This is a genomic window from Acinetobacter sp. AB03, from assembly GCF_058107045.1.
Map to the genome: position 1 here is coordinate 57,672 of NZ_JBUEBA010000002.1, position 55,243 is coordinate 112,914.

Here is a 55,243-nt window from a genome sequence, read left to right on the forward strand (position 1 = left end):
TAGGACTTAAATGAACGTGTTCTGCAATCTCAGCCAAACTGGGTTGCTGTTTGAAGTTTTGTTCAATGTATTCAATTGCCTTTGCCACACGTGCGTAATTGCTATGTTCTGTCATGATTACTCGCGGAAATCATTTAACTTAAGAAAACACTAACAAATCCAGCGAGGCCTGAAAATCCGTTTCTTGCGCTTTATAACAAAAGGTTCGAAGCGTTTATTGATTGGCTTAGTCATCCATTGCTAAGCATAAAAAAGCGGAACAGCGACCTGTTCCGCTTGAGATGGCGTTTTAACTAAGTGGGTTTAGAACTGGTAGTTCAAACGCATGAGGAAGCTGCGTGGTGTACCTGGCATAGAGTCCGAACGCCAGTATTCTTTATTGGTCAAGTTACTGACAGCTAAAGTCACATTCCATGGATCAGCACTATAACCAATGGCAGCATCGACGCGATTGAAACCATCCATCTTGGTCAAGTTATTGATGTTTGGATAGTAAGAGCCAACATAAGTCACGCCCACTTCACCATAGAGTTTTTCTGTAGGTAAGTAGCGCACAAATAGGTTACCTGTATTTTTAGAGGTATTTGCTAATGCATTCCCTACATTCTCAGGCTTTTCCTTATCCTTTTTCACTTCAGTATCGGTATAACCATAACCACCACGGACAAATAAGTTGTCCAGTACACGACCGATGAAGCTGAACTCTAAACCTTTGGCTTGATGCTCACCACCTACAGACCAAATGAAGGGTTGTTCTTTGGCATCAGGTTGATAACGAATATTCTTTTTACGAATGTCATAAACCGAAAGTTGTGTGTTTAAGCGTTGGTCTAACCAATCACTCTTAACCCCAATTTCATATTGTTCATTGTATTGCGGTTCTGCGTCATACAAGCTTGGATCAGTAGTGACATCAACAGAAATATTGCCACGACCTCCATAAGGGGCGAAGCTTTTATTGTATGAAGTATAAAAACTGTGTTGTTCTGATGGTTGCCATACAAAGCCAATATTAGGACTGAAGGTCGTATCATCATATTGTTTTGAAAGGTTCTGGATATGATTGGTCGATTTGAAATTGTACTGATCATAGCGCATACCTAACATCATTTTAAGTTCAGGTGTCAGGCTAATTAAATCTTGAGCAAAGAACCCCATTGACTCACCTACGTGATGATTATCAGAGGTTACAGGGAGACGTTCTGAGCTTGGTAACGTATTATATTGGTCTGCTGGATTGTAGGGGTTAATAAAACCATAGTAGCGAGGAACACCTGTACCACTTGAGTAATTCCCTAGTTTTGGTGAGCGGTCTTCACGGCTGACATCTGCACCGACGAGGAGCTGATGCTCTACAGCTCCAGTTTTGAATGAACCAGATATATCAAAAGTATTGGTAATGGTCTTATTCATGGTTTCTTGCCATGCATAGCTTTGACGCACGTAACCATTCCAAGTACATGCTTTCGGCGTTGTTTCTAAAGTGAGATTATTGTTGCAATAGGTGCCACCAAAGAAGTTGTCAAAGTTCTGATAAGCTTGGCGATAACTGAGCGCCCAGTGGAAATTCCAATTTGGCGCATATTGATATTTCACATCAGTACGAATAACTTGTAATTCATCTTCAATAAAATCGCCTTCTTGAGCAAAGCCAGTCTTGATTGAAATACCTGCGGGTAAATTACTATAAGAAGGCCCGCGGTCAGGGGTTCGATTTAATTTGTCATAAGTATATTGTGTGGTCCACGTGAGGGTTTCATCATCATTTTTATAAGTGAAACTTGGCGAGATCATTTCAATTTTACTGTCAATGCCTGAACGGAAACTATCCGCTTCACCGTATTCACCCGTCAAGCGCACAGCCCAGTTGTCATTTATGACTTGGTTAATATCTGCTGTTGCACCGTAGTTATCATATGAGCCTACGTAAGTACCGACGGAACTTTTCGAGTCAAAGTTGGCGTATTTACTCACCATATTGATCACACCACCGCCCGCACTACGACCGTAAAGTACCGAGGCAGGGCCTTTTAAAATTTCAATGCGTTCAATGTTGGCTGTACTACGACGCACTTGGCCACTTTCACGAATACCATCACGGTAAATATCACCCGAGTCGGCAGAGAAACCACGGAGGGTAATGCCATCACCACGCGTATCATAGCTGGTGGATACCCCTGGTGTACCTTGTAACATTACACTGAGGTCGTTAGAGCCATAGATTTTATATTTCTGTACATCGATGGTGTCGATGGTTTGAGGAATGTCTTTTTTCTTTAAACCATTACGGGTGACATTGGCCTGATCGTAATCAACATAGCTTTTGATTGGATCAAGCTCACTCATTGCCTCAATTTTTAAAGTAGGCAGAACTGCTGTTGTGTTCGATTTGTTTGTCGTCGCTTGAGAGGAGGGGTTCTCATTATTTTGTAGCGTTGCTTCATCCGCATAGGCTGCATGCACATTTAAAATCATAAAGCTGAGAAGGCTATATTTGAATAGGTTAGAACCACAAAGCTGCTGTGGTGAAAATTTCATCATGATTTGAGGCTCGGAGAGAGTGAATTGCCAATAAAAATGAGAAGTATAATCATTTACAAAAAATGAACAAGACTTACGGTAATATTCATTTTTTCTACATAGTTTTACTGGGTTGAAAAGTTCAGCTGTACAGGCTTGTTAATTTTTATAAAAAATTGATAAATAAGCATTAAAATTTGAAGAAAATGTAAAAGTATTATTTTTGTGCATTTTCTATGCATTTTTTACAGCTTAAAAGAATGCCTATTTTTTCTTGGCGTCCTTGCTCAGTTTGTACCCAAGGACGGTTTTGCCACGGTGGAGTATGGCGGACATGTTGTGTGTGGCCACAGGAAAGCTCCGCCACCCAATGATGTTCTTCATCGAGATGAAAACCGACAATCGCTTGTTGCACTTAAGTACCTCGACTGACGTGTTGAGGCTGTTCTAAGCCGTTTAAAAAACGCTGACAGAGTTGATGGATGGCTACCAAATCATCGGGATCTAGACCTAAAGAACACGCCAGCTCAAATGGAATGGCTATAATTTTATCTTTGGCTAAGAGTGCTTTTTCCAGCAGAACGACTTTTTTCATACGTTCATCTTCTTTGACAGCAACACGCTTTAAAAACTGTTTTTCTTCTAGTTTTTTAATAATTGGGGTTAAGGTGCCTGAGTCAAAAAAGGTTTTTTGTCCAATCTCGGTCAGCGTCACATTGTCCTGCTCGTATAAAGCCAACAAAACAATAAATTGTGGATAGGTCAGATCGTAAACCTGTAAGCGTGGACGGTATTGACGAACCATCGCATTGGTTGCGGAATACATGGCAAAACACACGCGATTTTCTAAAAGAGGGGTGTCCGCCATATTGCAGTCCTTGGGTGTTAATGTCTGTAAAGCAGTATAAATGAAATAGAGGTAAAAGTGTATTGCGCATAATAGTATTGTACACAAGTTAATTGTGTGCGATATTATTTTGAAAATGAGGTCGGTTCAGTGCTTGAAGCGACTTTAATTAATGACATTTTGATGAATGGAAGAGATGTAATGACCACAATTTATGATTTTCAGGCTGAACTGTTGGAAGGCGAGCAAAAAAATCTGGCAGATTATCAGGGCAAGGTTTTATTGGTGGTGAATACCGCCAGCCAATGTGGTTTAACCCCGCAATTTGAAGGCTTGGAAAAGTTATATCAGGACTATCAACAGCAAGGTCTACTGATTTTAGGTTTTCCCTGCAACCAATTTGCGCAGCAAGACCCTGCGAGTAATGAAGAGATCGGCAGTTTTTGTCAGCGTAATTATGGGGTCTCTTTCCCGATGTTTGCCAAAGTTGACGTGAATGGTCCTACAGCGCATCCGTTGTATCAGTATTTAACCACTGAAGCTAAAGGCATTTTAGGTAGTCAAAGCATCAAGTGGAATTTCACCAAGTTTCTCATTAACCAAAAAGGGCTGGTGGTGAAACGCTATGCGCCAATTGTTAAGCCCGAAAAAATTGCTAAGGATATTCAACGCCTTTTGGCTTAATGGAGAAGGTGTGGAAAGGAGCTGTTGCGTGGTAATAGGCGCATACTTCCTTTGTTGCATCGCGCAGTTAGTATCTGATTTGTTACTACAATGTGTTGTAGTTATTTGAATAAAATAGATTTTTTAATCTCTAATTATTACACAACTTGTTGCACCCAAACCTGAAAACTTCGCTATACTTTTGCCAAGTTTAAAAAATATGAGCGTGAGAATTATGCGTGTACTGGTAGTGATGGACCCGATTGAAACGGTGAATCTCAAAAAAGATTCCACCATGGCCATGTTATGGGCCGCAAGCCGTCGTGGACACGAGCTGGGTTATGCATTACAACACGATTTATATATCGATCAAGGCAAAGCCTTTGGTCTGATTTCTCCCTTAAAAGTGTTTGAAGACTACGATCATTATTTTGAGTTGGGCGAACAGCAAAAAGAGTCCTTGGCCGATTACGATGTGATCTTGATGCGTAAAGATCCGCCGTTCGACATGAACTTTGTCTACACCACCTATATTTTGGAACAAGCGGAACGTGAAGGCGCGTGGATTATCAATAAACCACAGTCCTTACGTGACTGTAATGAAAAACTGTTTGCCACGCAGTTCCCCGAACTCCAAGTCCCTACATTAGTGACTTCACAACAAAGCCTGATCCGTGAATTTATCAAAGAACATGGTGATGTGATTGTGAAGCCTCTTGATGGTATGGGGGGTATGGGAATTTTCCGTTTATATCAAGATGGTGTGAACATTGGCTCAACTTTGGAAATGTTGACGGAAATGGGCACACGTCCGATTATGGCGCAGCGTTATATTCCTGAAATTGTGGAAGGGGATAAGCGTATTTTGCTGGTCAATGGTGAACCTATTCCGTACTGTTTGGCGCGTATTCCACAAAACGGCGAAGTCCGTGGGAATTTGGCCGCAGGTGGTTTGGGTCAAGCACGTCCTTTGACTGAAAACGACAAGGCGATTGCTGCAAAAGTGGGCCCCTTCTTACGTGAAAAAGGTTTGGTTTTTGTCGGACTTGATGTGATTGGCAATTATGTGACCGAGATTAATGTCACCAGTCCAACCTGTATTCGTGAGATTGATGCGCAATTTGGTACCTCGATTGCCGATGATTTATTTGATGTCTTGGAAGCAGGCAAAGCCAGCTAAAACGACAGAAAAGGAACCTGAAATGGTTCCTTTTTTACTTCATGGAGGTGGTCGGTTTTGGAATAGAGCTGTACTTTGCTGCAAAGTGTATAAATTTGGTTGAAAATAAAGCGGATTATGTTGCTAGACACTACAAATTTTCATCCTACTCAAATGTATGCACTCAGATTGTATTTCTAGGCGCTACAATGACGCGAATTGGGTTTTAGAATGATGTTAAATATTTGATTCAAATCAGCTTCATTGTTTTATTTTTAAATATCTCCAATTGTGCTGTTGAGCCTGATTGTGTGCTGTAGTTTGAGTAAAAATGCACATCTGATAACAAATCTAGTTTAAACTTGAAAATCAGTAGAAAAAAACAATCAAATGCCTGTTGAAAAAAAGTAAATAATCTTTCGCGGCTATGCGTTTGTGATTACAATTGATCGCTTAAAATTGAATTTTGTTTCCATATTTTTAGAATTGAAGAATTAGACTGTGACCGAAGCAACACAAACAAAGCCGAAACATGTAATGATGATGGCTGCCGGAACGGGCGGGCATGTTTTTCCAGCACTTGCTGTGGCTAAGGAATTACAGCAACAAGGCTGCCAAGTCTCGTGGCTTGCTACGCCTACAGGTATGGAAAATCGCCTGCTTAAAAATCACGATATCCCAATTTATCAAATTGATATTCAAGGTGTGCGCGGCAATGGCTTAGTCCGCAAAGTATTGGCACCCTTTAAAATTTTAAAAGCCACTTTAAGTGCAATGCGTTACATGAAGCAGCTCAAAGTCGATGCCGTCGCGGGCTTTGGGGGTTATGTCGCTGGGCCAGGTGGATTGGCTGCGCGCGCACTGGGTATTCCTGTGATTATTCATGAGCAGAATGCGATTGCTGGATTTACCAATACGCAGTTATCACGTATTGCCAAAACAGTGTGTCAGGCTTTTCCAAACACCTTTGCGGCACAAGATAAAATTGTGACCACGGGTAATCCCGTCCGCAAAGAGATTACGGAAATTTTAAATCCGTCTTGGCGTTATCAAGAACGTGAAAAAGCTGGGGCCACGCTTCGAGTTTTAATTGTGGGTGGCTCGTTGGGTGCACAAGCGTTAAATGAGTGTGTTCCTGAAGCATTGAAGCAATTGAATGTGCCGTTAAGCGTTTATCATCAGTGTGGTCAAAACCATGCAGAGGCGACCCAAGCGCGTTATGCTGATGCCCCTGAACAGCTTCAGGTTGAAGTTCACCCTTTTATTGAAGATATGGCTCAAGCCTATAGCGATGCCGATTTAATTATTTGCCGTGCTGGGGCGTTAACCGTGACCGAGATTGCGACTGCGGGTGTGGCTGCCGTGTTTGTTCCGCTGCCAAGCGCAGTGGATGATCACCAAACGGCCAATGCAAAGTTTTTAGCCAATATCGGTGCAGCCAAAATTTGCCCGCAAGTAAGCATGACGCCCGAGAGTTTAAAAGCATTATTATTACCCTTGATGAACCGTCAGTTATTGTCTGAAATGGCAGTGAAAGCACGTCAGCAAGCACAACCCGATGCAACCCAACATGTGGTTCGTTTAATTCAAGCATTGTAAACCGAGTATTTTATGTCGCCATCTACGCCTGCTGATCAAGCAAAAAAGTTAATTAAAGTGCCAGAAATGCGCCGTATTAAGCACATCCATTTTATTGGGATTGGTGGTGCAGGTATGTGTGGTATTGCCGAAGTGCTCAAGAACCAAGGTTACAAAGTCTCAGGTTCAGATATCAAGGCGTCAAAAACCACGGCTCAGCTTGAAGAAAACGGCATCAAAGTTTATATCGGCCATACCGCTGAAAATATTCAGGGTGCAAACGTAATTGTGGTGTCGACTGCAATTGATGCAGAAAACCCAGAAATTAAAGCAGCCATTGAAACGCGTACACCTGTGGTGCGCCGTGCAGAAATGCTGGGTGAGCTGATGCGCTACCGTCATGGGATTGCTGTTGCAGGAACACATGGTAAAACCACGACCACTAGCCTTGTCACGTGTATGTTGGCAGAAGAAAATCTCGACCCAACTTATGTGATTGGCGGTTTGCTGAACCGTACTGGTGTGAATGCTGCACTGGGTGCGAGTCGTTTTATCGTGGCAGAGGCAGATGAGTCAGATGCATCATTCCTGCATCTGCAACCGATGGCCACCATCGTGACCAATATTGATGCAGACCACATGGACACCTATGGTGGTAGTTTCGATGTCTTAAAAGATACCTTTGTACAGTTCTTACAAAAACTACCGTTTTACGGCTTGGCTGTGGTATGTGGCGATGATGCCAACATTCGTGAAATCATGCCGCGCATTGGTCGTCCATTGATCACGTATGGTTTTAACGAAGACAATGACATTCGTGCATTGGATATTGAACAAGAAGGCATGCAGTCGCACTTTACCGTATTACGTAAAGATCGTGAGCCTTTGCGTTTAACCATCAATTTGCCGGGTTTGCATAATATTTTAAATGCACTTGCGGCGATTGGTATTGCAACCGATGAAGGTGTGTCTGATGCTGCGATTGCACGTGCGTTGGAAAGTTTCAGCGGTGTAGGTCGTCGTTTCCAAGTACAGGGCGAATTTGACATTGAAGGCGGCAATGTAAAATTGGTGGATGACTATGGTCACCATCCAAAAGAAGTCGAAGCGACCATTAAAGCGGCACGAGCAAGCCATCCAGACCGTCGTTTAGTGATGATGTTCCAGCCGCACCGTTTTAGCCGTACCCGTGACTGTTTCGATGACTTTGTGGATGTACTGTCACATGTCGATCAGTTGTTGCTGCTTGAAGTCTATCCTGCGGGTGAAAAACCGATTGTGGGGGCAGATAGTCGTTCATTGGCGCGTAGTATTCGTTTACGTGGCGATGTAGAGCCGATTTTGATCGATCCGGTCGAAGGTAATTTGCAGCATGCGTTGAAAAAAGTGTTACAAGCGGATGACTTGTTATTGACGCAAGGCGCAGGTAATGTGGGGGCTATCTCGGTTGAGCTTGCAAGCAATCATTTATATTTAAAATAATCACGTTTTGTGATTACTCAATGAATAAAACAGTCATAAAGTTTAAGGATATCAACGTGTCAAATGCTTCAAAATTCGGCAAAGTAGCGGTGTTGCTTGGTGGTAAGTCTGCTGAGCGTGAGGTTTCTCTAGATAGTGGTGCAGCTGTACTTGAAGCATTGGTTCGTTCGGGTGTAAATGCAGAAGCTTTTGACCCGCAAGAGCGTAGTGTGACGGAATTGGTCGGGTATGACCGTGCGTTTATTGTGTTGCATGGTCGCGGTGGGGAAGATGGTCAAATCCAAGGTGTCTTGGAGTGGCTCAACATCCCGTATACTGGAACAGGCGTACAGGGTTCTGCTATTGGTATGGATAAAGTTAAAACCAAGCAAGTTTGGCAGGGTTCAGACTTACCGACAGCGCCCTATCGCATCATTAGCCAAGAGTCAGATTTGGCTGAAGTGGTGGAGAATTTGGGTCTTCCACTGATTATCAAGCCGGTACACGAAGGTTCAAGTGTCGGCATGAGTAAAGTCGAAAAAGCAGAAGATTTGGCAGCGGCAATCGCCAAGGCGACCCAACACGATGCTGTGGTGATGGCTGAAAAATGGATTACGGGACGTGAATTCACGATTTCATTTTTAAATGGTCAACCGCTACCTGTGATTCGTCTACAACCGCCTGCTGATGTGGCTTTTTATGATTATGAAGCGAAATATCAACGTAATGATGTGGAATACGGAATTCCGTGTGGCTTAAGCGCTGAAGAAGAGCAAAAGTTGCAAGCGCTTTGCCTCCGTGCATTCCAAGCTGTGGGTGCAAGTGGTTGGGGCCGTATTGATGCGATGCAAGATGAGCAAGGCAATTTCTGGTTACTAGAAGTGAATACAGTACCCGGTATGACCAGTCACTCCTTGGTGCCGAAAGCAGCAAATGCAGTGGGTTATAGCTTTGATGCGCTTTGTGTCCAAATTTTAGAGCAAACATTGACAGGTGCGGCTCACTAAATGGCGCAATTACCTGCTTCTATGCGCCGTAAACGCGCAGCGATTACTTCAATACACGATAAACCACCGACGCGTAAGGAAAAGCTTGCCAACTTTGGTGGTTGGGTGATGTTGGTCGTTGCCGTGGCGGTGCTGTTGGTTGGTATTTATGGCTTATATCAAGTCATGACAGATGCACGCGTGGCCGAACTTGATGTAGTAGGCGTACGTTCTGAGGCGGAAAAGAATCAGGTGATGGGACATGTTTCAGCGGCCATTACCCATAATTATTTCACCTCAGATTTAGAAGAAATTCGTGATCGAACTTTAGAGCTGGCTTGGGTCGATCGTGTGGTGGTTTCGCGGGCATGGCCGAATGCGATTCGCGTTCGCGTCATGCCTCGGCATGCAATTGCACGTTGGGGGACAGGGCGCCTCTTAAGTGACAGTGGTGACGTATTTAGCGAAGTGACACCGAAAAATAATCAGAATTTGCCTTTATTACACGGCCCAATCAGTCAATCTAAAATGATGATGCGCCGTTATAATGAAATTAATCAATTATTCCAGCCAGTCAATCTCCGTTTAAAAGAACTATATTTAACGGAGCGTATGACTTGGTTTATGCAGTTCGATTCAGGTTTACGTGTTATCGTAGATCAGGATCAAACCATGAGTAAGCTGCAACGTTTGAGTTATTTGGCTCAAAGTGATTTGAAGCCAGTTTGGGCCAAAGTATCTGCCATTGATTTGCGTTATCGGAATGGCTTGGCCATCCAATGGAAGAATGCTGCCGCACCAAAGATAGCAAATGGTCATTTTGTTGTAACTATTGATGACACAAGCATTGCAGGTGGAGCAGCAGCAAAGCCATAATACTTGGCTTTAAAACAGAGGCATAAAGCCATAAATTAAACAAACATGTGATGGTAGTAGTAAATAATGAATGAAGCGGTTCCCTCAGTTGTTGCGATTGACATTGGGACGCACAAAGTTTCAGTTTTGATTGGTAAGGTACATGCGCCAGACAATATCCAAGTGATAGGAATGGCAACTGCTCGTAACCGAGGCATGAATAAAGGAAAAATTGTAAGTCTTGATAAAGTCATTACAGCGATAAAAAATGCCGTGCAAGAAGCAGAAGATATGGCTGAATGCCGTGTCCATTCCGCGTGGGTGTCGATCCCAAGTGCCGAGTTAAAAAGCTTTTATGCATCTGGACGAACGCCAGTTGAAAATACTGACCATACAATTACAACAAGTGAAGTGGTTCGTGCATTAGAGTTGGCCAAAGCCAGCCACATGACCTCGGATCATTATTTGGTCAGTGCTGTTCCACTGGGCTTTGAGCTGGATGACTCCACTGAGTGGGTACAAAACCCAATACGGATGTCTGCACATAGCATGATTGGTCATTATCAGTTGATGATGTTACCAATTAGTACCATGCAAAACCTTGATCGGGCCTTAAAAGGCGCGAACATCGGGGTGGAGAAACTGGTGGTGTCTTGTCTGGCAACGGCAGAGGCGAGCCTACTCAAAGATGAAAAAGAGTATGGTGTTTGTTTAGTCGATATTGGTGCAGGTACCACCAATATTGCGGTGTATTTGGATGGTCGTTTGGCGTTGACACATACTTTGCAGCGTGGTGGCGAACATGTCACCCGTGATATTGCTGCTGTGTTACAAACCACCACTGAAGAAGCTGAGCGAATTAAATTACTCTATGGGTGTGTCGACATTAAGTCGGTTAAGCCGGACCATATGATTCAGATCCAAGGGATTGATGGTCCGCAAACGATTAGTCGTATTGAGCTGACTGAAATCGTGATTGCGCGTTATGAAGAAATCTTAGGCCAAGTTCGCCAAGAGCTAGAGCGTAATGGTGCGATTCATGGTTTGTATCATGGTGTGGTGTTAACTGGTGATGCCAGTCAAATCGAAGGTATGGTGACGCTGACTCGTCGTATGTTGGGTGTGTCTGCACATTTGGGTAATCCACCTGTGCAAGTGACAGCAGATGAGCAAAATATTGCCGCACTGCGTCGCTCTCAGTATGCCACTGCTGCAGGTTTGTTGATGTTTAGTCAGAGCGAAACACAAGAAACCATAGTGGAACCAGAAGATACAGAAAAACTGTCTCTGATTAAACGCGTTGGACGTGCTTGGTCTGGACTCTATGAAAAGCTGAAATCTGTTTTTTAAGTTGAATTTTTTTGGAATATTGTTAAGAAGTTGTACAACGCATCGCTTAAACTTGACAAGCTATGGCTTGCACAGCATGCTTAAAAGCAATTTTGTTTATTAAGATCAAGGCAGTATACGGGCTTAAGTGACTGCCAATAACGAATTAGGAAATCTATAGGTCATGGCCTCATTTGAATTTTTAGAAGATGATCAAACCGATAGCAACGGTCAAGCCCGTTTTACTGTGTTTGGTGTTGGTGGTGCAGGTGGTAACGCCGTACAACACATGCTTGAGTCAGATATTCAAGGTGTAAAATTTGTATGTGCCAATACGGACAAGCAAGCGCTAGACCGTATGAATGCACAATTCAAAATCCAGTTGGGTGAGCAAAGTACCCGTGGCTTGGGTGCGGGCGCCAATCCAAATGTAGGTCAAGCAGCGGCTGAAGAAAGTCGTGACTTGATTCGTCAGCACCTTGAAGGTACTGACATGGTGTTTGTCACTGCTGGTATGGGCGGTGGTACAGGTACAGGTGCTGCGCCAGTGGTTGCTGAAATTGCCAAAGAAATGGGCATTTTAACCGTAGGCGTAGTAACGACACCGTTTAACTTTGAAGGTAAACGTCGTCTTCAGTCTGCTGAGCAAGGCATTGAAGCATTAGAAGCGCATGTAGATTCTTTAATCATCATTCCAAACCAACGTTTGTTAAAAGTTTTCCGTGACATCTCAATGAAAGATGCTTACAAAAAAGCGGATGATGTCTTATTAAATGCGGTCCGTAGTATCTTTGATTTGGTGGTGCGCCCAGGTCATATTAACCTTGACTTTGCTGACTTGAAAACTGCGATGAGCACACGTGGTTATGCCATGATGGGTGCGGGTTTAGGTCGTGGTGAAAACCGCGCACGCCAAGCAGCTGAACAAGCGATCCGTAGTCCATTGCTGGATAACGTCACCATTATGAATGCCAAAGGGATTCTGATTAATGTGACTGGTGGTGATGACGTTACGTTTGGCGAAATCGAAGAAATTACCGACGTTGTGAATCAAATTGTCGATCTAGATGAAGGCCAAGTCTTCTACGGTACCGTATTTGATCCAGATGCGCGTGATGAAATCAGTGTCACTGTCATTGCAACAGGTTTGACTCGAAATTCAGCAGATTCTGCTGAGCCAGTGAAGCGTCCAAATGCACATGTGCAGGTAGCACAACATGGGCATGCAACGCAAGCGGTTGTTGAAGATGATGATGTGCCTGCAATCCAGCGTCAGAACCAAGACGCGGCTGCTGCAGCGAGTTCTGCATCGACAGTGAGTGCTGCACGTCCAACACCAATGAGTATTCAGGATTACCTGAAAAATCAACAACGTAAGTAGTATTTATTGATGTGGTTAAGCCACATGTGATGAAGAAAAGGTAGTCTCTGACTACCTTTTTGTTTTTTATCAATGGCTAAATATGCTAACGTATAGCGGTTTAGTGGTGAGATGGTATGAAACATGTTGAAACAAAGAACTCTACAACGTGTCGTTAAAGCAAGCGGCATTGGTTTGCATAGTGGTCAAAAAGTCTTAATTAACTTTGTGCCACATCATGCGGACGGAGGAATTGTGTTTCGTCGTATCGATCTCAATCCACCCGTCGACATTCGTGCAAATGCGATGTTGATCCAAGAAGCCTTCATGTGTTCAAACTTGGTTCAAGAAGATGCCAAAGTCGGTACGATTGAACATGTTATGAGTGCAATTGCAGGTCTGGGTATTGATAACCTGATCATTGAAGTGTCTGCCTCTGAAGTCCCAATTATGGATGGTAGTGCAGGTCCGTTTATTTACTTGCTCATGCAAGGTGGTCTCAAAGAACTGGTTGCCCCTAAAAAATTTATAAAAATCCTCAGACCTGTAGAAGCACTTATCGACGACAAACGCGCCATTTTCCGCCCACATGAGGGTTTCCAACTCAACTTTACCATTGACTTCGACCATCCCGCTTTTAAGAAAGAATATCAGTCTGCCACTATTGATTTTTCAACAGAAACCTTTGTTTATGAAGTCAGCGAAGCTCGTACTTTTGGTTTTATGAAAGATTTGGACTACCTCAAAGCCAATAATCTCGCTTTGGGGGCAAGTTTAGACAATGCCATTGGCGTTGATGAAACGGGGGTGGTGAATGAAGAAGGTTTACGCTTCTCAGATGAATTTGTTCGTCACAAAATATTAGATGCGGTGGGGGATCTTTACTTGCTCGGTCACCAAATTATTGCCAAATTTGATGGATATAAGTCTGGGCATGCTTTGAATAATCAATTATTGCGCAATGTCCAAAGTGATCCAAGCAGCTATGAAATTGTAACATTTAATGACGAAGATCAGTGTCCAATTCCTTATGTGAGTGTGACTTAAGTCATTGTCTTTATTGTGTGACGTTATATTGTAACAAGCATAAATGTGATGAATTTATCATTTTAAAAACGCAATTCTGACGCGGGTCGAGACGAGGTTACTTTTTTTTGCTTGCCAAACGGCGCATTGCTTGGCTAAGCTTAGGGTCGCTCACAAAGTCAGCAGCACCTCGAATTAAGTCTTGAGTTTCTGTGCTTAGCGATCTTGAAATAGATTGTATCTTTGCGGGTGTTTGAGAGGGGATTCTCAAACGAACTTGGAGTTTTTGTAGGTCTTTAAACTCATCAAGTTCCGACAGTTGTGCAATATATTGTTTTTGAAGGTAACCAAGTTGACTAATCATCGCTTGATTTTCGCCGGTAATCGTCAAAATACCATATTGATAACAAACAACCTGCCACTGCTCTGGTTGCGGTAGGATAGGTTGAATCAGTTTTGTAAGTTTCTGCCATGCAGTCACTTGCTTTGAGAGAAACGTTAAGTTTCCTGTTTTTATGTGTTTTCTGGTTTGTTGAAAGAGATTCACTGGTTCGGACATACATATTTCCTTCATGTTAATGTCTTAATCTTATGCGCTTCTTTCGGTAGATATCAAGGACGAGATCACGCAAGAAACATTCGTAAGAACAGTTTTAAGAGGTTTTTTATGCATATGCGACGTATTTTGTTGGCTTTTTCTTTTGCGGCATCGGCTGCTTCAGTAGCCTTCGCTGATTTGGTAGAACTCAATACAAATAATGCTTCTTCGGATCGAATTGAGCAATTGACACGCACATTATCGGAAGGTGCTTATACTGAATCGAATGATATTGATGTTCCTGTCGAAACGAAAATGACCGTTCAGCTCCGTGAAAAAACGGTTGAACTCAACAACGCCTCATTGGCGAAAAAATACGGTTCGGAATCCTCTGCAAAAAGTTTTTCAAATAATCCATATTCGTGGTTAGTGACACACCCACTTCCAAGCGCACGTGTTAGCTCTAGTTATGGTGGTCGTACCATGAATGGTCGTGCTGAGCGCCACTCAGGTCTAGATCTTGCTGCGCCAAGCGGTACACCGATTTATGCGACAGGCCCAGGGATTGTGACCAAGTCAGGCTGGGGTACAGGTTATGGTCAATACGTTGAAATTAACCATGGCAATGGTTATATCACGCGCTATGCTCATGCATCACGTTTAATTGCTCGTGTTGGTGACCGTGTAGACGCTGGTGAACATATTGCCAATGTCGGATGCACAGGTCGTTGTACTGGCCCACATTTACACTATGAAGTAGTGAAAGATGGTCAACGCAAAAACCCATCGACTTATTTAGCAATGTTGCCTTAAATCCGATTTGATCGATGATCCGAACTTACCGTTGGTCTGATGCTTGAAAAAGGAATACAGCTCTGATGGAATCTAAGTTAGCATCAAAAAACAGCATTAAATGTATAAAAAACCGCCTAAATTGGCGGTTTTTTGTTATCTTGGGTAACGAATGGTCAATGACTATTTAGTTGCTAAATAGTAGGGCTCAGCCATATTCAGCTGTAGCGATACTCTTATAGGACGAAAGTATGATACATATTAGCGTATAAGATTAGGATATCGAAATAGGTGAATTATGGCGTTTTATGGTGATACTGACGCGCAAGAAACGCAAGAATGGCAAGATGCGTTTGACTCCGTTTTACAATACATGGGGACTGAGCGTGCAGCTTTTCTACTGGAAAAACTGTATCAACAAGCAATCGCTAAACATGTCCCTATTCAGCGTTTAAACACGCCTTATTTAAATACAATTTCAGTGGCTGAAGAACCTGCAATGCCAGGCGATCAAGACATGGAGCGTCGTATCCGTGCGTTGATTCGTTGGAATGCGCTAGCGATGGTACTCCGTGCCAATAAAACGGGTGATGACTTAGGTGGTCACTTGGCAAGTTTCGCATCTTCAGCAACTTTATATGATGTCGGTTTTAACCACTTTTTCCGTGCCAATAATGACAACTTTGGCGGGGACATGATTTATTATCAAGGTCACTGTGCGCCAGGTATTTATGCGCGTTCGTTCCTTGAAGGTCGTTTGACTGAAGAGCATCTAAACAATTTCCGTCGCGAAGTAGACGGTGTTGGCTTACCTTCTTATCCGCATCCATACTTAATGCCTGATTATTGGCAGTTCCCAACGGTATCGATGGGTCTTGGCCCAATCATGTCGATTTACCAAGCACATATTCAAAAATATTTGATGAACCGTGGTTTGATTAAAGAAGAAAATCGCAAAGTTTGGGCATACCTTGGTGATGGCGAGATGGATGAGCCAGAAAGCACAGGTGCAATTTCACTTGCGGGTCGTGAAAAATTAGACAATCTCATTTGGGTTGTAAACTGTAACTTACAGCGTCTAGATGGCCCAGTACGTGGTAACGGTAAAATTATTCAAGAATTAGAATCTTTATTCCGTGGTGCGGGCTGGCGTGTCATTAAAGTGGTTTGGGGCCGTCATTGGGACCCACTACTTGCAAAAGACAAAACTGGTGCTTTAAAGTCGGTGATGGAAGAAACACTGGATGGCGAATACCAACGCTTACAAGTGAAGGGCGGTGCATATGCACGCGAAAAATTCTTTGGTAAATACCCAGAAGCGGCTGAGTTGATTAAAGACTTAAGCGATGAAGATATTGATAACCTGAACCGTGGTGGTCATGACCCGTACAAAGTTTTTGCAGCCTATGCAGAAGCATGTACAGCCAAAGGTCAACCAACTGTAATCTTAGCGAAAACTGTTAAAGGTTATGGCTTATCTGATGAAATTGAAGCGGTAAACAAAACGCATCAAATCAAAAAGATGCAAATCGAATCTTTAAAATATGTACGTGATCGCTTCAATTTGCCATTTAACGATGAGCAATTAGAAGAAGTGCCTTTCTATCGTCCAAGCGAAAACTCGCCTGAATTGAAATATATGAAAGCACGTCGTGAAGCACTAGGTGGTTACTTACCTGCACGTCGTAAAGAAAGCGAGCAGTTGGCTATTCCAGAACTTTCTGTCTTTGATGCAGTCTTAAAAGGCTCACAAGGCAAAGAACAATCAACCACCATGGTGATGGTTCGTTTAATCGCTGCATTGTTAAAAGAAAAAGCAATTAAAGACCGTGTTGTGCCAATCGTTCCTGATGAAGCACGTACTTTCGGTCTAGAAGGTATGTTCCGTCAGTTAGGTATTTATGCAGCCAATGGTCAGCATTACACGCCTGAAGACCAAGAACAGTTGATGCATTACCGTGAAGCAAAAGATGGTCATATGCTTCAAGAAGGCATTAACGAAGCAGGTGCAATGAGCGCTTGGGCAGCATTGGCAACCAGTTATTCAACCAATAACTTACCCATGATTCCAATGTACATGTACTACTCTATGTTTGGTTTTCAACGTATTGGCGACATTGCATGGGCTGCAGGTGATGCACAAGCACAAGGTTTCTTATTGGGTGCAACAGCAGGTCGTACCACGCTAAACGGTGAAGGTTTACAACACCAAGATGGTCACTCACATATTCTTGCGAACACGATTCCGAACTGTGTGTCGTATGACCCATGTTTTGGTTATGAATTAGCAGTTATTGTGCATGATGGTTTACAACGCATGTATGTGAACCAAGAGCGTATTTTCTATTACTTAACGGTAATGAACGAAAACTACGAGCATCCTGAAATGCCAGTAGGTGCTGAAGAAGGCATTAAACGTGGCATGTACTTACTTCAGAAAGATGAAAAAGCCACTGTTCAGTTGATGGGTTCAGGTGTGATTCTGCGTGAAGTCATTAAAGCTGCTCAAATCTTACGTGATGAATACCAAATCCATTCAAATGTATTTAGCGTAACAAGTTTCAATGAGCTTGCACGTGATGGTATGGCATGTGAAGAATATAACCGCTTGCATCCAATGAGCGAGAATGTGAAAGAGGCTTGGGTGACTGAGCAACTGCGCGGTACAGAAGGTATCGTAGTTTCTGCAACAGATCATATGCGTGCTTATAGCGAACAAATTCGTGCATATCTTCCAGACAACCGTCCATTCGTAGCATTGGGTACAGATGGTTATGGTCGTTCAGATTCACGCGCTAAATTACGTAGCTACTTTGGTGTAGATGCTGCACATATTGTGGTTGCCACACTGAAGAAATTGGCTGATGAAGGTGAGGTGGATGCACGCTTAGTGAAAGATGCCATCTCTACATTTGAATTAGATACGGACCGTCCAGTAGCTTGGGCTCCTCAAGCAACGCCATCTGTACACGCTGTAGCTGACTACAAAGAGGAGAAATAAGTATGCAAATTACAACTCCTGATATTGGTGTAGATAAAGCCGTTGTTGCTGAAATTTTGATCAAAGTTGGCGATACCATTGCGGTTGATGACAGTGTTGTTCTATTAGAATCAGACAAAGCATCTGTTGAAGTGCCTAGCACTTCAGCAGGCGTTGTTAAAAGCATTTTAGTAAACTTAGGTGACTCGGTTGCTGAAGGTGCAGCGCTGATTGAGCTGGAAGCCGAGGGACAAACTGAAGCGCCAGCAGTACAAGCTCAGGTTGACGTTGTACAAGCTGAAGAAAAGACTGCACCCGCTGCTGTTGCTGAAACGGTTGCACCCGCTGCGACTACAGCATCACAAGTGATTGATGTGCAAGTACCAGACATTGGTGTGGAAAAAGCAACCGTTGGTGAAATTTTGGTGTCGGTTGGCGATCAAATTGACGTCGATCAAAGCATCCTTGTGGTTGAGTCAGACAAAGCGACTGTGGAAGTACCGAGTACGATTTCAGGCACAGTGCAATCAATTAGCGTTCAAGTTGGTGACAGTGTTAAAGAAGGCGTAGTGATTCTGACTGTAAAAACAGCAGCTTCAGTTGCACCAGTGACTGCTGAGCCTACGCAAGTTGCAGCACCTCAAGCCACTGAAACTCAGCCTGCTGAAGCGGCGCCACAAGTTGCTGCTGCGCCTGCAGGTGCGGTTGAAATTGCAGTGCCTGACTTGGGTGTAGACAAAGCGGCTGTTGCTGAAATTTTGGTGTCAGTAGGTGATACGGTTGAAAAAGACCAAAGTATCATCGTGGTTGAATCAGACAAAGCAACGGTTGAAGTACCAAGTACAACAGCAGGTGTGATTAAAGCCATTCATGTTGCATTGGGACAAAATGTATCGGAAGGTGTGGCTTTGGTGACCATTGAAGGTGAATCTTCATCAGCACCTGCGGCGGCTTCTGCTCCAGCGCCTAAAGCTGAAGTTAAAGCGCAGCCTGCGCCAGCAGCACAGTCAGTTGCGGCTCCTGTGTCAGAACAGGGTGCAGACAAGCTGACGAAAGCGCAGAATGACGCCAATGCGAAAGTCTATGCAGGCCCAGCTGTACGCAAGCTGGCGCGTGAATTAGGCGTCGTATTGTCTGAAGTAAGAGCGTCTGGCCCGCATGCGCGTGTCATGAAGGAAGACCTGAAAGCATTTGTCAAAGCGCGTTTAACTGCGCCTCAGGCTGCTCCAGCCGCTCAGGCTGCTGCTCAAGTTTCTGGCTTGCCAAAGCTTCCGGATTTCACAGCGTTTGGCGGTGTCGAAGAGAAAGTGCTGACACGTCTGCAACAAGTCTCTATTCCGCAGTTGTCTTTAAACAACTATATTCCACAAGTCACTCAGTTTGATTTGGCAGATATTACTGAGCTTGAAGCTTGGCGTAATGACCTTAAAGGTAACTTCAAGAAAGATGGCATTAGCTTGACCATTATGGCGTTCATTATTAAAGCTGTTGCGCATTTGCTGAAAGAAGAGCGTGATTTTGCAGGTCACTTGGCTGATGATGGCAAGTCTGTACTCTTGCGTAACGAAATCCATATGGGCATTGCTGTAGCAACACCAGATGGTTTAACCGTTCCTGTACTCCGTAATCCAGACCAGAAATCGATTAAAGACATTGCGGTGGAGCTCGGTGTATTGGGTCAGAAAGCACGTGATAAGAAGCTTTCGCCGAAAGATCTACAAGGTGCAAACTTCACGATTTCAAGCTTAGGTGCAATTGGTGGTACGGCATTTACACCATTGGTGAACTGGCCACAAGTCGCTATTTTGGGGATTTCTCCAGCGATGATGCAACCAGTATGGAATGGTCAAGGTTTTGATCCGAAACTGATGTTGCCGTTGTCACTGTCTTATGATCACCGTGTGATCAATGGGGCGGATGCAGCGCGCTTTACCAATAAGCTGACCAAGTTGCTGAAAGACATCCGTACTTTGCTGATCTAATGATCTAGCTTTTAGCCCTGTGGGTTTCTCTTCTCAAAAGAGAAAAATAGCGGCTGGAAGCACTGCAAAAATACTTCAATAAAGACTCTGCTTCGGCAGGGTCTTTTGTATTTAGAGATTGCCAAAAAACGTATTTTCGCCTAACATGGTGTTACTTCATTGGGGAGTAGCCGCTGTTCCTAAGAACAGGTGATGATCAACATATTTGCTCTAAAACGAGCATGGTCATCATAGCAAAGAACCAAATGAGCTTCTAAAGAGCTTTCTTTTGTTGGCAAGACCTTTGATTTACCACTCTGCAGATTTTTGGCTAGCAGGAGAGGTGAGTCATTGGTATTTGTTATGCTAGCCAGAGAAAGACATCATGTATGAATTCCTCCTCTCCACAGCCATCGTGGCTTTAGCTGAAATGGGCGATAAGACCCAACTGCTTGCATTGTTACTTGCTGCACGTTTCCGTAAACCCGTCCCAATTCTATTGGCTATTTTGCTGGCAACCATTATTAACCATGGCGTCTCTGCCGTTTTAGGTCAATGGATCACCACAGTTTTAAGTCCTGATGCGCTGATCTGGATTCTCTCGATTGGTTTCATTGCTATGGCGGGTTGGATGTTGATTCCTGATCAGTTGGATGATGAGTCAGGCAGCATTAAGAAATGGCAGAAACTAGGGGTATTTGGCGCAACGTTTGTGTTGTTCTTCTTGGCCGAAATTGGAGATAAAACCCAAATTGCGACAGTGGCTTTAGCGGCACGTTTTGACAGTATAGTTTGGGTGATGTTGGGTACGACTTTAGGGATGATGTTGGCCAATGCACCGGCGGTCTTTATTGGTGATAAGTTGGCGACCAAGTTACCAATTGCTTTAATTCATAAAATTGGTGCGGCTATTTTCTTGGCCATTGGTGTTGCGACACTTGTACAGCATTATTTCTTCTAATTCACCGTAAAAAACAGGAATCCCGACTTAAAAAATCGGGATTTTTTATTGAAAAATTATCTTCAATCTATTGATATATCAAATGATATTGGTCGCGAAAGCATTGTAAATTTGTGTAAATCCATATATGTTGTAGGTATTAAAAAGTCTTTTAAGAAAAACAGCATTTTGAGGGGATGGGTATGGCATTTGACCGCACAACGTCACAGGTTTTATATGATGATGGCACACATAAGTGTATTAGCTTTACCAGCTTGGTCAAAGGCGAGGGTGTACAGGCAAATCAGTTTTTAATTATTGACCATGAGCGTGCAGCGGTCTTAGATCCCGGTGGTGATTTAACTTATGTACCGTTGACCATGGAGTTGAATAAATATACCCGTTTGACCAATCTTGATTTTGTGATGGCCTCACATCAAGACCCTGACATTATTACCTCAATGCCGCGTTGGTTGGTCTATACCGAAGCGAAAGTGGTGGCTTCTAAACTTTGGGCACGCTTTTTACCTCACTTGAACTCTGCCTTTATGAGTGAGCGGATGAAAGGCAACTGGTTGGACAGATTGGTGGAATTACCTGATCACGGTCAAGTGATTACGTTGGGACAATCCTCCATTATTGCTGTGCCTGCCCATTTTCTACATTCGGTAGGCAATTTTCAGTTTTATGACCCAATTGCCAAGATTCTATTTTCAGGCGATATGGGGGCATCGATGGTGGATGATGCCTCAAAACCTTTGGAAAACTTTGCTGCGCATATTCCTAAAATGAAAGGGTTTCATCAGCGCTATATGTGCAATAACAAAGTGATTCGTTTATGGGTCAATATGGTCCGCACCATGGATGTCGAAATGATTGTGCCGCAGCATGGTACACCGTTTATTGGGCAAGAGCAGATTCATCAATTTTTAGATTGGATTGAGACTTTGGAGTGCGGTACAGACTTGATGGATGAGAGTGTTTTTACCTGTCCAACTTAAGTGACAAAATAGTCGTAAATTTTGCTTGTTTGGCAACCACAATTTTTTTAATATTTTCTTCCAAAAAAAGTTTTTGAAAATGAGAATATAAAGGATGTTGTCTCAAGTTCCAACGGAAGATGCCTGTTTAAGCTGCGGGGCATGTTGTGCCTTTTTTAGAGTCTCATTTTACTGGGCTGAAGGCATCTCCATGCCTGAACATTACACAGAGCCAGTGACGGCTGTGTATTCATGTATGGCTGGAACCAATCAAGCCAGCCCACGCTGTATCGCACTGCAAGGTACCATTGGTGAACACGTGAGTTGTGGGATGTATGAACAGCGTAGCTCTTCATGTAAAGAAGTTCAAATTGCTGATGATCAATGCAACAAAGCGCGACGTGCGCACAATATGATTCCATTTGTGCAATTGGAAGCGAGCATTCCTGCCAACGATGAAGGTTTTGATCAAGTGTGTTAATCGGTAAAAGCAGAGTCAAGGCTCTGCTTTTTTAGTTTTAGAAAACAAATCGAATTCATCTTAAAACAAGAAATAAAAAATAAAGGTGGAAATGAGGGTCTCAAATAAAATATGGGTTTTATCACTTTATTTTGGCTTTGTTGCACAAAGATTTCATAACTATATGATTTTAAAAGTTTTGATTATTTTTTGATCCAAAATTAAATCTATTTAAATCAGATGCTTACATATTTATGCAACAAAGCCCTTTATTTTCTAAAATAAAAAATAAATTTTCAATTGAAATGAAATTTAAGTTCATATTTGTTTATAATAGCGCACGGAAATTACCAGTGAGACTGCCATGTTGACCATCGTTCAAGACGCGTTAACTTTTGATGATGTCCTATTACTCCCTGCCTATTCTACTGTTCTCCCAAAAGATGTCTCATTAAAGACACGATTCACGCGCGGCATTAATTTAAATATCCCCCTTGTTTCAGCAGCAATGGATACGGTGACTGAATCACGTATGGCGATTGCGATGGCGCAAAACGGTGGTATTGGTATTTTGCACAAGAACATGGATATTGCTGCACAAGCTGCAGAAGTCCGTCGTGTGAAAAAATTTGAAGCAGGAATGGTTAAAGATCCAATTACTGTGACACCTGAAACTACAGTGCGCGAATTGATCTCGATTACTCAAGCCAACAACATCAGCGGTGTGCCTGTTGTGAAAGATGGCAAAGTGGTCGGTATTGTCACAGGTCGCGATACACGCTTTGAAACGAACCTTGAGCAACCTGTAAGCAACATCATGACTGGTCAAGACTGCCTTGTGACTGTTCGTGAAGGTGAGTCGAAAGAAAATATTCAAGCTTTACTGCAAAAGCATCGCATTGAAAAAGTTTTGGTTGTTGGTGAACATAACGAACTCAAAGGTTTAATTACAGTCACTGACTTCCGTAAAGCGGAAAGCTATCCAAGCAGCTGTAAAGATGACCTTGGTCGCTTACGCGTAGGTGCTGCAGTCGGTACAGGTGTAGAAACACCAAGCCGTGTAGAGGCTTTGGTTGAAGCGGGTGTTGATGCAATTGTCGTGGATACGGCGCATGGTCACTCTGCGGGTGTGATCGAGCGTGTACGTTGGGTGAAAGCGAATTACCCACAGGTCCAAGTGATTGGCGGTAACATTGCAACTGGTGATGCCGCATTGGCACTCCTTGATGCAGGTGCAGATGCGGTCAAAGTCGGTATCGGCCCAGGTTCAATTTGTACCACGCGTATTGTGGCGGGTATTGGTATGCCGCAGATTTCTGCGATTGACAGTGTGGCTAATGCACTGAAAGATCAAATTCCATTGATCGCCGATGGTGGTATTCGTTTCTCTGGCGATATGGCGAAAGCGATTGGCGCGGGTGCGAGTACGATTATGGTTGGTTCACTCCTTGCCGGGACTGAAGAAGCGCCAGGTGAAGTGGAATTCTTTCAAGGTCGTTACTATAAAGCGTATCGTGGTATGGGGTCATTGGGCGCGATGGCAGGAGCAACAGGTTCTGCGGATCGTTATTTCCAAGACTCTAAAGCAGGTGCTGAGAAACTTGTTCCTGAAGGGATCGAAGGTCGTGTGCCATACAAAGGGCCAATGGGTAACATTGTGCACCAAATGATGGGCGGTTTACGTTCTTCTATGGGTTATACGGGTTCATCTGTGATTGAAGATCTTCGTCAAAATGCGAAGTTTGTGAAAATTACTTCGGCAGGTATGTCTGAGTCACATGTTCATGACGTAACGATTACCAAAGAAGCGCCGAACTATCGCGTGGGCTAATTCAGCTATACCAATTGTTCAAAGTAAAAGCCGTCATTTTTATGACGGCTTTTTCGTTTTGGTGTAAAGTGATGTCAGTAAAAAGTGATGATTTAGATCACCATTAAGAAGTGAGTAAAATATGAGTTATTTTGGTACCGATGGTATTCGCGGTAAGTTTGGCGTCCTCCCTATTACCCCTGAATTTGCCCTTAAGTTAGGCTTTGCCGCAGGGAAAGTTTTAAAACGCCACAGTAAAAAATCAAAACCATTGGTGGTACTCGGTAAAGACACACGTTTATCGGGTTATATTTTAGAGTCAGCATTACAAGCGGGTTTAAACGCAGCAGGGGTTTATGTACATTTACTAGGCCCATTGCCAACCCCAGCGATTGCACATTTGACCCGTGCTTTACATGCAAGTTTGGGCATTGTGATTTCGGCATCACATAATCCTTATTTTGATAATGGGATCAAGTTCTTTTCCAGTGAAGGTAAGAAACTACCAGATGCTATTCAAGAAGAAATTAATCAAGAACTTGAAAAAGAATTAGTGATTGAAGACACGGCAAACTTGGGTAAAAGTGTCCGCGTAAAAGATGCCAATGGGCGTTACATCGAGTTTTGTAAATCCACATTTCCATACCATTTAGACTTGAATGATTTAACCATTGTGGTGGATTGTGCAAATGGTGCTGCATATAACGTGGGTCCATCGGTCTTTCGTGAGCTCGGCGCCAAGGTCATTGCCATTCATAATGAGCCTAACGGTGTAAATATCAATGAGCAATGTGGTTCAACACACCCTGAAAGTTTGCAACAAGCTGTAGTTGAAAATGGTGCAGATTTGGGCATCGCCTTTGATGGGGATGCAGACCGCGTTATTTTGGTGGATAAAGATGGCAAGCTGATTGATGGCGACCATATTTTATATATCTTGGCGACTCAGAGCGCTAAAAAACCTGCTGGAATAGTGGGCACCTTAATGTCAAACATGGCTTTGGAACTAGCTTTGGAAAAAGCGGGTGTAGCGTTATTACGTGCGAATGTGGGTGATCGTTATGTCCTACAAGGTCTAGAAGAAAAAGGCTGGGTCATTGGCGGTGAGCCATCAGGGCATATTTTAACCTTGGATAAAAGTACCACAGGTGATGCCATTATTGCGGCTCTACAAGTCCTTACCGTGATGGTCGAGCAGAAGAAAGCGCTGCATGAATTGATTGCTGACTTTAAGCTTCTACCAAATGTGTTGGTGAATGTGCGTCTAGAGGCGATGTTTGACCCTTATGCTGTGCCTGCTTTGGTGGCTGAATTTGATAAAGCCGAGCAACAACTTAAAGGTCGTGGTCGTTTGTTGATTCGTAAATCAGGTACTGAGCCTGTGATTCGTGTCATGGTGGAAGGGGATGATCTCGATGAAGTCAGCAGTTTAGCAAATGCATTGGCTGATGCTGTACGTGCGAACGCAGCTTAATAAGGAGTGAAGAAATGAGTGATTTAATTAAAGATCTCAGCGAGCTTCGTTTAAGTTACCAAAAAGGCGAGCTGCGTGAAGATCGAGTAGAGGCCAATCCACATGCTCAGTTCTTGCTTTGGTTTAATCATGCCCTAGAAGCACAACTGCACGAACCCTATGCCATGTCATTGGCGACAGCGAGTGCACAGGGTCGTCCGCATGTACGAACGGTATTGCTACGTGGTGCAACCGAAGCAGGGTATGATTTTTATACGAATTATGACAGCCAAAAAGGCAATGATCTGGCAGAAAACCCATATGCAGAGTTACTGTTCTATTGGCAAGAGCAGGAACGTCAGATTCGCATTGGCGGTAAAGTGGTCAAAATTTCTGAAGCAGAATCGACCGACTACTATCATAAGCGGCCACGAGATAGCCAAATTGCAGCACATATCAGTACACCACAAAGTGGTGTAATTGAAAGTCGTGAGGTCTTGCAACAACGTTTTGAGCAATTGCAGAACCAAGTTGAAGGTAAATCAGAACTGAATAAACCCCTCTTTTGGGGTGGCTACCGTCTTGAGCCTGACTATTATGAGTTTTGGCAAGGGCGTCCGAACCGTTTACATGACCGTTTAAGTTATGAAAAACAGCAAGATGTCTGGATGCTTAAACGTTTGATGCCATAAATGTCAGCCATTGAAATTAAGCAAAGACCCTTTATGACCTGTCCTGAATTATTTCAGGACGTTCCTGCGTTTATTGCAGAAATTTTAGCCCGCCGTGGGGTGGCGTCAACGCAGGAGCTGGAGTTAAAGCTCAAGCATTTACTGGCCCCTAGCATGAAAGGCTTAAATGAAGCAATTCGGTTGATGGATGCTGCAATTGATCAGGAACACAAAATTGTCATTGTGGGTGATTATGATGCAGATGGTGCAACCAGCACCGCTTTAATGATTTTGGCTTTGCGAGAAATGGGGGCGCAGGTAGAGTATCTGGTTCCAGATCGCTTTAAATATGGTTATGGCTTAACGCCTGCGATTGCGGATTTAGCATTTACCAGCTTTACACCTGATTTATTGATTACAGTTGATAATGGTATTTCCAGTCATGACGGCGTGAAACAAGCGCAAGATCATGGTATGCAGGTGATTATTACTGATCACCACTTGACCACCAAACCGACTCCCAGTGCCCAAGCGGTAGTGAATCCGAACCAGTTGGGGTGTGATTTTCCAAGTAAAGCCTTAGCTGGGGTGGGCGTGGCCTTTTATGTTTTAGCTAACTTATCAACCTATCGTAAAAAACTGAATAAGTCTTCGGCAATCATGAGTCAGTATTTGGATTTGGTGGCCTTAGGCACCTATGCCGATGTTGCGAGTCTTGACTATAACAATCGCATCTTGGTCGATGTTGGCCTGAAGCGCATTCAACAGCATTTATGTCGTCCGGGCATCAGCGCTCTACTGGAGATTGCAGGTCGAGAAGCTGCAAGTTTAAAAGCGCAAGATTTGGGGTTTGTACTGGGGCCACGTATTAATGCGGCAGGTCGTATGGAAACCATGGATATCGGGATTGAATGTTTATTGGCACAGGACTTTGCTTCTGCCTATCCATTGGCAGAACAACTTAATCAGTTGAATGTGGAACGTCGTCAGGTTGAAGCGACGATGAAACAAGAGGCCTTAATAGCCTTGGATCAAATTCAACTGGATGATACGGTCTTACCTGCGGCTTTAATTATGTTCGAGCCGCATTGGCATCAAGGTGTGATTGGCATTGTTGCGGGACGCTTAAAAGAACAGTTTCATCGTCCGAGTATTGTGTTTGCTGCAGATGAAGATGGGATACATATCAAAGGTTCTGCCCGCTCGATTGAAGGAATCCATATTCGCGATGCCATTGAGTGCGTTGCTGAGCAATATCCACATTTGGTCAGCCACTTTGGTGGGCATGCTGCGGCAGCGGGTTTAACCATTCAAAAAGTTCATTTTGAAGAGTTTAAGCAGGCCTTTGAAGCACTGATGGCAGCTCAGGATGAAGGTTTATTTACGGCGACTTTATGGACCGATGGTGAGTTAGCAGCAGAAAATATTCAGGTTGAAACGGTTGATCTGCTGCAGCAGATTAGTCCATGGGGGCAAAAGTTTCCAGCACCTATTTTTGAAGGAAATTTTCAAATTTTAGATTTCCGCTGGCTGAAAGAAGTGCATTTAAAATTACGTGTTGCTTTAGACAATGGACAGGTCGTGGATGCCATTGCTTTTAATGCGGCGGACAAATACCAGTTCAATGAGATGAACCATCAAATTCGTTTGGTCTATGAGCTGGATAAAAATGAATTTCGTGGCAATGTCAGCGTACAACTTCGCATTTTGCATTTAGAACAACATTAAAAAAAACCGCTCTATAGAGCGGTTTTTTTAATAGATTTTAGTTGCAATTAGAAGCGGTAAGCACCACGTAAGCCAAATACATTGCCGTCATCGGCAAAGTCAATTGCACCTTCTAGGCTGACTTGTTGCGTGAAGAACTTTTTCGCACGGATGGTAAATTTCTCAGCATCTTTTTCATCGGTATCAGAGAAACCGAGTCCCACACTAAAAGATTTATTTAAGTATAAGTCAGCATCAAGGTTGTAGTAATCGATGTCACCAAAGACTGCACCACCTTCAAAGTTCATGTCATAAGCACCCACTTGAGTGACATATTTGGCACGTAAAGTTGGATCGACATCATCGCCATTATCATTATCGTAGCCAAATAAACCAGCTGCAACCAATAAGCCAGGAACAGGTAGATAACCTACTTCAGCAGAATAAATGGTGGTATCTAGGTCTTCAACACCATCGGCTTCGTGTTTGGTTTGCCCAATATTACCGTTCAGGTAAAAATCAGAGTTTGGAATAAAATACTCAAGTCCAACATTAAAGTCTGTGACTTCGTAATAATCATAATCAATGTATGAAACTTCGCCGTTGAGATTACTTGAGCGATTTAAGAATGCAGCTTCATTCAGTGGACTGTTTTTGACTTGAACAGGGTTGAAGTAGTACGTGCCATCTACGCCAAAACCTATTGAAGTGTCCCCATGATCAGGATCAGCCACAGCAATGGTGCCGCCGATTTCCGCTTGGTAAGCATGTGCAGTCCCGAAGCTTGCGATCAGTGCTGTAGTCAGCGCAATTTTTTTAAGCATTTTAGAGGTTCTCTCTTTGTTATAAAAATATGACTGTTCTATGACAGTTGTAACGAAGTGTACAAAAAAGTAGCAGGGAGTCAATCTTTATTTATAACAATGCTTTATCAGAGTGCAAAAAGCCCATTCGAAAATGGGCTTTGAGTATTCAAGGTTTTCTAATGGGTTTTAGAAACGATATTTAGCAGCTAAACCGAATTTGTTGTAGTCGTTGTTGCCGACTTCACCAAAACCAACACGGCCTTCAAGGCTGACTTGCGGGGTAAAGAATTTACGTGCATTGATACCAAATTCGTTAGTATCACCATAGTCACGGTCTTTACTGTAGTAGTCTACACCTAGGCTTAAGGTTTTATCGATGAAGTAATCTGCTGCAAGATTATATTCGTCTAAATCACCAAAACCTGCGCCTGCTTCTAAGTTAATGACTTTACCATTGCTTAGGGAAGTGACATATTTAGCGCGAAGAGTAGGATCTACACCATCGTCATAATCGTTGTCATAGCCTTTTAGACCCGCAGCAATTAATAAACCAGGTGCTGGTAAATAACCAACTTCAGCGCCATAAACGGTCTCATCAAAATCGCCACCGCGGTCAAATTTCACATCGTCGCGACCAACGTTACCACTTAAATAGAAATCTGAGTTAGGGACAAAGACTTCAGCGCCAATGCCATAACGATGACGTTCATCATCACCGACTTCGTCATACTGATATTTTGCGTTAACGTTACTTGCACGGTCTAAGAATGCTGCCTCTGCAAGTGGCGCGTTACGTGTTTGAACTGGGTTGAAATAGTATGTGCCATCTACGCCAAAAGAGCCGCTTGAACTACCGTTGTCTGGATCAATTAGGCCAGCTGAAGCACCCACCTCTGCTTGGTATGCATGTGCAGTACCTGTGATCGCTAGAGCTGAAAGTAATGCTGAAGCAATTGCTAATTTTTTCATGGTATGTACCCCTCGTAAGTGGAACTGTATTTCATTAATTTTTTGTTACAACTTCAGTCTAGGGCAAAATAAAAAAGCGTCAACCAAAGGAAAGTTAATGCTCTGTATCTAAGGTTACATCGTGTAATTTTTTAAATTTAAATGATTGATAATAAATTATAAATTTATAATGTTTTGTTTTATTAAAATTGTGTAGATTCTGTGGAGTTCATAATTTTTGACGCCATTTTAACCAATTTTAACTCAAAATGTTTAGTCCGTTTGTCTGTTGAGAACACTTCTCAGGTGTGTGTTTTGTGGGATGGTTCGCATTTATATGCAGCTTGATTTTGGATCAAGTGAATACTTTTTTGGAGGCTAAACGATTTTAAGCTCTAGAAAGAAGGGTGTGATTTTGTCGAATTTGAGATGAATAATCCCAGCCGTCGACTGTGATATAATCAGCGGCTATTTTTCGCTTTATATTGATTGAGAGTAATTCACGTGGAAATTAATCCGTATCTAAACCAATTAAAAGACTTAAACGACCGTGGTCTCATATTACGGGGGTATCTTTGACTACGATCTGAAAAAAGAGCGTTTAGAAGAGGTTCTCCGTGAATTAGAAGACCCAGCGATTTGGAATGATCAAAGCCGTGCACAAGCCATGGCCAAAGAAAAAGGCGAACTTGAAAACGTCTTAAACGTGTTAGATGGCTTGGCAACACAGCTTGAAGATGCGCAAGCGATGCTTGATTTGGCAGTCGAAGCAGATGATGAAAGTCTGTTGGCTGATGTCCAAGCTGAATTGACTTCTGCAGAAGAAGAGTTAGCGAAGCTTGAATTCCGCCGTATGTTCAGTAACCCAATGGACCCAAATCCATGTTATGTGGAAATTCAAGCCGGTTCAGGTGGGACAGAAGCACAAGACTGGGCTTCAATGCTACTGCGTATGTATATGCGTTGGATTGAGCGTCATGGCTTTAAAGCTGAATTGATGGAAGAGTCGGATGGTGATGTGGCTGGGATTAAGTCAGCAACGATTCGTGTGGAAGGTGAATATGCCTATGGTTGGTTGCGTACCGAATCGGGCGTGCATCGCTTAGTACGTAAATCGCCATTTGACTCGGGTAACCGCCGTCATACCTCATTCTCTGCGGTGTTTGTCTCGCCAGAAGTCGATGACAATATTGAAATTGATATCAACCCATCTGACGTGCGTACCGATACCTACCGTGCTTCGGGGGCAGGTGGTCAGCACATTAACAAAACAGACTCTGCGGTACGTTTAACCCACGCGCCAACAGGCATTGTGGTGGCGTGTCAGAACCAACGTTCACAACATGCCAACCGTGACCATGCTTGGAAACAGTTACGTGCGAAGTTGTATGAGTTGGAAATGAGCAAACGTAACGAAGCAGCGCAAGCACTTGAAGACTCGAAGTCGGATATTGGTTGGGGCAGTCAGATTCGTTCTTATGTATTGGATGACTCGCGTATTAAAGACTTACGTACGGGTGTTGAAAACTCCAACACAGGTGCAGTACTAGATGGTGACCTTGATAAGTTTATTGAAGCAAGCTTAAAACAAGGTTTGTAATTTAAATGATGAATGAAAGCAAAGTGTTATCAGTTATTTTCCAATATATCTAAAGAAATCGATATTAAAATCGATAAAATGCGATATATTAAGTAAAACAAGCTGACAACGCTTTGCTGCCCATTAAACGTGTCTTGAGTATGGATATAGATTTAATTTTTAAAGCCTTGGCTAATCCAACGCGTCGCCAAATTTTGGAATGGTTAAAAAAACCGGAACAATTTTTATCGAGTGACGAATGTGGTGACTTTAGACGCGGTGTATGTGCAGGTCATATCGAACGGTTGGGAAATGTATCACAATCGACGATGTCGAACCATTTGTCTGTGTTACAGCAGGCTGGTTTAATTCAAGTCGAAAAATATGGGCAATGGTCTTATTTTTCTCGCAATGAAGCGTTGATTCAGCAATATATCGAACATTTGCAACGTTCACTTTAATTGAAAAAAGTGGCGATCGAGGCGACTATGGCTGAACTGAATACTCCTTTAACTTTAGGTGATCTACACTTAAAAAACCGTGTCATTATGGCTCCTTTAACACGAAGTCGTGCAACGGCAGACCGTGTGCCAACAGCCATGATGGCGGAGTATTATGCACAGCGTGCAAGTGCAGGTTTGATCATTTCTGAAGCGACCGTGATTTCTGAAGAAGCCAATGGCTATTTAAATACACCGGGGCTATTTAATGAGGCTCAAGTTGAAGGCTGGAAACAGGTGACTCAAGCTGTACATGACCAAGCGGGCTTAATTGTGGCGCAGTTGTGGCATGTGGGTCGTGTATCGCATCCTGATTTATTGGATGGTGAAACCCCAGTTTCAGCAAGTAGTGTACAACAAAAAGGCTATGTCAGCTTATTGCGTCCGAAACGTGAATATGTGGTGCCTCGTGCATTAGAGATTGCTGAAATTCAGAGCATTGTTGAACAATACAAACAAGCAGCGCTTCATGCCAAAGCTGCAGGCTTTGATGGTGTGGAATTGCATGCGGCCAATGGTTATTTGATTGACCAGTTTTTACAAAGCTCAACTAATCTACGTGAAGATCAATATGGTGGCAGTGTAGAAAACCGCGCGCGTTTGTTACTTGAAGTGGTGGATGTGCTGATTGAAGTCTGGGGTGCAGGTCGTGTTGGGGTGCATTTAGCTCCACGTGGTGATGAGCATGACATGGGCGATAATGATCCACGTGAAACCTTTGGTTATGCGTTAGAACAACTAGGTCAGCGTCAGATTGCATTCTTTTTTACCCGTGAATATTTAGCAGACGACAGTATCAGTACTTACCTGAAACAACGTTCGGGTGGTGTGCCATTGATTGCCAATATGCGTTTAAGCCGTGAAGATGCGATTGATCTGTTGGCATCAGGTCAGGCGGATGCAGTGTCTTGGGGTAAGGATTATATTGCCAATCCAGATCTGTATGAGCGTCTAGTGCAAGATGCACCACTGAATGAACTGAAACTGGAAAACATGATTGGAACAGATGTCGCGGCAGGCTATGTGGACTATCCGACTTTAGCTGAAATGGAAACTGCTGCGGTTTAAATTGCTTTTCCGTTAAATTCGCGACAAGATAACAGCGCAATTCATGGGATAATATGAGTTGCGCTGTTTTATTTTTGCATTGATTTTTGGAGCACGTATTTGGCTACTCCTTTTTGGTATAACGCAGCACTTGCGCTGATCAAACCGCTATATAAGTCTAAAATAAAAAAACGTGCAGAGACTACAGAAAAATTTCAACAAGAATGTCTCGAACGTTTCGGGCCGTTTCAACCCGTTAAAAATCGCCAAGCGATTTGGTTCCATGTGGTGTCGGTGGGTGAAACCAATGCAGCGCAGCCTCTCATCGAGCATTATTTAAAAGCCGGTCATCCAGTCTTGGTGACCAATACCACTAAAACTGGGCAGGCGCGGGCCAAATCCCTATTTTTAAAAGCACCTTATTTAGACCTGTTCCAAGCAGTATATTTACCTGCAGATCAAAAGCCTTTAGTTCGTCAGTTTTTTGCATTGTATCAGCCCAAGCTGTTGGCTTTGGTTGAAACAGAACTGTGGCCGAATTTAATTGCTCAAGCGGGGCAGAGTCAGGTGCCATGTATCTTGATTAATGCCCGTCTTTCTGAAAAATCAGCCAAAGGCTATGCCAAAGTATCTAGCCTGACGCAGCCGATGTTACATGGGCTAGATCAGCTCTTGGCACAAGATCGGGCAACTGCAGAGCGCTTTATTCAGCTCGGTGCAGCGCCATCGGTGACACAGGTCGTGGGGAGTATTAAGTTTGATATTCATGCGCCAGAATCTGCTGTCAAACAAGCAACTCAGCTCAAGCAAGAATGGTCGCTCGCTGGGCGTAAGATCATCACTATTGCCAGTACCCACGCACCCGAAGAACAAAAACTGTTAAGTGCGTTTAAGCCATATTTGGATGTACAGCCTGAACTGTTGTGTATTGTGGTGCCGCGTCACCCAGAGCGTTTTGATGAGGTCTTTGCTGTTGCACAAAGTTTAAATTTAAATACCACTCGCAGAAGTTTAGGACAAAGAATAGAGGCGGATGCCCAAGTCTATTTAGCCGATTCAATGGGGGAGATGTGGTTATGGTATGCCTTATCGAATGCCTGTTTTGTCGGGGGATCACTGAATGAGCCGGGTGGCGGACATAATATTTTAGAGCCGATTGCGTTACATGTGCCGACGGTTTTGGGTAAAAACTATTTTAATTTCCAAACCATTGTCGATGAATTTGTACAAGCCGATGCAGTGAAAGTTGTTGAGGATGCTGAACAAGCTGCCGCGGTGTTGATGACACTGTTAGAGGATGCAGAGCAGGCCAATACACTGAATCAAGCGGCACAAAAGATTATGCAATTGAATACGGGCTCTTTGAAAAAGCATATTCAAGTGATTGATACTTATTTATAGACTATTCACAAAAAATAGGAACGGTGAGGTGGCAGGTATGCCACCGTTAGGCTGTGGTATAGGGATGTACTATCAGCCTAACAAAGAGTTTTGCCTACTTTTGCTCTTTCAAAAGTAGGGTCATGCCTACACAGGGGCTTTAAATTTATATTGTTATTTGTGACTATGAGTGATTAAGCTGCTGAATATCACGAGTTCGCACAGTTTAAAGTAGTTTTTTCAAATTATGAATATCGTTCTCTTAGACCCGCGCCAAACTGAATCTGAAGTCTGGTCCATTAGTGCCAAGCGTCAGCTTGAACATTTACATCGTCATTTAGAGCTTAAAGTCGGTGATACTTTAAGAGTAGGAATACAAAACGGGAAGCGTCATCTTACGCAAGTGGTTGAGGTTTCCGAAACAGTTGTACGCATAAAACCCTTATATGAAGAACCTGTACCAGCCAAACTACCAGTGACTTTAATTGTCGCGATGCCACGCCCTAAAGTTCTGCGTCGTTTGATTATGGATGCGGTGACTTTAGGGGTTGAAAAAATCATTTTGCTGCACAGCTATCGGGTCGATAAAAGTTATTGGCAAACCCCGTTCTTACAACAGTTGGACCAATATGTGACTTTGGGGCTAGAGCAGGCAGGCGATACGGTTGCACCGAAACTTGAAATTTATAAACGCTTTAAGCCTTTTGTTGAAGATCAATTGCCAAGCCTGATTTCAGCCGACTATCCTGCCTATGTGGCACATCCCTATAGCGATGCCAAAATGCCTTTTGCGATTCAGCATCCGTGTACGGTTGTGATCGGGCCGGAAGGAGGATTTATCCCTTACGAAGTTGAATTACTTGTAAAAAACGGCTGCCAAGCGGTGAGCTTAGGCAACCGTATTATTCGGACTGAAACCGTGATCCCTTATGTTTTAGGGCGTTTATTTAGCGGTTGAAGTTTCTGTCGGGTAGCTGTCATTTTTTGCGACGCGAACTTCTTGGACTGGGTAAGGAATAGAAATTCCTTGCTCAGCAAAGGCTTGAACCACATATTCTTGTACTGAACTGATCGAGCCAGATACCGTAGTTTCTGTGGTGTTGACCCACCATTGAACTTTAAGATTTACTGAAAAATCTGCAAGTGCAGCGACGTTCACGCTAAAACCCGGTTGACTTAAAATGGTCGTATCTCGGTCTAAAATGCCTAAAATAATATCTTTGGCTTTTTTGATGTCATCTTCATAACCAATACCGACCAAGAACTCGCAGCGACGACGTGGATAGGCGGTGTTAACGGTGACCGCACTGGTATACACAGTCGCATTCGGAATCACGATACGACGACCATCTGGTGCACGTAAGTAAGTGGCACGAATTTGAATATCTTCAACGTTACCTTCCATACCCGAGACAATGATGTCATCGCCAATCTTAAATGGTTCACCCAGTAAAATCAGGATTCCTGAAAGTAGGTTTTGGAAGATATCTTTAAATGCAAAACCAATGGCAACCGAGCCAATCCCCAAAGCACTCATCAGCTGACCAGGGGTGAAACCCGGAATCGCAATCACCATGGCAATCAGGAAGCCAATAAAGACAATGGCTGAACTGCCGACACGGTTTAGGACAAGGACAAGGTTTTGTTTGGTATAAGAACGATCAGACAGTGCTTTACGAACAAAAAGCTTAAACAGCTTGGAGAGCAAATAAAAAATGACGAAGGTAATCAGCGCAATACAAAAATAAGGCATACGCTCCCAAAAACTATCGACAAATTTGTCGATGGTGGAATAGGCGTCATTATATTTTGCCGTATGTGCAATTACACTTTGCGTGGTTTTTGCTGTCGCGTCATGTAGCATCTCTGACGTACCTTGAGCAACCTCGCTCAAGGTATTGGTTTGTTCTGACACTGGTGCTCCAATCGCTGAGAATTTGGCATATTTTGCCTGAAAATTGTGTGTATTTAATAGAGAAAAGCGTATGAAATTATCGCATTCTGGGTGATTGATAGACGGATAAAAATCTATCGCTGTGTTTTTTAAATGCTTGAGTTTTGGAATGAAGGCGCTGAGTCATGCTCCTATGTATGAAATAGCACAGCCTGAAGTGTAACAATATGCTTTAAAAAGCCTAGCTGGAGCGACTTTACTGAGTTCACATCTGTTCATGTTACGGATTAAACACAGGATCTCATTGAAAGATCACTATAAAATGTGTTTTAAATTGTAGAAATAATATACGACCAAAGCCGTGTTGATCTGTTTAAAAAACAATCGTCATACTGTGGTTATGCAGTCCAATAATAAACCAATAACTGTGGCATGAACTCTCGCGATGAGAGTCAGAATATAAGGAAGTATGATATGAAAGAAGTCTATCCTGTACCTGCTGAATTTGAAAAAACTGCACGCACCAATGAACAAGAATATTTTGAACGCTATCAAAAATCGATAGAACAACCTGATGAATATTGGGCTGAACAAGCTTTGAAACTCGATTGGATCAAGCCTTTTAGCCAAGTTAAAAATACCAGTTATGACAAAGATAATTTTAAAATTGAATGGTTTGCCGATGGGCAGTTAAACCTAAGTGCTAACTGCCTCGATCGCCATTTAAAAGAGCATCCATATAAACCCGCCATTATTTGGGAAGGTGACCATCCCTCACGCCATAAAATCATTTCCTTTGCAGAACTGTATGACGAAGTGTGTCGTTTTGCCAATGTCCTGAAAAAGCATGGGGTGGGGAAAGGCGATCGTGTGGTGCTGTATATGCCAATGATTTCAGAAGCAGCCATTTCAATGTTGGCCTGTGCTCGAATCGGTGCCGTGCATTGTGTGGTGTTTGGTGGCTTTTCACCTGACTCATTGGCGAGCCGAATTGATGACAGTCAAGCCAAAATTGTGATTACCGCAGACTCTGGAATGCGCGGTGGGAAACCGATTCCGCTGAAAGAAAATGTAGACGCAGCATTGAATCTACCCGGGACAGACTCAGTACAGAACGTGATTGTGGTGCACCGTACAGGCAATCCAATCACGCTGAAAGAAGAGCGTGATTTGTGGTATCACATGGAGATCATGACCGTCAACGAGATTTGTCCACCTGAACCGATGAATGCCGAAGATCCCCTATTTATTTTATATACCTCAGGTTCAACGGGTAAGCCCAAAGGGGTGCTGCATACCACAGGCGGTTATTTAACTTATGTGAATAGTACCTTCCGTGAAGTGTTCGACTTAAAACAAGATGATGTTTTTTGGTGTACCGCCGATGTGGGCTGGATTACAGGGCACTCTTATGTGCTGTATGGCCCCTTGTCGAATGGAACCACAACGGTGATGTTTGAAGGAATCCCACAGTATCCAAGTTGGGCACGTACAGGGCATATTGTCGACAAACACAATGTGACGATTTTATACACGGCACCGACAGCGATCCGCGCCATGATGCGTGAAGGGGATGCCTTTGTCCGTGAGAGTGATCGTAGCAGTTTGCGTTTAATTGGTTCCGTCGGAGAGCCGATCAACCCTGAAGCATGGAATTGGTACTACACAGTGGTGGGGGAAAGCCGTTGCCCAGTGGTGGATACTTGGTGGCAAACTGAAACAGGCGGGATTTTAATTTCTCCACTTCCGGGTGCGACACCACTTAAACCAGGGTCTGCAACGCGTCCTTTATTTGGGATTCAACCCGCTTTGGTTGATGCTGAAGGCAAAGAGTTAGAAGGAGAAGCTGAAGGCAATCTGGTGATTAAGGATTCATGGCCGGGGCAAATGCGAACCATTTGGGGGGATCCTAAGCGGTTTATCGAAGCGTATTTTGCAACTTATCCGGGAACGTATTTCACGGGCGATGGCGCACGCCGTGATAAAGATGGTTACTACTGGATTACAGGACGGGTGGATGATGTACTGAATGTGTCAGGGCACCGTTTAGGCACGGCTGAAGTGGAAAGTGCTTTGGTGGCACATGAGGCGGTTGCTGAGGCTGCCGTAGTAGGAATGCCACATGAGATCAAAGGGCAGGGAATTTGTTCTTTTGTCACTTTACAAGCAGGCACAGCGCAAACGGAAGAGCTCCGTGCAGAGCTGATTCAGTGGGTAAGAAAGGTGTTGGGTCCTGTGGCAACACCAGATGCCTTACATTGGGCACCGTCTTTACCTAAAACACGTTCAGGCAAAATCATGCGCCGTATTTTAAGAAAAATTGCGGCGAACGAGTTAGATAGTTTGGGCGATACATCGACGCTGGCTGAACCGCAAGTGGTCGAAGTGTTGATTAAAGAAGTATATCCAAACGGATAAATGTTGGCTGAAGCCAAAAAGCCCATGTCTTAAATTTCAGACATGGGTTTTGTCTTTGTAGACGAACAGCTATTCAAGTATTTAGTTTTTATGTTTGGAGAATTTATAGCCTTGATCGCAAAAAGCAGTTACGACCACAAATAAACCTGCTAGCGCTAAAATTAGAATCACGCCTGTCGTGGAATGGGTTGGTGAAGCGGCTACCAATGACAAGGCACCTAAAGGTGCTAAGCCCCCTGCAATTGCTGTTCCAATTTCGCGGCCTGTACTTACACCAGTAGAACGGTTTTCCACGGCAAACTGACGACTGAGGAAAGATCCCTGTGGTGCAAACATCATTGGAGCAAGAATACCTGTTCCAATTGCTAAAGCGATGTAGATTGAAGTGTTGTCACCTGTTTCCAGTAATTTCATAAAGGGATAGGCAAACAGGATTGATAGAAAACCACCCAAGATCAGAACATTTCTACTGTTCCATTTGTCACACAACCAACCGAAGAATGGTACAGTGAAGATGGCAACCAAACTTGCAATGGTCACGGATAATGAAGTGACATGTGCCGTAACGCCTTGGAATTGAGTTAAATAAGCCAAAGAAAAGGTTTTAAAGATATAGCTCAAGGCGTTATAGCCAATTGCAATCAGAAAGACCACGCTTAGACCTTTCATATTGGTTTTTAAGATCTGTTTAAATGGGTTTTCAGTCGATTTTTCGACGTGTGCTTCAGAATAATCAGGCGTTTCAGGCAAACTCTTACGTACCCATAAACCAATAATCACCAGCACAAAACTGAGAATAAATGGAATACGCCAGCCACCATTAATTAAGAACTCATCACCATTTAAGGTTAATAAAAAGACTGTAAGTGAAGAGAGCAGGAGACCTAAGTTTAGACCCAGAGCAGGCCATGCACCTTGACTACCGCGTTTATCTTCAGAGGCATGTTCATACGAGGTAATTGCAGCACCCGCAAATTCAGCCCCTGCACCGAGGCCCTGAATAATACGGAAGGTCACCAACAACACTGCTGCCCAGATACCGATAGATTCATAGGTTGGAATAAGGCCAATAGCTGTAGTGCACAGTCCCATCAATAAGAAGGTGACAAACAGCATCTTCTTGCGCCCATATTTATCGCCAAAATAGCCAAAGAACAGCCCCCCTAGAGGGCGTGCGATAAAGCCAATCGCGAAAGTCGCAAAGGCTTTCAGACTGGCACTACCTGGGTCTGAAGTGTCAAAAAACACTTTAGCAAAGACAATCGAGGCCATGGTGGCATACAGATAGAAGTCATACCACTCTAACATGGAGCCGACAATGGTTGCGGTTGCTACTTTTTTGAGTCGCTTCTTTTTTTCTAATTCTGTTTCATGAGTATTGCTCATTTGATATTCCTTTATGAGAGTCAGTTTTTTATTAGTGGTGAGACATGACTTCGCGCACAATATATTCGGCAATCGCTAAAGATGAGGTCGCGCCCGGAGACGGGGCATTACGAATATGGGTGATATTGCCTTGTTTGCGAATGACAAAGTCATCGACCAATGAGCCATCAGCTTCCATAGCTTGAGCTCGAATGCCACGTGTTGCAGGTTCAACAGAGACGTCAGCAAGAGATGGCACATATTTGGCTGCTTCTGCGACAAAATTGGTTTGGCTGAGCACCGTTCTCAGCTCTCGTACCGCTGCGGGCATGTTTTTAGAGGAGAATTTCCAAAAACCTTTGTAAGTGAGGAAGTCGTAAATATCGGTGAGGTTAAATTTATTACCGGTATAGTTTTCACGGCCAAACGAAATAAACGCATTTGGTCCAATGGTCATCTGACCATCAATTCGTTTGGTGAAATGTACCCCTAAAAATGGATATTTAGGATCGGGTACAGGATAAATCAGACCTTTGACATGATTTTTGAATTGTTCATCAATCACATAGTATTGACCAAAGAATGGGACAATTTTTGGCGTGGCAATATCGCCTGAATTGCTCGCAAGTCGGTCAGACTGTAAACCTGCACAGGTTACGACGTAGTCAAACTGAGTTGGATAGACCTCATGATCGTCAAAATGTACACTGACTTTATTATTTTTTTCCGTCAAATTAATGACTTTTCGACCCAATACCAATGTGCCATTTTTCTGTTTAATTTCTTCTGCAATTTTTTTCGCAATTGCACCATAGCTGACAATTGCGGTACGTGGGGAATAGAGGGCTTTGGTCCCAATACAATTCGGTTCCACGTCTTGAATTTCGCCAGCTTGAAGAATACGGACATCAGGAACTTGGTTGGCCATTGCTTTTTTGTAGATTGCGTCGAGACGACCTTCTTCATCTTTAGAGAGTGCAACCACGACTTTGCCACATTCATCATAGGGAATTTGGTTTTCAGTACAGTATTGTTGAACCAGTGTCGCACCACGACGGCATAAGCGGGCTTTTAAGCCCCCTGGTTCATAATATAGCCCAGCATGTACTACACCTGAATTATGGCTAGATTGATGCATGGCAACATCAGTTTCTTTTTCAAATACCGTGACACGGGCATCTGGATAGTCCAACAGAAGTTGGCGGGCAACAGCCAATCCATTGATTCCCCCCCCGATGATGGCATAATGTTTATTCAGCATATTGATTCCCTTTGTAAAACCTCATGAAACTGATCCAAAAACCAAAAACATTAACTGAAGAAGCTTTTGAAATTTTGCAGGATGCAATTATCAATAATCACTTACAGTTCAATGTCTTGTACTCAGCAACAGAATTGGGTCAGATGCTTGGCGGCATTTCACGCACACCTGTGCGTGAAGCAGCACAAATGCTTGAAAAGATTGGTATTGTGAAAATTGAGAAAAATAAAGGGATACGTATTATTCCGACAACATTCACCACAATGATTGAATCCTTTCAAATCCGATTGATGCTGGAGGTTCCTCTGGTCTACCGTGCAACTAAGGTCAGAACAGAGCAAGATATTGAACATTTGAATGCTATTTTTGAGGAGTTCAAACTGAAGGCGGCCTCAAATGACATTACAGGGACTTTAAAAGCTGACCGGGATTATCATTTAGCGTTGTTACAAATCGTGGGCAATCAGAAAGCGATTGATATTATTAGCAATACCCGTAACCAAGTGTTAATCGCGGGTTCTGCAACCATTCCGCATTCGCGAAATTGTATGCAGACCTTTGATGACCATTTAAAGTTACATCATGCATTTGTGAGTGGAGATGCTCAACAAGCCGCTAACTTGATGAAAGATCACATAATAAATACCGCAACGCTACTGATAAACCAAGAATCGGAAAAACGTGAAAACTGGTCAGATTACAGTACCAATGACTATCTCAACTGGATCTAAAACTGATGGTAGCATGTTGCATGCAACATGTAAATTTTGAACAATCATTCCTGTGCGGAAATTTTATACGACTTTAGTCGTGGTTTTTGGCAGCGATTATTGATGTGAAATATGAGGCTCAACCCTTAGAGATTTGAACTGAGGAGGATCGAAAGGGCGCATGTGCATTGGTAAGCTGATTGATAATTAATATTTTTTAAAATACGCAAAAACGCCTGAGTCAGGCGTTTTTGTACAGCAATAATGTCAAAAATAAATCTAGCTTATCGCTGATGGATGCTTTCTAAGGTATCCACCATCGTCCGTGTCATCTGATCAATTTCATAATTGACGGCATCGCCGACTTGTACCGATGGCCACGTGGTCAGACGCAAAGTTTCAGGAATCAAATCAACTGAAATTTCATGGCTGTTACGATCAACACGGTTGACGGTGAGGCTACAACCATTCAGACCAATAAAACCTTTTAAGAAAAAGTATTTAATATTGCCCTCGGGAATGTGAAGATCCACATGCAGAGTCTCGCCGTGACGGCTCAGCTGCTTTACTGTAGCCGTTCCTTCGATATGTCCATACAAGTTGTGTCCCCCATTTTCCATCCCGACTTTGGCTGAACGTTCGATATTCACCTCATCACCTGCCTGTAAAGTGCCTAAAGTGGTCAGGCGTCGAGTCAAATCCGAAACATCAAAATGGACTTGATTGGCGGTCAGATCGATGTGTGTTGCAGTTAAGCAGGTACCATTGATGGCTACACTTGCACCGATAAAGACATCGTGAAAAAAGTTGTGTGTATTTGAAACCACAAGGGTGCTAAAACCGTCGCCTTGACGGACATCTAGAATTTTTTCTAAGCCTTGTACGATACCTGTGTACATTAGAAGCCTTCCTTCATTTGGGGTTTATGTTTAATGTAAATGATCTACACCTTGATGTGGCATTATTTTGAGTTGAGATGTGCTAAAGCTGTATCTTTGATTGGGTTTCGACGCCAATAATAGGGTTGCAAAAATCGGAGTAACAGACGTAAGGGCGTCATCCATACGATGCGAGTATGGCGATGTTTATTCTCTAAAATACGTTGAGCCAAATAGCGACAGACCACTTCGGGAGGATCGATAATAAACAAAAAAAGCCGTTTCATTTTGTTCCAGTGCTGAACATTGCCATTTTGCCAAGAGGATACCAGTAGGTCGGTTGCCACCATTCCGGGACTGAGCGTACCGACTTGAATGTTGGTCTGTTTGGTTTCTTTAAACAGTGCTTGACTAAAGTAACCTACGGCACGTTTGGTGGTGGCATAGGTAGTCATGCCTGCACTCCATTCACCCCGAGTACCCCAACCTTCCATATTGAAAATTTGACCATAGCCTTGTGCCAGCATGCCGTTTAAGGCTACTTGTGAGCCGAACATACTGCCTAGAATATTGGTTTGAACCACAGTCTGTATGTCTGCTGCTGCGAGATCTTTAAAGTCTAGTGTCGCTGTACAACTGCCTGCATTATTAATCCAAATCTGAACAGCACCAAAGTGTTGAATGGCTTCATCCCAAAGTGTTTGTACTTCATGGATCTGCGTGACATCACAAGTGACGGCATGAATCAGCGCAGCAGGAAAGCGATGCTGTAGCTGTTGCAGGGCGCTGTGCAAATCTGTGCTGTTTCGCCCAGAAATCACGACAGCTTGTTGTTGTTCCAAGAAGGCTTGAGCTAAACCCAAGCCGATACCTTTAGAACTGCCTGTAATGACGATGCAACCTGATTTTGAATTCATATGGATCCTTTACTTTATGAACTAAAGGACGTCGCTTTTTGTCTGTGAAGCATGCAATAACAAATGGATAGACTGATCATTGCAAGGTTCATGACCACAGGATTAAAAGCACGAATGAGACTGCCTGGTATTAGAAAAGCGACCAGTGCGAATAAAAACACCAAGCTAAAGATACTGAGGTAATGCAAATATTTACTTGAATTAAAGAGGAACAATAAAGCAAAAACACACTCAAGCACACCTGAGCCCTGACCTGCCAGTTGGGCCTGTGTGTAGGAAAGCCCAAAAGTTTGCCAAATGGCAATCTCATCGGGATTGATAAAAAGGATTTTAGGAATTAGACCTTGATAGCCCCATAAAAAGGCCAAAGAGAGATTAATGAATTTGGAAGGTTGGCTGTTGTTCATATCAAGTGGTTATTTTTTACTTTGTGTGGATTATACACCAATAAAAAAACCCTCAAGCCGAGCCTTGAGGGAAGAATAGAGTCACCTATGATTATTATTTTTTAGTTCGTGTCTGCTGCTTACCGAGCTAAGCAGATTTGGCAGTCTCAACGGATTGCTGCTGAGCTTCCAACTCACGAACCAATGGCAACACTTTGGCACCGAAGTATTCAACCTCTTCGATAAAATGTAAAAAACCTGAAAGGATTAAATCCACACCAACGGCTTTTAATTCCACAATACGTTCGGCAATTTGGCGTGGTGTACCAATCAAATTGGTTTTAAAGCCATCATTATATTGAACCAAATCTTCAAAGGTCGATTTGGCCCAGTTGCCTTCACCTTCAAGTGTTGCTGCTCCCGCTTCACGGGTAGCCTCACCAAAGGCATGTACCGCTTGAATATTGGCTTTATCAATAATTTCTTGCAGAACCGTTTTCGCTTCTTCCTCGGTATCTCGGGCAATGATGAAAGCATTGACCCCAATTTTGACCTGATGACCATTTTGTTGGGCTTTTGCACGAATATCATCAATCTGTTTTTTGAGCTCCTCAGGGGTATTGCCGTTGGTGAAATACCAGTCTGAAACCCGCGATGCCATATCCCGTGCAGCGCGTGAACTGCCGCCTTGGAAAATTTCAATATGCGGCTTTTGCACAGGTTTGGGTGACAAGGTGTAGTCTTTGAACTGGTAGTATTTTCCATTGAAGCTATAGTTGTCTTGGGTCCAAACGCCTTTTAGTGCACGAATAAATTCTTCCGAGCGGGCATAGCGTTGGTCATGTTCAGGCCATGCTTCACCAATGGCATCAAATTCGCTGCGAAACCAACCACTAACCACATTAATCGCAATACGTCCTTGGGTTAAGTGGTCGATGGTTGCAAGCTGTTTTGCGGCAAGCACGGGTTTCCACGGGCCAGGTAAAATAGCGGCAATGACTTTGAGTTTGCTAGTTTTGGCTAAAATACCGTGACTAAAGCTGACCGACTCATGTTGGTTTTCTGCGTTATAACCCGCAGTAAAACGAATCTGAGTCAGAGCATAATCAAAGCCACTTTTTTCTGCAGCCTTCGCTAAACGGACGTTATAGTCATAACTCCAATCCGTACGTTGCTCAATATTACTTACCACTAAGCCACCGCTGACATTGGGAACCCAATAAGCAAAGGTAATATTTTTATTCTGTTGTGACATGTGAAAACCCTCTCAATGCTTTTGCGTTAAGCGACCTGTGGTTTGGCTTTTTTCTGATGCAAGCGAGACTCGGCTGCATCTAAATTCGGAACTGCGGCTGAAGGCAGCACATCGTCTTGTTCGATTTGTGTGTTGATACCCAAGTTTTGATTTGCAAGTTGGGTCTTTTCTTTCACTACTTCTGCACGCTGACCTTTGGCAGGTGCCCATTCTAGAATGGGTAAAGCACGGGCCACAGCAAGGGTGATGCGATCTCGTAATAATTCACTGTGGATGGTATACGCGGGTGTAAAGTCTTTGTCTGTGGCATAGACACCAATAGGTAAAGTTTGCGCTTGGAAGAAACTAAATAATGGGCGGAGTTGATGCTCCAGTACCAACGCATGACGCTCACTGCCGCCTGAGGCTGCAAGCAGTACCGGTACATCGACCAGCGCCGTTTGCTCAACAAAGTCGAAAAAGTGTTTAAACAAACCAGTAAATGAAGCACGGTAAACTGGTGTTCCAACAATCAACGCATCGGCAGCTTCGACTGCGGCTAAGTCATCTTGCACACGTTGTGGCAGTTGATTGCGGTAAATCGCACCACCGAGCAGATGGCCAATTTCGCTGAATTTAATAAAATGTACATGGATTGGGGTTGCATCGCCCAGTTCATTTAATATTTCTTGTACTAGCGCCTCAGTTTTAGACGGGGTATTTAAACCGCCTGACACAGCGACAATATTGAGTGGTTTTTGCAGTAAAGTAGACATAAGGACAGCCCTAAAGTGTTGTATCTCGGAATGGGCTTATTTATCTAATATCTGCATTTGGTCTGTAAAATAAAGAAATAGCGTTAAGTTATCTAATTTTCAGATATATCTGTTGATGCCGAAAAAGACTATCTAAATTTTTATTAAATGGTTGTATTTTTTATATATATTTAAATTAAATAACCTTTTTCAATGTGCTGATAAATTTTATATCAAAATGTGATTAGTTATTTATATTTCAATATCGACTTGGAATTGAGGCTATTTTCCTGCCTAAAGCGTGATAAAGTGAAAAAAAGTTAGACTTTGCATATCCTTATCGGCACTTGTATGGTTAGAATAGTCAAGACTAGTGCACTCGAAATCTCTCGTTGCTTATGAATATATTAATCGTTGATGACCATCCGCTGTTTCGCCATGCGTTAATCCAAGCTGTTCGTTATAGCTTACCGCAAGCTCAAATTCATGAAACAGCCGCAGTAAACGAGTTTTATGAACGCCTTGAAAAAGGTCCTGAACCTGATTTGGTGCTATTGGACTTAAACTTACCAGGTGCTTCGGGTTTTTCTGCATTGGTACATGTTCGTGCCCAGTATCCATCATTACCGATTATTGTCGTTTCAGCGCATGAAGAGACGTCGATCATTCAGCGTTCAATTGCGCATGGTGCGATGGGGTATATTCCAAAGTCGGCACATCCAAGTCATATTGGCGAAGCAATTCGCGAAGTCTTAGATGGTGAAATTTGGTTGCCGCCAAATTTACCTGCTAACATGAACTTTGACCCACGTGCTGCCGATGAAACTGCACTGGCTGAGCGGATTCAATCCTTAACGCCGCAGCAGTTCCGTGTTTTGATGATGGTGGCAGAAGGTTTGCTGAATAAGCAGATTGCTTATGAACTTGATGTTTCAGAAGCGACAATTAAAGCGCACGTGACTGCGATTTTCCGTAAGCTCGGGGTACAAAACCGAACTCAAGCGGTCCTTGCGATCAATGCTTTAAATATTGAAGAAAAACGCATGTAAGCTGATCTATTGAATTAAAAAAGCGCTGAATCATCAGCGCTTTTTTTGGTCTTAAGTTTAAGCCAAGCAGTTTTGTTTGCTGGTGACATCAGTACAAAATAAAGGATTTAAAGCACATTGCAGATCATCAATTTGCTCTTCAGAGACATAGCCCTGTTGTTTCAAATAAGCCGCAACACGGTCATCGCGCAGACTTAAAAAGGCCGCATCATACACGCCAAGATCGACAAATAAAGCCGCCGTTTCTAAGCTATTGAAACGGTCTAAGTAGATTTCGTTGTCATACATGAGGAAAATATGGTCTTGTGTTCCTTGCGCATCAATACTTAATCGATCCGCCAAGACTTGCGGTGGTGTTTTAATAAAGAGCAGATCCGACAATTGGTCAAACTGGGTGGTGTCGAGTTGATCCTGATCGGTTTTGACTTTACCGAGCCATGCTTTAAACACCAAAACTGCACCGCCGCGAAGGAGCATGCTCCACATTTGATGGCGCACATCTGCACTGAGTCCGCTGGATTCGGCTTCCAATGCCAGCAAGAACGGGTCTTCTTGTTGCTGAAGTTTTTCAAATAGACCTAAACCTTGCGGTTGGTAAGCCGCGGGGCGAAACACATCAAAGTCGAGTTGTTCAAACACTTGTAATGCGAGGGGAATAGCGGTGTGATACAGCGTATCTAAGGCCTGAACATGAGTCTCGCTGAGTTTACTTTGTTTAAAGAGTTCAACCCAGTCGATACTGGGTAAAAAGGCATTGGCACTATACTGGCGCAGAAATTGTTGCGACTGATCTGAGCCATGTGGCATTGCTTTAGAAATGTTCATCATAAAACTCCAAGAGAAGGATGATCAGTTTCTTCAGCGAAGGAAGGGGTATATAGGTAGAAAAACTGATCTTTTCTTAGTCCTAGTTATCTGCCAATCCCCTATGGAGATGAATAAGACTAAAGTCGTAGTTTATGTTTTTATGCATATTTAGTTTAGATAAAACAGGTGCTTGAGAAATTGTAACTAAGTATACAAGTGTTCACTAATGTAATTGGTGTATTTTGCCATAGTAAAAGTAGGTGTGTAATTTTTAGCCAATATTGTTGGGCTTCAACGTGCTGAAAATGAGCACTTTTGTAGAAATCTTTAAAATTTTAGTCAGTTTGCCATGTATACAGAGCCTAAAAAAGACAAAACCCAAGTCATATGACTTGAGTTTTGTGAGTAAATGTAGTGAATTTATTCAGGATTTGAAATTTTTAAACCCGATAACCATGCTCGTAAAGAAGCAGGTTTTAATGGTTTTTTCAAAAGCACGATATTCATATCTTTGACCCGTTGTGGCAGTTCAGGATCTGAGTCTGCGGTAATCAAAGCGACCGGGACATTTTCTTGACGATTGGCCAAAATAAAGTCCAAACCAATTTTGTCATGATTTAAGTGCTGATCGACCAACCAGACCTGAATGCTTTCTTGCTGAATCATCTCAAAAGCCTGTTCAGGTTCAGTTGCTTTAAACACTTGATAACCCCATTTGGTGAGTAAAGTCGACATCCCTTCTAAAATGGTTTCATCATTGTCCAAGCACAAAATCTTATAGGCTTTGGTTTTGAGTGGAACTGCTTGTACAGGCGCTGCTACGACTTTTGGTGGGTCAATGATTGGTACTTCAATCATAAAGCATGAACCTTTGCCATACTCTGAATAGACATGTACTGGGTAGTCGAGCAGGCTGGTCATCCGCTGTACGATGGCCAAGCCCAAGCCAAGCCCTTGCTCACCCCATGGTGAGGTATGACCGCAGCGCTCAAACTCTTGGAATAGTTTGATTCGTTGTTCTTCTGCAATCCCGGGTCCTGTATCCCAAACTCCAATTCGAATATGGCGTGGTTTGTCCGTGGAGCGGAGTACGCCCACCACCACTTTGCCTTTGGCAGTGTAGCGTAGGGCATTACTGACAAAGTTCTGAATAATACGGCGAATCCATTGTGGGTCGGTATCTATCCAGAACTGAGCATCATGTACGCTGAAACGAATACCGCGCTGTGCTGCAATGGATTTAAACTGCAATTCGAGGTCACTGAGTAAATCATGCAGCGGATAAGCCTGACGGTTGGGTTGAATGGTGCCACCTTCAAGACGGGCAATATCCAACAGGGCAGACAACATACTTTCTGCACCGTGTAAGGCACGATCAAGCTGTTGTAAGGTTTTACGGTCTTCTTCACTTTGTACGCTTTGTTCTAAAGCTGTACTGAACAGACGCGCAGCATGCATCGGTTGCAATAAGTCATGACTGGCCGCGGCAATAAAGCGGCTTTTCGACATATTGGCTTTATCGGCTTGTTCACGTGCCAGTTGTTGTTCAGTCAATGCATCTGCTAACTGTTGAGTTCGGTCTTGGACACGCGCCTCCAGCATGGCTTCATTTTCACGGAAGGCGGTAATGTCGGCGAAGGTGGTGACAAAGCCGCCGCCTTCAATTGGATTGCCACGCATTTGAATGACACGACCATCTTTACGAATGCGTTCAAACTCGTGTGCGCTACCGACTTGCATCCAGTGCATCCGTTTCCGTACATGTTCTTCGACCGAACCCGGGCCACATTCGCCGCGCTCTGCGTTATACCGAATCAAATCGGAAATTGGACAACCGACATAGACAATGTCCTTCGGATAATCAAACAGTTTTAAATATTGGTTATTCCATGCCACCAAACACATATTTTCATCGACCACACTCACCCCTTGGGTCATGTGGTCAATCATGGTCATGATCAGGTTTTGATTAAAACGTTGCCACTGTGAGGCTTGGTCTAGAATGTTTGCCACTTGCCCCAAAGCGAGGCCATTGTTGACCATTGCGGTGGTGAGCAGGGTACGTGCCGATGCAGCGCCAATCGTGCCTGCTAAATATTGTTCGGTAAAACGCCACCACATGCCGTTGGCATTGCTGTTTTCATTCAGCACCACATTGTTCTGGGCACAGAACTGTTGGAAAGCGCGCATAGTTGCGCCATCGCCAGTAATCCGTTTGGCTAAGGTGATTAAATCACCAACTTTTAAGCGTGCAACATCGTGATGAATGTAGTTGATGTCTGTTGACGTGCTCTGTGTTGGCAGTGGCTTAGTTTCATAATAGAAAAAGCTTTCTGCTTGAATTTGTTCGGCCACGCTGGGGCGGAAAATTCGGGAAATCCAAATGTATAAAATAATATTCAGACCCAGTGCCCACACCACCCCATGGGTAAGTGCGGCAAAGGATTCAAAACCGAGCAGGGCTTCAGGACGTAACCAGTTAATGCCCATTGGCCCGAAATTGAGAAAGCTTTCGGTAAAGTGTGAATATTCAGCAGGCAAACTGCGCAGTACAGTGGGTAACAGTAGGGTGTAGGCCCACATACCAAAACCAGCCAATAAACCTGCATAGACGCCTTGTTTACTGCCGCCACGCCAGTACAGACCACCTATGAGGGCAGGTGAGAACTGAGCCACCGCACTAAAGGCCAACAAGCCAAAGACTGAAAGTTGGTCAATGTCATTGAAAAAATGGAAGAACAAAAAGCCCAATAACATTACGGCTAAAATACAGACCCGACGGGTAAATTTAAGCACCAAGGGTAAGCGTTTATCGTGGCGGGACAGTAAATTAGTACGCCATAAGGCAGGCATGATCAAGTCATTACTGAGCATGATCGATAGTGCCACTGAAGACACCAACAGCATACCCGTAGAGGCAGAGAAGCCGCCTAAAAAGGCCAATAGGGTTAACCAGTCTTGGCCATAACTTAAAGGTAAAGACAAAACCGCTACATCGGGAATCGCTAAGTAACCTGGCGTTGCATGCAGCGCCCAACTGGCAATCGGGATAATAGCAATGATGGTTAAAACTAAATAGACTGCGAACCAGCGCCGTGCCCCGCGAATATGCTTTTCATCACGCAATTCGACCACAGCGACGTGGAACTGACGCGGTAAGCAAATGATCGCGAGTCCAGCCAACAAGGTTTGAATCCAAAATGTATCGGGCACCCCAATGAGTTGTACTTGATGGAAAGTCTCTGCGACATCTTTGGAAATTTGATGGATGTTTTCAGGTGCAGCAAACACGAAAAAGAGTGCGACACACAGCAAAGCAAACAGTTTGACAAAAGACTCGAAGGCAACCGCCAACATCAGACCACCATGTTGTTCTGTATTGGCAATCTGTCTGGTCCCGAAAATCATGGCTAAAATGGCCAAAATACCAGTGAGGAATAACACACCGTTGGTGGTTGAGGCGATGCTGCCTGCGGTGGGCTCTAAAATCACCGCAGCACTGAGTGCAATAGCGCGTAACTGCAGGGCTAAGTAAGGAATAATCGCAATGACGGCGAGGATAGTCACCATTGAGGCCAAAGGCCCACTTTTACCATAGCGTGCAGCGACAAAATCGGCAATCGATGAAATAGCATGGTGCTGACGGACGCGGCCTAAACGACGCCAAATGTCATAGCCCAGTGCGACGAAAAGTAGTGGGCCAAGGTAGATCGGCAGAAAGATAATGCCTTCACGAACTGCTGCACCTGTTGCGCCATAAAAGGTCCAAGATGAACAGTAGACCCCTAAAGTTAAACTAAACAATAGCATGCGCCCACGCGTGCTCAGGCGGCTGGCGTGTTTCTCACCAAAAAAGGCGCAGATAAAGAGTAAGACGATATAGAGGGCCAATACCCCGATAATGAGCCAGCTGTTCATTTTACCTAAAGTTTTTCCATCATCTCGGCCATCATAGCGCATCTGGGATAGAGGCTGCTGAGCTTGTTTAAAATTTACAGACCAAAGTCTAAATTACAACCCATACAGAAGCTTGCTACTTTAGCAAATGTAATAATTCGAATTAAAAAATTGTATCTACGGTTGGATACAGACAGGAGTATGGTTATGGATGAGAGACAAGTAGAACAGATTCTACAAAATCCCAAATTCAAGGAAATGGTTAGTCGTAAAAGTAAACTGAGCTGGACACTGACAACCATTATGTTGGTTGTATACGTTGGTTTCATGTTGTTGGTCGGCTACAACAAAGAATTTTTAATGACTTCAGTCAGTGGTGGGGTGACCACGATTGGCATGCCATTGGGTCTAAGCATTATTGTATTGTCTTTTGTTTTGTGTGGTGTTTATTCGTATATCTCGAATAACAAACTCGACGCATTAAATGAAGAAGCAATGCGTGAAGTCGAAGCCATTGCGCAAGAGAAAGGACAGCACTAATGAAATGGAATTCATTGAAAGCGCTTGCAGTCGCTGCTACAGCACTGTTGGCTTCGAGCCTAGCACTTGCAGGCCCAGATTTGGGTGAGGCTCAACAGCAAGCTACAAACTGGCATGCAATTATCATGTTCGGTATCTTTGTCGGATTTACTTTGCTCATCACCAAATGGGCAGCAAAACAAACCACCAATACTGCTGACTTCTATACAGCGGGTGGCGGGATCTCAGGTTTCCAAAATGGTTTAGCGATTGCGGGTGACTATATGTCCGCAGCGTCATTCTTGGGTATTTCCGCAATGGTTTTCAGTTCAGGCTTCGACGGCTTGCTGTATTCATTGGGTTTCATGGTCGGTTGGCCAATCGTATTGTTCTTGGTGGCTGAACGTCTACGTAACTTAGGTAAGTTCAACTTATCTGACGTAGTGTCATTCCGTTTAGCAGAAAAACCAGTACGTACGCTTGCAGCAGTAAGTTCATTGGTTGTCGTTGCATTCTATCTGATCGCTCAGATGGTGGGTGCAGGTCAGCTGATCAAACTGTTATTTGGTTTGAACTACAACATTGCTGTGGTGATTGTCGGTCTTCTGATGATGGCTTACGTGATCTTCGGTGGAATGTTGGCAACAACTTGGGTACAGATTATTAAAGCTGTGATGCTTTTGTCTGGCGCGACATTCATGGCTTTCATGGTGATGAAAGGCTTAGGCTTCAGCTTCTCTGAAATGTTCACACAGTCAATTCAAGTTTTCTCTAAAGTACATGACATTTCTTTAGCAGAAGCGGGCAATATCATGGGCCCAGGTAAACTTGCAGCGAACCCAATTGATGCCATTTCTTTAGGTTTGGCTTTAATGTTCGGTACAGCGGGTCTACCACACATCTTAATGCGTTTCTTTACCGTTAAAGATGCTAAAGAAGCACGTAAATCAGTGGTTGTAGCAACGGGTTTCATTGGTTACTTCTACCTTTTAACTTTCATCATTGGTTTTGGTGCGATCCTTTATGTATCGAACAATCCACAGTTCCTTGATGTCGCGAAAATGGCAGTAACTGGCAAGCTAGAGCTTGTTGGTGGTAACAACATGGCAGCGGTTCACTTGTCTGATGCATTGGGCGGTGACTTGTTCATGGGCTTCATTTCAGCAGTGGCGTTCGCAACGATTCTTGCTGTTGTTGCAGGTCTGACCTTGTCAGGTGCTTCAGCAATCTCGCATGACTTGTACGCAAACGTATTCAAGAAAGGTCAAACGACTCCTGAATCTGAACTTCGTATGTCTAAAATCGCGACTTTAGGTCTTGCTATTTTTGCAATGATTTTAGGGATTCTGTTCGAGAAACAAAACGTTGCCTTCATGGTCGGTTTAGCATTCTCTGTAGCAGCATGTGCCAACTTCCCAGTGCTTGTACTGTCAATGTTCTGGAAAGGTTTAACCACACGTGGTGCGGTGATTGGTGGTGTGATTGGTCTAGCGACTGCAGTAACACTGATTATCTTATCTAAAGCCGTTTGGGTCGATACATTGGGCATTTCTGAAACCCCAGTAAACCCATTCAATGGTCCAGCAATCTTTGCAATGCCATTGGCGTTCTTCTGCTGCTGGTTGTTCTCTGTGACTGATAACTCAGCACGTGCACAAGCAGAACGTAAAGCATTTGATGCGCAGTATGTACGTTCACAAACAGGTATTGGTATCTCAGGTGCTTCAGATCACTAATCTGAACCTGAACTAAAAAAAGCCCCTTCATCGGGGCTTTTTTTATGGTGTTGATTCTCTTAACTGTGTTGGCTTTGAATGCTGAAAGACCTAGATTGTGATATTCAGTACTCAAGCAGTACTCAAATTGTTGGGCAAAATGAATCGACTGACACGAATAAAAAGCATCGGTTTCAGTGGCTATTCATGCTAAGTTAAAAAAGCGAGAACAAGAACCAATCAAACTTGGCTTTAAAAATAACAGGCTGCATATGCAAGTATTTGTCGAATTTTGGAAAGGCTTCCGTCTACTGCCTTCAGCATGGTTACTGCTGTTGCAATTTATTATGCTGATTTTGGCACTGTTGAGCGGCCATAGCTTGTCCTTACGTGTATTGGTTTGGGGCTTAGGTGTTTTGGTCCTGTTACTCATTGCCAAGGTCATTCGTCAGACCCCCGTGTTCACCATTCTCGGCTTGAGTTTTGTTGGTGGGGCATTGTTCTTTTCCTTACTGATTTTACTGGGTGCGCGAGATCCGATGCTGTTGGTGATTAGCCATGCCTTTGAGGCGATGGCCTATTTTATTGCGGCCTATGGCTTGCTGCGCTATATGTTCGCAGACCGTTATTTGACCAAAGATGAGCTATTTGCTGCAGGGGCAGTGTTTACCCTTATTGCATGGGGTTTTGCCTTTTTATATAGCATTTGCCAGATTTTAGAACCCAATAGCTTTTTAAATCCCAATGTGGCGGGTGCACAGTCATGGCTCGATTTATTATTTTTAAGCTTTAGTTTGCAGTCGGCGACAGGTTTGTCCGATTTAATGCCACTGACACCGCTGGCCCGTATGATTGCAATGTTGCAGATGTTTTGTGGGGTGATGTATTTGGCTTTAGTCGTCTCACGCTTGATTGCCTTGCAGTATATTCAGCATCGACCCAATGATCATAAAGAAAATTAAACTGTTACAGGATTCGCACTGCCTTATTTTTAAACATAAACTATGATAAAACAGAATTGTTAAATTTTAAGCTATTCATTTTTCAGGTTTTATTAGACTCGTCTAGTTAACCATTTTGCTTATATCTTTGTACTAAAATT

The 55,243-nt window shown here is 43.4% G+C and carries 47 protein-coding genes and 1 riboswitch (1 of these 48 running past the window's edge); of the genes, 30 read left to right on the plus strand and 17 right to left on the minus strand.

Translation table 11 applies throughout. The annotated features are described in order from the left end of the window. From ACY3FQ_RS00465 to ACY3FQ_RS00480, 4 genes are all read right to left on the minus strand, one after another. A protein-coding gene (locus ACY3FQ_RS00465; protein ID WP_148825318.1) for a methylated-DNA--[protein]-cysteine S-methyltransferase crosses the window boundary here: on the minus strand, nucleotides 1-115 show its beginning. It extends 746 nt beyond the left edge of the window; 115 of the gene's 861 nt are visible here — the first part of the coding sequence; the start codon lies at nucleotides 113-115; its stop codon lies off the left edge, out of view. 188 nt (nucleotides 116-303) lie between these two features. After that, on the minus strand, nucleotides 304-2,541 hold the full coding sequence (locus ACY3FQ_RS00470) for a TonB-dependent receptor (protein WP_058951524.1): 2,238 nt from the start codon (nucleotides 2,539-2,541) through the stop codon (nucleotides 304-306). Between the two features lie 196 nt (nucleotides 2,542-2,737). Next, nucleotides 2,738-2,935 carry a DUF3565 domain-containing protein gene (locus tag ACY3FQ_RS00475; protein ID WP_058951525.1) on the minus strand — a complete coding sequence of 66 codons (198 nt, stop codon included), beginning with the start codon at nucleotides 2,933-2,935 and terminating at the stop codon, nucleotides 2,738-2,740. Beyond that, nucleotides 2,936-3,388 (minus strand): MarR family winged helix-turn-helix transcriptional regulator, encoded by a 453-nt coding sequence (locus ACY3FQ_RS00480; protein WP_063454394.1) that lies wholly within the window; start codon nucleotides 3,386-3,388, stop codon nucleotides 2,936-2,938. Nucleotides 3,389-3,568: 180 nt separating this feature from the next. On the opposite strand from ACY3FQ_RS00480, the gene ACY3FQ_RS00485 reads away from it, so the two are divergent. The 9 genes from ACY3FQ_RS00485 (at nucleotide 3,569) to lpxC (ending at nucleotide 13,805) form a co-directional block, all read left to right on the plus strand. After that, entirely contained in the window at nucleotides 3,569-4,051 is a 483-nt protein-coding gene (locus tag ACY3FQ_RS00485) for a glutathione peroxidase (RefSeq protein WP_058952487.1), read from the plus strand. Nucleotides 4,052-4,265: 214 nt separating this feature from the next. Then, the gene (gshB, locus tag ACY3FQ_RS00490; RefSeq protein WP_058870511.1) at nucleotides 4,266-5,210 is read left to right on the plus strand and encodes a glutathione synthase; all 945 of its coding nucleotides are present in this window, start codon (nucleotides 4,266-4,268) and stop codon (nucleotides 5,208-5,210) included. Between the two features lie 480 nt (nucleotides 5,211-5,690). Beyond that, nucleotides 5,691-6,788, plus strand: a complete 1,098-nt coding sequence (gene murG, locus ACY3FQ_RS00495; RefSeq protein ID WP_159152740.1) for an undecaprenyldiphospho-muramoylpentapeptide beta-N-acetylglucosaminyltransferase — start codon at nucleotides 5,691-5,693, stop codon at nucleotides 6,786-6,788. 12 nt (nucleotides 6,789-6,800) lie between these two features. After that, the gene (gene murC / locus ACY3FQ_RS00500; RefSeq protein ID WP_131230819.1) at nucleotides 6,801-8,249 is read left to right on the plus strand and encodes a UDP-N-acetylmuramate--L-alanine ligase; all 1,449 of its coding nucleotides are present in this window, start codon (nucleotides 6,801-6,803) and stop codon (nucleotides 8,247-8,249) included. 56 nt (nucleotides 8,250-8,305) lie between these two features. Next, on the plus strand, nucleotides 8,306-9,235 hold the full coding sequence (locus ACY3FQ_RS00505; RefSeq protein ID WP_159152739.1) for a D-alanine--D-alanine ligase: 930 nt from the start codon (nucleotides 8,306-8,308) through the stop codon (nucleotides 9,233-9,235). After that, entirely contained in the window at nucleotides 9,236-10,090 is an 855-nt protein-coding gene (locus ACY3FQ_RS00510) for a cell division protein FtsQ/DivIB (RefSeq protein WP_094148484.1), read from the plus strand. It abuts the gene before it with no gap. A gap of 66 nt (nucleotides 10,091-10,156) precedes the next feature. Beyond that, nucleotides 10,157-11,419, plus strand: coding sequence for a cell division protein FtsA (gene ftsA, locus ACY3FQ_RS00515; protein WP_201952872.1), 1,263 nt, complete (start codon nucleotides 10,157-10,159; stop codon nucleotides 11,417-11,419). 163 nt (nucleotides 11,420-11,582) lie between these two features. Next, nucleotides 11,583-12,779, plus strand: a complete 1,197-nt coding sequence (ftsZ, locus tag ACY3FQ_RS00520; protein WP_125273738.1) for a cell division protein FtsZ — start codon at nucleotides 11,583-11,585, stop codon at nucleotides 12,777-12,779. Between the two features lie 123 nt (nucleotides 12,780-12,902). Then, the gene (gene lpxC, locus ACY3FQ_RS00525) at nucleotides 12,903-13,805 is read left to right on the plus strand and encodes a UDP-3-O-acyl-N-acetylglucosamine deacetylase (RefSeq protein WP_489773503.1); all 903 of its coding nucleotides are present in this window, start codon (nucleotides 12,903-12,905) and stop codon (nucleotides 13,803-13,805) included. Nucleotides 13,806-13,902: 97 nt separating this feature from the next. On the opposite strand, the gene ACY3FQ_RS00530 is transcribed toward lpxC, so the two are convergent. Further along, on the minus strand, nucleotides 13,903-14,343 hold the full coding sequence (locus ACY3FQ_RS00530; protein WP_058870506.1) for a hypothetical protein: 441 nt from the start codon (nucleotides 14,341-14,343) through the stop codon (nucleotides 13,903-13,905). Between the two features lie 108 nt (nucleotides 14,344-14,451). On the opposite strand from ACY3FQ_RS00530, the gene ACY3FQ_RS00535 reads away from it, so the two are divergent. The 10 genes from ACY3FQ_RS00535 (at nucleotide 14,452) to recJ (ending at nucleotide 28,097) form a co-directional block, all read left to right on the plus strand. Then, complete coding sequence (locus tag ACY3FQ_RS00535) at nucleotides 14,452-15,135, plus strand: M23 family metallopeptidase (protein ID WP_489773504.1); 684 nt, start codon at nucleotides 14,452-14,454, stop codon at nucleotides 15,133-15,135. A 277-nt stretch (nucleotides 15,136-15,412) separates the two neighbouring features. Continuing rightward, a complete protein-coding gene (aceE, locus tag ACY3FQ_RS00540) occupies nucleotides 15,413-18,115 on the plus strand; it encodes a pyruvate dehydrogenase (acetyl-transferring), homodimeric type (protein ID WP_489773505.1) in 2,703 nt (900 codons plus the stop codon). 2 nt (nucleotides 18,116-18,117) lie between these two features. After that, nucleotides 18,118-20,076 (plus strand): 2-oxo acid dehydrogenase subunit E2, encoded by a 1,959-nt coding sequence (locus tag ACY3FQ_RS00545; protein ID WP_489773506.1) that lies wholly within the window; start codon nucleotides 18,118-18,120, stop codon nucleotides 20,074-20,076. A gap of 139 nt (nucleotides 20,077-20,215) precedes the next feature. Beyond that, nucleotides 20,216-20,365, plus strand: a riboswitch (yybP-ykoY riboswitch). Between the two features lie 75 nt (nucleotides 20,366-20,440). Beyond that, nucleotides 20,441-21,016: a TMEM165/GDT1 family protein gene (locus ACY3FQ_RS00550; protein WP_489773507.1), complete on the plus strand. Its 576-nt coding sequence runs from the start codon at nucleotides 20,441-20,443 to the stop codon at nucleotides 21,014-21,016. A 182-nt stretch (nucleotides 21,017-21,198) separates the two neighbouring features. Next, complete coding sequence (locus tag ACY3FQ_RS00555; protein ID WP_004691719.1) at nucleotides 21,199-21,996, plus strand: oxygen-binding di-iron domain-containing protein; 798 nt, start codon at nucleotides 21,199-21,201, stop codon at nucleotides 21,994-21,996. Between the two features lie 94 nt (nucleotides 21,997-22,090). Continuing rightward, the gene (locus ACY3FQ_RS00560) at nucleotides 22,091-22,456 is read left to right on the plus strand and encodes a YkgJ family cysteine cluster protein (RefSeq protein ID WP_063454398.1); all 366 of its coding nucleotides are present in this window, start codon (nucleotides 22,091-22,093) and stop codon (nucleotides 22,454-22,456) included. Between the two features lie 343 nt (nucleotides 22,457-22,799). Next, nucleotides 22,800-24,266 carry an IMP dehydrogenase gene (gene guaB / locus ACY3FQ_RS00565; protein WP_489773508.1) on the plus strand — a complete coding sequence of 489 codons (1,467 nt, stop codon included), beginning with the start codon at nucleotides 22,800-22,802 and terminating at the stop codon, nucleotides 24,264-24,266. A 121-nt stretch (nucleotides 24,267-24,387) separates the two neighbouring features. After that, on the plus strand, nucleotides 24,388-25,719 hold the full coding sequence (glmM, locus tag ACY3FQ_RS00570) for a phosphoglucosamine mutase (RefSeq protein ID WP_058951539.1): 1,332 nt from the start codon (nucleotides 24,388-24,390) through the stop codon (nucleotides 25,717-25,719). A gap of 14 nt (nucleotides 25,720-25,733) precedes the next feature. After that, nucleotides 25,734-26,390, plus strand: coding sequence for a pyridoxamine 5'-phosphate oxidase (gene pdxH, locus ACY3FQ_RS00575; protein WP_262469752.1), 657 nt, complete (start codon nucleotides 25,734-25,736; stop codon nucleotides 26,388-26,390). Beyond that, a complete protein-coding gene (gene recJ / locus ACY3FQ_RS00580; protein WP_489773509.1) occupies nucleotides 26,391-28,097 on the plus strand; it encodes a single-stranded-DNA-specific exonuclease RecJ in 1,707 nt (568 codons plus the stop codon). 47 nt (nucleotides 28,098-28,144) lie between these two features. Here the strand turns inward: recJ and ACY3FQ_RS00585 are convergent, their stop codons facing one another. Together ACY3FQ_RS00585 and ACY3FQ_RS00590 are read right to left on the minus strand one after the other, a co-directional pair. Beyond that, on the minus strand, nucleotides 28,145-28,900 hold the full coding sequence (locus tag ACY3FQ_RS00585; protein ID WP_489773510.1) for a putative porin: 756 nt from the start codon (nucleotides 28,898-28,900) through the stop codon (nucleotides 28,145-28,147). A 168-nt stretch (nucleotides 28,901-29,068) separates the two neighbouring features. Continuing rightward, a complete protein-coding gene (locus ACY3FQ_RS00590; protein WP_489773511.1) occupies nucleotides 29,069-29,851 on the minus strand; it encodes a putative porin in 783 nt (260 codons plus the stop codon). A gap of 483 nt (nucleotides 29,852-30,334) precedes the next feature. On the opposite strand from ACY3FQ_RS00590, the gene prfB reads away from it, so the two are divergent. The 5 genes from prfB to ACY3FQ_RS00615 all read left to right on the plus strand — a co-directional run bounded on the left by prfB (nucleotide 30,335) and on the right by ACY3FQ_RS00615 (nucleotide 35,294). Beyond that, nucleotides 30,335-31,430 (plus strand): peptide chain release factor 2 gene (gene prfB, locus ACY3FQ_RS00595; protein WP_278345163.1). Its coding sequence is split into 2 segments (ribosomal slippage): nucleotides 30,335-30,406 and nucleotides 30,408-31,430, totalling 1,095 coding nucleotides; the frame shifts between segments, so codons are not numbered across the junction. 140 nt (nucleotides 31,431-31,570) lie between these two features. Next, entirely contained in the window at nucleotides 31,571-31,870 is a 300-nt protein-coding gene (locus tag ACY3FQ_RS00600) for an ArsR/SmtB family transcription factor (protein ID WP_004691709.1), read from the plus strand. Nucleotides 31,871-31,897: 27 nt separating this feature from the next. Beyond that, on the plus strand, nucleotides 31,898-32,977 hold the full coding sequence (locus ACY3FQ_RS00605) for an alkene reductase (protein ID WP_278345164.1): 1,080 nt from the start codon (nucleotides 31,898-31,900) through the stop codon (nucleotides 32,975-32,977). Nucleotides 32,978-33,076: 99 nt separating this feature from the next. Next, nucleotides 33,077-34,357, plus strand: a complete 1,281-nt coding sequence (locus tag ACY3FQ_RS00610; protein WP_278345165.1) for a 3-deoxy-D-manno-octulosonic acid transferase — start codon at nucleotides 33,077-33,079, stop codon at nucleotides 34,355-34,357. A gap of 226 nt (nucleotides 34,358-34,583) precedes the next feature. Beyond that, the gene (locus ACY3FQ_RS00615) at nucleotides 34,584-35,294 is read left to right on the plus strand and encodes a 16S rRNA (uracil(1498)-N(3))-methyltransferase (protein ID WP_151836435.1); all 711 of its coding nucleotides are present in this window, start codon (nucleotides 34,584-34,586) and stop codon (nucleotides 35,292-35,294) included. Here the strand turns inward: ACY3FQ_RS00615 and ACY3FQ_RS00620 are convergent. After that, on the minus strand, nucleotides 35,280-36,251 hold the full coding sequence (locus ACY3FQ_RS00620) for a mechanosensitive ion channel family protein (RefSeq protein ID WP_058870491.1): 972 nt from the start codon (nucleotides 36,249-36,251) through the stop codon (nucleotides 35,280-35,282). The two genes, ACY3FQ_RS00615 and ACY3FQ_RS00620, sit on opposite strands and share 15 nt — an antisense overlap. A 453-nt stretch (nucleotides 36,252-36,704) precedes the next feature. Between ACY3FQ_RS00620 and acs the strand changes: the two genes are divergently transcribed. Beyond that, the gene (gene acs, locus ACY3FQ_RS00625) at nucleotides 36,705-38,648 is read left to right on the plus strand and encodes an acetate--CoA ligase (RefSeq protein ID WP_489773512.1); all 1,944 of its coding nucleotides are present in this window, start codon (nucleotides 36,705-36,707) and stop codon (nucleotides 38,646-38,648) included. A gap of 81 nt (nucleotides 38,649-38,729) precedes the next feature. On the opposite strand, the gene ACY3FQ_RS00630 is transcribed toward acs, so the two are convergent. Together ACY3FQ_RS00630 and lhgO are read right to left on the minus strand one after the other, a co-directional pair. Then, nucleotides 38,730-40,034, minus strand: a complete 1,305-nt coding sequence (locus tag ACY3FQ_RS00630; RefSeq protein ID WP_159152725.1) for an MFS transporter — start codon at nucleotides 40,032-40,034, stop codon at nucleotides 38,730-38,732. A gap of 31 nt (nucleotides 40,035-40,065) precedes the next feature. Next, nucleotides 40,066-41,274: an L-2-hydroxyglutarate oxidase gene (lhgO, locus tag ACY3FQ_RS00635; protein WP_159152724.1), complete on the minus strand. Its 1,209-nt coding sequence runs from the start codon at nucleotides 41,272-41,274 to the stop codon at nucleotides 40,066-40,068. A gap of 23 nt (nucleotides 41,275-41,297) precedes the next feature. Here lhgO and ACY3FQ_RS00640 point away from each other — a divergent pair, with 23 nt between their 5' ends. After that, nucleotides 41,298-42,005 (plus strand): GntR family transcriptional regulator, encoded by a 708-nt coding sequence (locus tag ACY3FQ_RS00640; RefSeq protein WP_159152723.1) that lies wholly within the window; start codon nucleotides 41,298-41,300, stop codon nucleotides 42,003-42,005. A gap of 263 nt (nucleotides 42,006-42,268) precedes the next feature. Here ACY3FQ_RS00640 and ACY3FQ_RS00645 read toward each other — a convergent pair whose 3' ends face one another. The 5 genes from ACY3FQ_RS00645 to msuE all read right to left on the minus strand — a co-directional run bounded on the left by ACY3FQ_RS00645 (nucleotide 42,269) and on the right by msuE (nucleotide 46,175). Then, nucleotides 42,269-42,883, minus strand: a complete 615-nt coding sequence (locus ACY3FQ_RS00645) for a riboflavin synthase subunit alpha (protein WP_159152722.1) — start codon at nucleotides 42,881-42,883, stop codon at nucleotides 42,269-42,271. Nucleotides 42,884-42,945: 62 nt separating this feature from the next. After that, on the minus strand, nucleotides 42,946-43,779 hold the full coding sequence (locus ACY3FQ_RS00650; RefSeq protein WP_159152721.1) for an SDR family NAD(P)-dependent oxidoreductase: 834 nt from the start codon (nucleotides 43,777-43,779) through the stop codon (nucleotides 42,946-42,948). Nucleotides 43,780-43,793: 14 nt separating this feature from the next. Beyond that, a complete protein-coding gene (locus ACY3FQ_RS00655; protein ID WP_159152720.1) occupies nucleotides 43,794-44,186 on the minus strand; it encodes a DoxX-like family protein in 393 nt (130 codons plus the stop codon). Between the two features lie 127 nt (nucleotides 44,187-44,313). Continuing rightward, nucleotides 44,314-45,420, minus strand: coding sequence for a dimethylsulfone monooxygenase SfnG (gene sfnG / locus ACY3FQ_RS00660; RefSeq protein ID WP_159152719.1), 1,107 nt, complete (start codon nucleotides 45,418-45,420; stop codon nucleotides 44,314-44,316). Between the two features lie 26 nt (nucleotides 45,421-45,446). Then, nucleotides 45,447-46,175, minus strand: coding sequence for an FMN reductase (gene msuE, locus ACY3FQ_RS00665; protein ID WP_078425075.1), 729 nt, complete (start codon nucleotides 46,173-46,175; stop codon nucleotides 45,447-45,449). Nucleotides 46,176-46,552: 377 nt separating this feature from the next. On the opposite strand from msuE, the gene ACY3FQ_RS00670 reads away from it, so the two are divergent. Then, a complete protein-coding gene (locus ACY3FQ_RS00670; RefSeq protein WP_004691689.1) occupies nucleotides 46,553-47,203 on the plus strand; it encodes a response regulator in 651 nt (216 codons plus the stop codon). Between the two features lie 57 nt (nucleotides 47,204-47,260). Here ACY3FQ_RS00670 and ACY3FQ_RS00675 read toward each other — a convergent pair whose 3' ends face one another. Both ACY3FQ_RS00675 and ACY3FQ_RS00680 read right to left on the minus strand, forming a co-directional pair. Continuing rightward, nucleotides 47,261-48,028: a hypothetical protein gene (locus ACY3FQ_RS00675; protein ID WP_159152769.1), complete on the minus strand. Its 768-nt coding sequence runs from the start codon at nucleotides 48,026-48,028 to the stop codon at nucleotides 47,261-47,263. A gap of 402 nt (nucleotides 48,029-48,430) precedes the next feature. Next, on the minus strand, nucleotides 48,431-51,928 hold the full coding sequence (locus ACY3FQ_RS00680; RefSeq protein WP_159152768.1) for a hybrid sensor histidine kinase/response regulator: 3,498 nt from the start codon (nucleotides 51,926-51,928) through the stop codon (nucleotides 48,431-48,433). Nucleotides 51,929-52,114: 186 nt separating this feature from the next. Here ACY3FQ_RS00680 and ACY3FQ_RS00685 point away from each other — a divergent pair, with 186 nt between their 5' ends. From ACY3FQ_RS00685 to ACY3FQ_RS00695, 3 genes are all read left to right on the plus strand, one after another. Then, a complete protein-coding gene (locus ACY3FQ_RS00685; RefSeq protein WP_004691685.1) occupies nucleotides 52,115-52,447 on the plus strand; it encodes a DUF485 domain-containing protein in 333 nt (110 codons plus the stop codon). Next, nucleotides 52,447-54,162: a cation acetate symporter gene (locus ACY3FQ_RS00690; protein ID WP_489773513.1), complete on the plus strand. Its 1,716-nt coding sequence runs from the start codon at nucleotides 52,447-52,449 to the stop codon at nucleotides 54,160-54,162. The genes ACY3FQ_RS00685 and ACY3FQ_RS00690 overlap by 1 nt, the downstream gene beginning before the upstream one ends. 251 nt (nucleotides 54,163-54,413) lie before the next feature. Beyond that, entirely contained in the window at nucleotides 54,414-55,103 is a 690-nt protein-coding gene (locus ACY3FQ_RS00695) for an ion channel (RefSeq protein WP_004691682.1), read from the plus strand. Nucleotides 55,104-55,243 lie beyond the last annotated feature (140 nt).

Excerpts from the sequence above, each read along its gene's own strand:
- ACY3FQ_RS00655 (WP_159152720.1), bottom strand. The coding sequence starts at position 44,186 with ATGAACAACAGCCAACCTTCCAAATTCATTAATCTCTCTTTGGCCTTT.
- ACY3FQ_RS00545 (WP_489773506.1), top strand. The coding sequence starts at position 18,118 with ATGCAAATTACAACTCCTGATATTGGTGTAGATAAAGCCGTTGTTGCT.
- ACY3FQ_RS00550 (WP_489773507.1), top strand. The coding sequence starts at position 20,441 with ATGTATGAATTCCTCCTCTCCACAGCCATCGTGGCTTTAGCTGAAATG.
- guaB (WP_489773508.1), top strand. The coding sequence starts at position 22,800 with ATGTTGACCATCGTTCAAGACGCGTTAACTTTTGATGATGTCCTATTA.
- ACY3FQ_RS00530 (WP_058870506.1), bottom strand. The coding sequence starts at position 14,343 with ATGTCCGAACCAGTGAATCTCTTTCAACAAACCAGAAAACACATAAAA.
- acs (WP_489773512.1), top strand. The coding sequence starts at position 36,705 with ATGAAAGAAGTCTATCCTGTACCTGCTGAATTTGAAAAAACTGCACGC.
- ACY3FQ_RS00670 (WP_004691689.1), top strand. The coding sequence starts at position 46,553 with ATGAATATATTAATCGTTGATGACCATCCGCTGTTTCGCCATGCGTTA.
- ACY3FQ_RS00600 (WP_004691709.1), top strand. The coding sequence starts at position 31,571 with ATGGATATAGATTTAATTTTTAAAGCCTTGGCTAATCCAACGCGTCGC.
- ACY3FQ_RS00560 (WP_063454398.1), top strand. The coding sequence starts at position 22,091 with ATGTTGTCTCAAGTTCCAACGGAAGATGCCTGTTTAAGCTGCGGGGCA.
- murC (WP_131230819.1), top strand. The coding sequence starts at position 6,801 with ATGTCGCCATCTACGCCTGCTGATCAAGCAAAAAAGTTAATTAAAGTG.
- ACY3FQ_RS00690 (WP_489773513.1), top strand. The coding sequence starts at position 52,447 with ATGAAATGGAATTCATTGAAAGCGCTTGCAGTCGCTGCTACAGCACTG.
- ACY3FQ_RS00555 (WP_004691719.1), top strand. The coding sequence starts at position 21,199 with ATGGCATTTGACCGCACAACGTCACAGGTTTTATATGATGATGGCACA.
- ACY3FQ_RS00695 (WP_004691682.1), top strand. The coding sequence starts at position 54,414 with ATGCAAGTATTTGTCGAATTTTGGAAAGGCTTCCGTCTACTGCCTTCA.
- ACY3FQ_RS00605 (WP_278345164.1), top strand. The coding sequence starts at position 31,898 with ATGGCTGAACTGAATACTCCTTTAACTTTAGGTGATCTACACTTAAAA.
- ftsA (WP_201952872.1), top strand. The coding sequence starts at position 10,157 with ATGAATGAAGCGGTTCCCTCAGTTGTTGCGATTGACATTGGGACGCAC.
- recJ (WP_489773509.1), top strand. The coding sequence starts at position 26,391 with ATGTCAGCCATTGAAATTAAGCAAAGACCCTTTATGACCTGTCCTGAA.
- ACY3FQ_RS00485 (WP_058952487.1), top strand. The coding sequence starts at position 3,569 with ATGACCACAATTTATGATTTTCAGGCTGAACTGTTGGAAGGCGAGCAA.
- ACY3FQ_RS00685 (WP_004691685.1), top strand. The coding sequence starts at position 52,115 with ATGGATGAGAGACAAGTAGAACAGATTCTACAAAATCCCAAATTCAAG.
- gshB (WP_058870511.1), top strand. The coding sequence starts at position 4,266 with ATGCGTGTACTGGTAGTGATGGACCCGATTGAAACGGTGAATCTCAAA.
- ACY3FQ_RS00630 (WP_159152725.1), bottom strand. The coding sequence starts at position 40,034 with ATGAGCAATACTCATGAAACAGAATTAGAAAAAAAGAAGCGACTCAAA.
- ftsZ (WP_125273738.1), top strand. The coding sequence starts at position 11,583 with ATGGCCTCATTTGAATTTTTAGAAGATGATCAAACCGATAGCAACGGT.
- ACY3FQ_RS00645 (WP_159152722.1), bottom strand. The coding sequence starts at position 42,883 with ATGTACACAGGTATCGTACAAGGCTTAGAAAAAATTCTAGATGTCCGT.
- aceE (WP_489773505.1), top strand. The coding sequence starts at position 15,413 with ATGGCGTTTTATGGTGATACTGACGCGCAAGAAACGCAAGAATGGCAA.
- ACY3FQ_RS00680 (WP_159152768.1), bottom strand. The coding sequence starts at position 51,928 with ATGAACAGCTGGCTCATTATCGGGGTATTGGCCCTCTATATCGTCTTA.
- ACY3FQ_RS00675 (WP_159152769.1), bottom strand. The coding sequence starts at position 48,028 with ATGAACATTTCTAAAGCAATGCCACATGGCTCAGATCAGTCGCAACAA.
- ACY3FQ_RS00615 (WP_151836435.1), top strand. The coding sequence starts at position 34,584 with ATGAATATCGTTCTCTTAGACCCGCGCCAAACTGAATCTGAAGTCTGG.
- pdxH (WP_262469752.1), top strand. The coding sequence starts at position 25,734 with ATGAGTGATTTAATTAAAGATCTCAGCGAGCTTCGTTTAAGTTACCAA.
- ACY3FQ_RS00640 (WP_159152723.1), top strand. The coding sequence starts at position 41,298 with ATGAAACTGATCCAAAAACCAAAAACATTAACTGAAGAAGCTTTTGAA.
- lpxC (WP_489773503.1), top strand. The coding sequence starts at position 12,903 with ATGTTGAAACAAAGAACTCTACAACGTGTCGTTAAAGCAAGCGGCATT.
- ACY3FQ_RS00585 (WP_489773510.1), bottom strand. The coding sequence starts at position 28,900 with ATGCTTAAAAAAATTGCGCTGACTACAGCACTGATCGCAAGCTTCGGG.
- ACY3FQ_RS00590 (WP_489773511.1), bottom strand. The coding sequence starts at position 29,851 with ATGAAAAAATTAGCAATTGCTTCAGCATTACTTTCAGCTCTAGCGATC.
- sfnG (WP_159152719.1), bottom strand. The coding sequence starts at position 45,420 with ATGTCACAACAGAATAAAAATATTACCTTTGCTTATTGGGTTCCCAAT.
- ACY3FQ_RS00510 (WP_094148484.1), top strand. The coding sequence starts at position 9,236 with ATGGCGCAATTACCTGCTTCTATGCGCCGTAAACGCGCAGCGATTACT.
- ACY3FQ_RS00535 (WP_489773504.1), top strand. The coding sequence starts at position 14,452 with ATGCATATGCGACGTATTTTGTTGGCTTTTTCTTTTGCGGCATCGGCT.
- ACY3FQ_RS00650 (WP_159152721.1), bottom strand. The coding sequence starts at position 43,779 with ATGAATTCAAAATCAGGTTGCATCGTCATTACAGGCAGTTCTAAAGGT.
- ACY3FQ_RS00470 (WP_058951524.1), bottom strand. The coding sequence starts at position 2,541 with ATGATGAAATTTTCACCACAGCAGCTTTGTGGTTCTAACCTATTCAAA.
- glmM (WP_058951539.1), top strand. The coding sequence starts at position 24,388 with ATGAGTTATTTTGGTACCGATGGTATTCGCGGTAAGTTTGGCGTCCTC.
- msuE (WP_078425075.1), bottom strand. The coding sequence starts at position 46,175 with ATGTCTACTTTACTGCAAAAACCACTCAATATTGTCGCTGTGTCAGGC.
- lhgO (WP_159152724.1), bottom strand. The coding sequence starts at position 41,274 with ATGCTGAATAAACATTATGCCATCATCGGGGGGGGAATCAATGGATTG.
- ACY3FQ_RS00480 (WP_063454394.1), bottom strand. The coding sequence starts at position 3,388 with ATGGCGGACACCCCTCTTTTAGAAAATCGCGTGTGTTTTGCCATGTAT.